At 65.8% G+C, this 57,671-nt stretch carries 52 protein-coding genes (1 of these 52 running past the window's edge); 26 read left to right on the top strand and 26 right to left on the bottom strand.

Going from position 1 to position 57,671, the window contains the following annotated elements; translation table 11 throughout:
* On the top strand, positions 1–742 hold the final stretch of the coding sequence (gene dnaG, locus AAGA11_08825; GenBank protein ID MEM9602954.1) for a DNA primase. Its footprint begins 959 nt before the window's first position; the window shows 742 of its 1,701 coding nt (coding positions 960–1,701); its start codon lies beyond the left edge, outside the window; the stop codon is at positions 740–742.
* A complete protein-coding gene (locus AAGA11_08820) occupies positions 742–1,464 on the top strand; it encodes a 16S rRNA (uracil(1498)-N(3))-methyltransferase (GenBank protein MEM9602953.1) in 723 nt (240 codons plus the stop codon). Before dnaG ends, AAGA11_08820 begins: the two co-directional genes overlap by 1 nt.
* Positions 1,465–1,473: 9 nt before the next feature.
* Here AAGA11_08820 and AAGA11_08815 read toward each other — a convergent pair whose 3' ends face one another.
* Genes AAGA11_08815 through AAGA11_08795 form a run of 5 tightly spaced genes read right to left on the bottom strand, consistent with a single transcriptional unit; the run spans position 1,474 to position 9,149 of the window.
* Positions 1,474–1,977, bottom strand: a complete 504-nt coding sequence (locus AAGA11_08815; protein MEM9602952.1) for a hypothetical protein — start codon at positions 1,975–1,977, stop codon at positions 1,474–1,476.
* 1 nt (position 1,978) lies between these two features.
* Positions 1,979–6,493, bottom strand: a complete 4,515-nt coding sequence (locus AAGA11_08810) for a response regulator (GenBank protein ID MEM9602951.1) — start codon at positions 6,491–6,493, stop codon at positions 1,979–1,981.
* Positions 6,493–8,256: a hypothetical protein gene (locus AAGA11_08805; protein MEM9602950.1), complete on the bottom strand. Its 1,764-nt coding sequence runs from the start codon at positions 8,254–8,256 to the stop codon at positions 6,493–6,495. Before AAGA11_08805 ends, AAGA11_08810 begins: the two co-directional genes overlap by 1 nt.
* Positions 8,234–8,752, bottom strand: a complete 519-nt coding sequence (locus AAGA11_08800; protein MEM9602949.1) for a chemotaxis protein CheW — start codon at positions 8,750–8,752, stop codon at positions 8,234–8,236. The genes AAGA11_08805 and AAGA11_08800 overlap by 23 nt, the downstream gene beginning before the upstream one ends.
* 22 nt (positions 8,753–8,774) lie before the next feature.
* Complete coding sequence (locus AAGA11_08795) at positions 8,775–9,149, bottom strand: response regulator (GenBank protein ID MEM9602948.1); 375 nt, start codon at positions 9,147–9,149, stop codon at positions 8,775–8,777.
* A gap of 255 nt (positions 9,150–9,404) precedes the next feature.
* On the opposite strand from AAGA11_08795, the gene gshB reads away from it, so the two are divergent.
* The 7 genes from gshB to AAGA11_08760 are packed head-to-tail and all read left to right on the top strand — an operon-like array spanning position 9,405 to position 15,048.
* Entirely contained in the window at positions 9,405–10,358 is a 954-nt protein-coding gene (gshB, locus tag AAGA11_08790; protein MEM9602947.1) for a glutathione synthase, read from the top strand.
* Positions 10,359–10,410: 52 nt separating this feature from the next.
* The gene (locus AAGA11_08785; protein MEM9602946.1) at positions 10,411–11,274 is read left to right on the top strand and encodes a TonB family protein; all 864 of its coding nucleotides are present in this window, start codon (positions 10,411–10,413) and stop codon (positions 11,272–11,274) included.
* A 39-nt stretch (positions 11,275–11,313) separates the two neighbouring features.
* On the top strand, positions 11,314–11,865 hold the full coding sequence (locus AAGA11_08780; protein ID MEM9602945.1) for a YqgE/AlgH family protein: 552 nt from the start codon (positions 11,314–11,316) through the stop codon (positions 11,863–11,865).
* Positions 11,858–12,298 carry a Holliday junction resolvase RuvX gene (gene ruvX, locus AAGA11_08775; GenBank protein MEM9602944.1) on the top strand — a complete coding sequence of 147 codons (441 nt, stop codon included), beginning with the start codon at positions 11,858–11,860 and terminating at the stop codon, positions 12,296–12,298. The genes AAGA11_08780 and ruvX overlap by 8 nt, the downstream gene beginning before the upstream one ends.
* On the top strand, positions 12,285–12,794 hold the full coding sequence (pyrR, locus tag AAGA11_08770; protein ID MEM9602943.1) for a bifunctional pyr operon transcriptional regulator/uracil phosphoribosyltransferase PyrR: 510 nt from the start codon (positions 12,285–12,287) through the stop codon (positions 12,792–12,794). Before ruvX ends, pyrR begins: the two co-directional genes overlap by 14 nt.
* Entirely contained in the window at positions 12,791–13,792 is a 1,002-nt protein-coding gene (locus AAGA11_08765; GenBank protein MEM9602942.1) for an aspartate carbamoyltransferase catalytic subunit, read from the top strand. Before pyrR ends, AAGA11_08765 begins: the two co-directional genes overlap by 4 nt.
* Entirely contained in the window at positions 13,789–15,048 is a 1,260-nt protein-coding gene (locus AAGA11_08760; protein ID MEM9602941.1) for an amidohydrolase family protein, read from the top strand. The genes AAGA11_08765 and AAGA11_08760 overlap by 4 nt, the downstream gene beginning before the upstream one ends.
* A 47-nt stretch (positions 15,049–15,095) precedes the next feature.
* On the opposite strand, the gene AAGA11_08755 is transcribed toward AAGA11_08760, so the two are convergent.
* On the bottom strand, positions 15,096–16,286 hold the full coding sequence (locus tag AAGA11_08755; protein MEM9602940.1) for a PilT/PilU family type 4a pilus ATPase: 1,191 nt from the start codon (positions 16,284–16,286) through the stop codon (positions 15,096–15,098).
* Between the two features lie 16 nt (positions 16,287–16,302).
* Entirely contained in the window at positions 16,303–17,346 is a 1,044-nt protein-coding gene (locus AAGA11_08750; GenBank protein MEM9602939.1) for a type IV pilus twitching motility protein PilT, read from the bottom strand.
* Between the two features lie 121 nt (positions 17,347–17,467).
* Between AAGA11_08750 and AAGA11_08745 the strand changes: the two genes are divergently transcribed.
* The 10 genes from AAGA11_08745 to gspF all read left to right on the top strand — a co-directional run bounded on the left by AAGA11_08745 (position 17,468) and on the right by gspF (position 28,042).
* Positions 17,468–18,175 carry a YggS family pyridoxal phosphate-dependent enzyme gene (locus AAGA11_08745; GenBank protein MEM9602938.1) on the top strand — a complete coding sequence of 236 codons (708 nt, stop codon included), beginning with the start codon at positions 17,468–17,470 and terminating at the stop codon, positions 18,173–18,175.
* 83 nt (positions 18,176–18,258) lie between these two features.
* The gene (gene tal, locus AAGA11_08740; GenBank protein MEM9602937.1) at positions 18,259–19,374 is read left to right on the top strand and encodes a transaldolase; all 1,116 of its coding nucleotides are present in this window, start codon (positions 18,259–18,261) and stop codon (positions 19,372–19,374) included.
* Entirely contained in the window at positions 19,371–20,207 is an 837-nt protein-coding gene (gene proC / locus AAGA11_08735; protein MEM9602936.1) for a pyrroline-5-carboxylate reductase, read from the top strand. The genes tal and proC overlap by 4 nt, the downstream gene beginning before the upstream one ends.
* A complete protein-coding gene (locus tag AAGA11_08730) occupies positions 20,204–20,803 on the top strand; it encodes a YggT family protein (protein MEM9602935.1) in 600 nt (199 codons plus the stop codon). The genes proC and AAGA11_08730 overlap by 4 nt, the downstream gene beginning before the upstream one ends.
* Before the next feature lie 57 nt (positions 20,804–20,860).
* Entirely contained in the window at positions 20,861–21,289 is a 429-nt protein-coding gene (locus AAGA11_08725) for a DUF4426 domain-containing protein (protein MEM9602934.1), read from the top strand.
* Positions 21,290–21,466: 177 nt separating this feature from the next.
* Positions 21,467–21,823, top strand: a complete 357-nt coding sequence (locus AAGA11_08720; protein ID MEM9602933.1) for an HU family DNA-binding protein — start codon at positions 21,467–21,469, stop codon at positions 21,821–21,823.
* A gap of 203 nt (positions 21,824–22,026) precedes the next feature.
* Positions 22,027–22,929 carry a type II secretion system protein GspC gene (gspC, locus tag AAGA11_08715; GenBank protein MEM9602932.1) on the top strand — a complete coding sequence of 301 codons (903 nt, stop codon included), beginning with the start codon at positions 22,027–22,029 and terminating at the stop codon, positions 22,927–22,929.
* A gap of 216 nt (positions 22,930–23,145) precedes the next feature.
* On the top strand, positions 23,146–25,263 hold the full coding sequence (gspD, locus tag AAGA11_08710; protein MEM9602931.1) for a type II secretion system secretin GspD: 2,118 nt from the start codon (positions 23,146–23,148) through the stop codon (positions 25,261–25,263).
* Positions 25,264–25,328: 65 nt separating this feature from the next.
* Positions 25,329–26,810, top strand: a complete 1,482-nt coding sequence (gene gspE, locus AAGA11_08705) for a type II secretion system ATPase GspE (GenBank protein ID MEM9602930.1) — start codon at positions 25,329–25,331, stop codon at positions 26,808–26,810.
* Positions 26,810–28,042, top strand: a complete 1,233-nt coding sequence (gene gspF, locus AAGA11_08700; GenBank protein MEM9602929.1) for a type II secretion system inner membrane protein GspF — start codon at positions 26,810–26,812, stop codon at positions 28,040–28,042. Before gspE ends, gspF begins: the two co-directional genes overlap by 1 nt.
* Positions 28,043–28,054: 12 nt before the next feature.
* On the opposite strand, the gene purH is transcribed toward gspF, so the two are convergent.
* From purH to accB, 7 genes are all read right to left on the bottom strand, one after another.
* Entirely contained in the window at positions 28,055–29,626 is a 1,572-nt protein-coding gene (gene purH / locus AAGA11_08695; GenBank protein ID MEM9602928.1) for a bifunctional phosphoribosylaminoimidazolecarboxamide formyltransferase/IMP cyclohydrolase, read from the bottom strand.
* A 133-nt stretch (positions 29,627–29,759) separates the two neighbouring features.
* A complete protein-coding gene (locus AAGA11_08690) occupies positions 29,760–30,023 on the bottom strand; it encodes a helix-turn-helix domain-containing protein (protein ID MEM9602927.1) in 264 nt (87 codons plus the stop codon).
* On the bottom strand, positions 30,020–31,027 hold the full coding sequence (dusB, locus tag AAGA11_08685) for a tRNA dihydrouridine synthase DusB (protein MEM9602926.1): 1,008 nt from the start codon (positions 31,025–31,027) through the stop codon (positions 30,020–30,022). The genes AAGA11_08690 and dusB overlap by 4 nt, the downstream gene beginning before the upstream one ends.
* A gap of 131 nt (positions 31,028–31,158) precedes the next feature.
* Positions 31,159–31,893 (bottom strand): zinc-ribbon and DUF3426 domain-containing protein, encoded by a 735-nt coding sequence (locus AAGA11_08680; GenBank protein MEM9602925.1) that lies wholly within the window; start codon positions 31,891–31,893, stop codon positions 31,159–31,161.
* 75 nt (positions 31,894–31,968) lie between these two features.
* Positions 31,969–32,886 (bottom strand): 50S ribosomal protein L11 methyltransferase, encoded by a 918-nt coding sequence (gene prmA / locus AAGA11_08675; GenBank protein MEM9602924.1) that lies wholly within the window; start codon positions 32,884–32,886, stop codon positions 31,969–31,971.
* Complete coding sequence (accC, locus tag AAGA11_08670) at positions 32,883–34,232, bottom strand: acetyl-CoA carboxylase biotin carboxylase subunit (protein MEM9602923.1); 1,350 nt, start codon at positions 34,230–34,232, stop codon at positions 32,883–32,885. Before accC ends, prmA begins: the two co-directional genes overlap by 4 nt.
* 12 nt (positions 34,233–34,244) lie before the next feature.
* The gene (gene accB / locus AAGA11_08665; protein MEM9602922.1) at positions 34,245–34,733 is read right to left on the bottom strand and encodes an acetyl-CoA carboxylase biotin carboxyl carrier protein; all 489 of its coding nucleotides are present in this window, start codon (positions 34,731–34,733) and stop codon (positions 34,245–34,247) included.
* Positions 34,734–34,941: 208 nt separating this feature from the next.
* On the opposite strand from accB, the gene AAGA11_08660 reads away from it, so the two are divergent.
* The 3 genes from AAGA11_08660 (at position 34,942) to fabB (ending at position 37,465) form a co-directional block, all read left to right on the top strand.
* Positions 34,942–35,565: a DUF924 family protein gene (locus tag AAGA11_08660; protein ID MEM9602921.1), complete on the top strand. Its 624-nt coding sequence runs from the start codon at positions 34,942–34,944 to the stop codon at positions 35,563–35,565.
* A gap of 114 nt (positions 35,566–35,679) precedes the next feature.
* Positions 35,680–36,201, top strand: a complete 522-nt coding sequence (gene fabA, locus AAGA11_08655; protein ID MEM9602920.1) for a 3-hydroxyacyl-[acyl-carrier-protein] dehydratase FabA — start codon at positions 35,680–35,682, stop codon at positions 36,199–36,201.
* A gap of 49 nt (positions 36,202–36,250) precedes the next feature.
* Positions 36,251–37,465: a beta-ketoacyl-ACP synthase I gene (gene fabB / locus AAGA11_08650; protein ID MEM9602919.1), complete on the top strand. Its 1,215-nt coding sequence runs from the start codon at positions 36,251–36,253 to the stop codon at positions 37,463–37,465.
* 8 nt (positions 37,466–37,473) lie between these two features.
* Here the strand turns inward: fabB and AAGA11_08645 are convergent, their stop codons facing one another.
* Positions 37,474–38,388: a pseudouridine-5'-phosphate glycosidase gene (locus tag AAGA11_08645; protein ID MEM9602918.1), complete on the bottom strand. Its 915-nt coding sequence runs from the start codon at positions 38,386–38,388 to the stop codon at positions 37,474–37,476.
* A 149-nt stretch (positions 38,389–38,537) separates the two neighbouring features.
* Here AAGA11_08645 and AAGA11_08640 point away from each other — a divergent pair, with 149 nt between their 5' ends.
* Positions 38,538–39,086: a DUF882 domain-containing protein gene (locus AAGA11_08640; GenBank protein MEM9602917.1), complete on the top strand. Its 549-nt coding sequence runs from the start codon at positions 38,538–38,540 to the stop codon at positions 39,084–39,086.
* Here the strand turns inward: AAGA11_08640 and AAGA11_08635 are convergent.
* Positions 39,083–39,649 (bottom strand): DNA-3-methyladenine glycosylase I, encoded by a 567-nt coding sequence (locus tag AAGA11_08635; GenBank protein ID MEM9602916.1) that lies wholly within the window; start codon positions 39,647–39,649, stop codon positions 39,083–39,085. The two genes, AAGA11_08640 and AAGA11_08635, sit on opposite strands and share 4 nt — an antisense overlap.
* A 44-nt stretch (positions 39,650–39,693) precedes the next feature.
* On the opposite strand from AAGA11_08635, the gene AAGA11_08630 reads away from it, so the two are divergent.
* On the top strand, positions 39,694–40,704 hold the full coding sequence (locus tag AAGA11_08630) for a tRNA-dihydrouridine synthase (GenBank protein MEM9602915.1): 1,011 nt from the start codon (positions 39,694–39,696) through the stop codon (positions 40,702–40,704).
* Here the strand turns inward: AAGA11_08630 and AAGA11_08625 are convergent.
* A complete protein-coding gene (locus tag AAGA11_08625; GenBank protein MEM9602914.1) occupies positions 40,668–41,399 on the bottom strand; it encodes an HAD family hydrolase in 732 nt (243 codons plus the stop codon). The two genes, AAGA11_08630 and AAGA11_08625, sit on opposite strands and share 37 nt — an antisense overlap.
* A gap of 168 nt (positions 41,400–41,567) precedes the next feature.
* Between AAGA11_08625 and AAGA11_08620 the strand changes: the two genes are divergently transcribed.
* The gene (locus tag AAGA11_08620; protein MEM9602913.1) at positions 41,568–42,773 is read left to right on the top strand and encodes a patatin-like phospholipase family protein; all 1,206 of its coding nucleotides are present in this window, start codon (positions 41,568–41,570) and stop codon (positions 42,771–42,773) included.
* Positions 42,774–42,782: 9 nt separating this feature from the next.
* Here the strand turns inward: AAGA11_08620 and AAGA11_08615 are convergent, their stop codons facing one another.
* Positions 42,783–44,819 carry an NADPH-dependent 2,4-dienoyl-CoA reductase gene (locus AAGA11_08615; GenBank protein ID MEM9602912.1) on the bottom strand — a complete coding sequence of 679 codons (2,037 nt, stop codon included), beginning with the start codon at positions 44,817–44,819 and terminating at the stop codon, positions 42,783–42,785.
* A 101-nt stretch (positions 44,820–44,920) separates the two neighbouring features.
* On the opposite strand from AAGA11_08615, the gene AAGA11_08610 reads away from it, so the two are divergent.
* Positions 44,921–45,769, top strand: a complete 849-nt coding sequence (locus AAGA11_08610) for an alpha/beta hydrolase (protein MEM9602911.1) — start codon at positions 44,921–44,923, stop codon at positions 45,767–45,769.
* Positions 45,770–45,849: 80 nt separating this feature from the next.
* Here the strand turns inward: AAGA11_08610 and AAGA11_08605 are convergent, their stop codons facing one another.
* From AAGA11_08605 to groEL, 8 genes are all read right to left on the bottom strand, one after another.
* Positions 45,850–48,633, bottom strand: coding sequence for a hypothetical protein (locus tag AAGA11_08605; protein MEM9602910.1), 2,784 nt, complete (start codon positions 48,631–48,633; stop codon positions 45,850–45,852).
* A 464-nt stretch (positions 48,634–49,097) separates the two neighbouring features.
* On the bottom strand, positions 49,098–49,496 hold the full coding sequence (locus tag AAGA11_08600) for a cytidine deaminase (GenBank protein MEM9602909.1): 399 nt from the start codon (positions 49,494–49,496) through the stop codon (positions 49,098–49,100).
* A 9-nt stretch (positions 49,497–49,505) separates the two neighbouring features.
* Positions 49,506–50,471: an ABC transporter permease gene (locus AAGA11_08595; GenBank protein ID MEM9602908.1), complete on the bottom strand. Its 966-nt coding sequence runs from the start codon at positions 50,469–50,471 to the stop codon at positions 49,506–49,508.
* Positions 50,471–51,604, bottom strand: coding sequence for an ABC transporter permease (locus AAGA11_08590; GenBank protein MEM9602907.1), 1,134 nt, complete (start codon positions 51,602–51,604; stop codon positions 50,471–50,473). Before AAGA11_08590 ends, AAGA11_08595 begins: the two co-directional genes overlap by 1 nt.
* Positions 51,594–53,162 (bottom strand): ABC transporter ATP-binding protein, encoded by a 1,569-nt coding sequence (locus tag AAGA11_08585; protein ID MEM9602906.1) that lies wholly within the window; start codon positions 53,160–53,162, stop codon positions 51,594–51,596. The genes AAGA11_08590 and AAGA11_08585 overlap by 11 nt, the downstream gene beginning before the upstream one ends.
* A gap of 9 nt (positions 53,163–53,171) precedes the next feature.
* Positions 53,172–54,155, bottom strand: a complete 984-nt coding sequence (locus AAGA11_08580; protein MEM9602905.1) for a BMP family ABC transporter substrate-binding protein — start codon at positions 54,153–54,155, stop codon at positions 53,172–53,174.
* Positions 54,156–54,439: 284 nt separating this feature from the next.
* Positions 54,440–56,464, bottom strand: coding sequence for an EAL domain-containing protein (locus tag AAGA11_08575; GenBank protein ID MEM9602904.1), 2,025 nt, complete (start codon positions 56,462–56,464; stop codon positions 54,440–54,442).
* A 183-nt stretch (positions 56,465–56,647) separates the two neighbouring features.
* The coding region (groEL, locus tag AAGA11_08570; GenBank protein ID MEM9602903.1) for a chaperonin GroEL at positions 56,648–57,671 on the bottom strand (1,024 nt) is incomplete at its 5' end.

Below are 57,671 nucleotides of genomic sequence, written 5' to 3'. Positions count from 1 at the left end.
GCGCGAGGCCCGCTTCCTGTTTCTGCCCGACGGCGAAGACCCAGACAGCTACGTCAACGCACATGGCCAGAGCGGGTTCGAGGCCCTGCTCGACACGGCCACGCCACTGGCCGATTTCCTGTTGCAACACCTCGGCGCCGCCGACACCCGCAGCATCGGCGAACGTGCCAGGCTTGCTGAACAGGCGACGCCACTGATCGCCAAGTTGCCACACGGCGTCTACCGCGACCTGCTCAACCAACGCATCCAGGAGGCCGTCGGCACCGGGGTGCGTGCGCCGCCAGCGACGACGCAGCCTCGGCTCGCCACCAAACCCGACGGCAAACGCCTGACGCCCATCCGCGCGGCGCTGTCGATGATCGTGCAGTTTCCCAACCTGGTAGCCGAGCTCGACCCCGAGGCCTTCGAGTGCAGTGACAGTGACCCGGCCAGCCCGGTGTTCTACAAGCTGGTGGGGATCGCCGCGTCGCTGAGCCGCCCCACCACGGCCACCCTGCTGGAGCGCTTTCGAGACGACCCACTGCACGATGCACTCGCGCAGTTGGCCACCGAGCAATTGCCCGACGGCCGGGACTACGACGCCGCCGAGGCCCGGTCGCTGCTCGAGGAGAGCCTAGACCGGTTGCGGCGCACCGCACGCGCCGACGAGGCCGCCAGTCTGTTGCAGAACCGGCACCTGGGTGAACTCTCTCAAGAAGAGCGCGACCGCTACCGCCGCCTGCTGCGCGAGAGCAAGGGCTGATGGCCCACGTGCCGCGCTTCTACACCGACGCGACCTTGGCCGTGGGAGCCAGCGTGCCACTGTCGCCCGGTGCGTCACGGCACGCGATCAGCGTGTTGCGGCTGCAGTCGGGCGCGGCGATCGAGCTCTTCAACGGCGACGGCCAGGCCTACGCTGCCGCGCTGAGCGTCTCCGGGCGAACCGCCACCGCCGCGGTCGAGCGGTGCCACGCCGGGCCGGCACGCGGCCAACCGATCACACTGGCGCTCGGCGTGTCGCGCGGCGACCGCATGGATTACGCCTTGCAGAAGTGCGTGGAGCTCGGTGTCGCGCGAATTCAGCCGTTGATGAGCGCCCGCAGCAGCGTGAGGCTCTCGGCCGAGCGACTGCCGAAGAAACAGCAGCACTGGCAGAACGTGGTGATCAGCGCCTGTGAACAAAGTGGCCGCTGCGATCTCCCTGCCCTCGACCCGCCCTGCAACGTCGAACCGTTCCTGCGCGACACCGCACCGGGGCTGGTGCTCGATCCGCGCTGCGACACGCTGATCAGCCAGGCCCCGCTGGCCAGCGCGCCTGGCCCGAGCGTCATGGTCGGACCGGAATCGGGTTTCAGCGAGGCGGAGCTGAACGCCGCTCTGGTGCACGGCTGGCAAGGCGTCTCGCTCGGCCCGTTGGTGTTGCGCACCGAAACCGCAGCGGTGGTCGCCGTCGCGCTGATGCGCGCCCGTCAGGCACTGCTGTAGGCCGCGTGCTCAGGCGTCGGCCGCCGGCGCGCCGTCCGAGAGGCCGCTGAGATGCCGACCAATCGCGTCGAGGTCCGGTATGACGCCCGCCTTGCCGTCGAGGGTGATGTGGCTCGCAACGCAGCCGACGCCCGCGTCGGTTGCGGCCGAGCGCGACACGTTCGCGCTGTCCACTTCGACCACCCAGGGGGCCGCGGCGAGCCGCACGGCAAAAAACGGCGGTGTCTCGCCGACGTCGACCCGCCGGATCAGCGCGATGTGGCCAATGTCACTCGAACCTGTTCGCAAGCTGCAAAGACGCTCAAGTGACAAGAGTGGCACCACGCCACTGCCGTCCCGTTGGACACTGCCCAACACCCAGGCAGGCGCGTGCAGCGGCGGCGCCGAGACGCGTTCGTTGTAGAGCAGCGCGTGCACCAGCGCACTCGGCAGCAGCGCAAAGCGCTCAGAGAGCGGCATGACCAGGCAACGCAGGGGTTGAAGCGGGGCGCGAACCACGTCGTCGCCGGACACCTCAGACCACCGACTCGGACTGCATGGCGCGGTCCACGGCGTCGAGCAGCAAGCGGCCCGAACACGGCTTGTCGAGGAAGTAGTCGACCCCGAACGCCGCGACCCGCGCGCGGCTGTCGGGGTCATTCTGCGAGGACACTACCACCACGGGGGCGGACGCGGTCTGCGCGTCACCACGCAAGCGCCGCAACAACTCGAAGCCGTCCATGCCGGGCATGTCGAGGTCGAGCACGAAGGCGTCCACCGGGTGGACCTCAAGCTGTTGCAGCGCGTCGAGTCCGTTGCGTGCACGTACCACCCGGTAGCCGCCCTTGCCGAGCACGTGGGCGTTGGCACGGCGCATGGTAACCGAGTCGTCGACGACCATGACGCAGCTCGCAACCGCCGTCGCCAGCACCCGCGTCTCGTCGCCGATCTCGACGAGGGCCTCGTGGCCGGCCCGTTCGAGCAGCAGTCCGGCGACGTCGAGCACCAGCACCACATCGCCGTCGGCGAGCACACTGGCGCCGCTGTAGCCGCGCAGTTTCTGCAGCTGGGTCCCGCCACCCCGGACAGGCAGTTCACGCTGGCCGACCACCCCGTCGACGTGCAACGCGACGCGTTGCTCACCAACGTCCATGAGGATCAGTTGGGCGTGCTCGTCTGCGCCTTCGGGCTGCCACTGGGCGATGCCGAGCAGCTCACCGAGGTGTTGAATCGGGAAGCTCGCGCCGCCGTAGCCGTAAGACGCAACGGCCTTGATGTAGGCATCGCGCACGGTGTCGTTCGGCACCTGTTCGACACTGACCACCTGGCTGACCGGCACGGCAAAACGCTGATCGCCGGCGCGCACGATCACCACTTTCTCGATGCTCAGGCTCTGCGGCACCCGCAGACCGAAGACCGCCCCCGCACCAGGCTGGGTCTGGATGCTCAGGTTGCCACCGGCCTCGCGCACCTGGCGGTTGACCACATCGAGGCCCACACCCCGCCCGGCGTGCGCATCGACGGCGTCCGCTGTGCTGAACCCCGGCGACAGGATGAGGTGGACCAGCGCGTCGTCGTCGCCTGGCAGGTCGAGCCCGCGAGCCGTTGCCGCGGCGCGAACACGCGCCAGGTCGATGCCACCACCGTCGTCGGCTACACGGATCTGCACACTGCCGTGCTGTTGGAAAGCCTGCAACACCACCCGGCCGCGTGCGTCCTTGTTGCGTTGCAGCCGCGTGTCAGTGGGTTCGATGCCGTGCACGACGGCGTTGCGCACCAGGTGCTCGAGCGGGCCGACGAGCCGGGCCAGCAGGCCTCTGTCGACCGTGAGATCACCGCTGGTCACACTGAGCGACACAGTCTTGCCGGCCGCCGCCGCAGTCTGTCTGACCAGACGTTGCAAGCGTGGCACAATGCTCGAAAACCGCACGAGCCGGAGCTTCAGCAGGCCGTCGTGCAAGGCCGTACCGGATTGGCGCTGCGCGTCCAGCGCCGCGCGCGACATGCGCAGCTGATCGCGGATACTCTGTTGCACGGTGTCGAAATCGCGCAGAGACTCCTGCACGCCCTGTGGCAAGTCGCCGGCGCGCTGTGCAGCGGCAACCGTTCGCGCGTGCTCCTCCACCCGTCGGATCAAGCGCGCGAGTTCGTCGAGTTGGTCCTGCGCATCGATCAGGCGATCATTGAGTGCGGCGCGGTGCAAAGCCACATCGCTCGCGAGCGCGGAGAGTGCACCCACTTCCTGGCTGCTGACACGCAAGGTGTCGTCCGACACGTCTGCGCCCGTGTCGTCGCCAAGCGGGTCGACCGGCGCAGCGCCGATCGGGGTCGGTGTGGATGCGGGTTCGGGGCTCAGCGCCGGTGCCGCAGGCGCCTCGACCTCGGGTGGGACGTCGGCGCCACTGAGTTGCTCGGCGATGCGGTCCAGGCCGAGCTGGATGCGATCGAGGTCCGAGACTGCCGCGGCACCGGGCGCCGCGACGCCGCCCGCGACCACCGTCTCGAGCGTGTGCGCGGTGTCTGCGACGGCGTCCGCACAGGCGACCCGCGCGCTGCCCTTGAGCGTGTGCAGCGCCCGCATGAGCCGCTGCGAGGCGGCCGTGTCACCGGGCGACACCTGCCAGTCGGCGAGCGCAGCCGACGCCGAGGCCAACAGTTCCTCTGCCTCGTCGTTGAACACCGCACGCAGGTCGTCGGTGACCTCTGAATCGTCCTCGTGCACCGCGAGGCCGAGCACCGCGCCGAGGCCCTGCCACTCGCGGTGGAGTTCGACCGCGGCCGGGTCGCAGGCCCGGTGCACGCTGAGGTTATCGAGGCTGCGCTCGATCGATGCGAGCGTGCGCTCGACGAGCGCCATCTCGATCGCCGGCACACTGGCGCTGCTGCGCTGGTAGTGCGCAAAGACGCGATCGAGCTGCACCAGCGGCTCCGCCACGGCACCGACTTCGGCGAGGCGTGCGCGTTGGACCAACGCGTCGATCAGGTGCCGAACCGGGTCGTCGACCAACAAGCCCCCAGCCTCGTCCAGGCGCTGCTCGAGCCGGGCCCGCAGTGCCACGAGTTGCTCGCCAGCCTCGGCGACAAAAATGGCCCGCAGGTCGGCGTCGCAGGCGTACTGCGGCGTGTCCCCCACCCCGTCGAGCGTGTGTGTGGGAAGCGGGAGGCGTTCCTCCGGGAGGCGTCCCTCCGGCAGGCGCTCCTGCGGCAACGGGTCTTCCGTGGCACGGTTCTCCCTCGCACGCGCCGCCGCCGACCCGGCCGCCCGTTCGTGTTGGGACGCTGTGGCCTCGGGCGCATCGGACACGCCCTCCGGGGGATCGATGATCTGCGAGGCGACCTGTTGCTCGATCTCGGTCAACGAGGTGAAGCACGCGCGCAGGAAACCACGGCCGTTGAGGTCGTTGTCCTCAAGCGACCGCAAATACAAGTCGAGTGCTGCCACCGTACGCACAACGGGGTGGCTGTCGTTGGCCGCCCGCAACGCGTCCGGTTCGATGTGCCCGAGCACACTGACCAGGCGCCCGAAGGCATCGTGGGCCGCGCGCAACGAGACAATCTCGAGCGCCCGGTTGGCGTCACGCAGCCCGTCGCAGGCCTCGCGCACAGCCAGCTCGGTCACCTCGGTTTGTACGGTGCGGTTGCTGGTCAGGGCTTCTTCGAAACTGTCGAGCGCCTCGCGGAGCTGGGCAATCACCGCCTGCAACAACTGCTTGCGTTCCTCGCGCGGCATGCGCGACAGGGCCGACTGTTCGACGTCCAGCTCCTGGCTGCAATCGAGGTCATCCGGCGCACTGGAAAGGCGGTCGAGCTCGCTGTCGAGCAGGCGGCTGCCTTGCAACAGCACTTCGGCGAGCGCCGCCAGAGCGCGCGCGTTCGTGTGGCGGTCGCGGATACCGCGGAACATCGGCACCGACGTCACGAGCGTGGTGCGCGCCGAACTCATGCCGAGCACCCCGAGAGTTTCGCACACGCGTTCGAGCAGCAGGCCAGCCGGTCGCAGGGTCTCGTCGGCGCTCACGTCACTGTGCGCGAAGGCCAGCACCGCGTCACGCACGCGCTCCAACTCGCCCTGCACCTGGTCGCGCGCGGCGGACAGCAAGCCCGGCGCGAGCGATTGACGGGCCCGCTCAACGGCGTCGTCGGTGTCAGGGGTCAGCGCCAGCAGGTCGTCTAGCCGGTAACGCTGACGGACCACGGTCAGCACGTCGCTGGCGTCGCCCGCCTGCGCACAGTAATAGAGCAGGTTGCGCAGCAGCTCCGGCGGCAAAGACACCACCAGGTCGCGTTCGCCGTGCTCCACGGCCAACTTGATGCACCGTTCGATCTGGCCGAGGACAGCCTTGGTGGCCGGTTTGAGTTCGAGTGCGCCGACCCGCAGGCCGTCGATGACCGCGCGCATGATCAACCACAGCATACGCACCGAGCGCCGGCGCGACGCGTCGCGCAAGGTGTTGAGGCTCCAGGCGAGGTGATCGAGCGCGCTGGCCGCGGGTTCGCCGCGAATCAACGCGAGCAAGGCACGCATGAAATGCGGGCGCACGCGCTGCGCGGTGGCCGACAGCGTGTCGGTCGACGACGAGGCGCCGAGGTCGTCCGGCGGCAGGCGGAACAGCGGCAACCGCATGACCGAGTCCGAGAGCAGCGCTGCGCCGCGCACCACACGCAGGTCGTTGAGCACCGGCATCAGCACCAGCGGCACGTCACGCCCGCCCAGCGCGAGGCGCTGCACGTAGCCCGGCAGTTTCGCCGCGGCGAACATCAGCGCGGCCGTGGCGTCAGTCGCGTGCTCGAATTCGCCCTCGATCACCCCGTCGACCACACGCACCATCTCGACCAGCAGAAGGTGCGGACCGTTGAGGCCGGTCAGCGCACACACGTCGCGTGCCTCGATCAGCCTCGGCAAGACGACCGCGAGTTCGTGCGCATCGTTGCCGGTGTCCGACACCACCGCGAGCTGCTGCTCGATGGTGAACAACGCGTACCCCAGCTCGCGCAGGACGTCGTGGATAGGGCGCGGGTAGAACCGCGGCGGGGCGCTCGGCACAGACATCAATCGCTGAGCTCCAGATCCGGCTCGCGGCGCACCGCCCGCGCACCCACCGGTCGGGCCGAGGGCGGCGCGTCGACAGTGAGCCGTGCAGGTGCCGCAGGGCGCTGGGCCTTGACGGTGCGCCGGGCGGCCCCGATATCCGCTTCGAAACGCGCCAGCAGGGCGTCGATCGCGTCGGCGTGTCGTTCTTGGGCGCGGTCGAGTGCGTCATGCCGGCCGTTGAGGTCCTGCTGGCCCCGCACGTAAGCCTTCAACTGTGAGGTCGCCTGTGTCACCGAGCGCTCGTGGGCGGTGTGTGCTTGTGCGGTGCCCTCGAGCGCGTCGAGCGTTCGCGCAGCCGCGTCGGCCTGACGACGGCGCAGCGCATCGACGTGCGCCCGCGCCTTGACCACGCTGTCGTTGAGCCGCTGAAAATCACCGGACAGCACGGCGTCGGGGTCACCGACGCGGATGCGCGCGTTGACCTGCAAGAGCGCCGCGTGCTCACCGAGCTGACGCAGCGTTTCGGCGAGCGCCGCCGTCTCGTCACACCGCTCGGCCCATTGCTGCGCGTGCTTCTGCGTGTTGGCCAGGCGGGCGCGCGTGGTCGCCATCTGGTTTGTCGCCTGCCGCTGGGTTGCCAGACGCTGGTCACCGAGTTGAGCGACCAGTGCACGCGGTTTGCCGAGCTGCGCGAGTGCACGCGCGGCCTTGCGGGCATCGGCGGCCAGAGCACGCAATTCCGACACGCGTTCGCGCCCGGCCTGGTTGAGCTGGCGCAGCGCCCCGTTGTGCCGCTTGTTGTCGGCGGTGAGCTTGCGCAGCATCTTGCTGAAGCGCGCTGTGGCCGCTGGCGTCTCCCGACCGCGCGTCGCGCGCGCCAACACCGCCGCCTTGCCGAGGCACAACAACGCGAGCACGCCCAACCCGACCGCCAGCCCGTGCAACCAGCGCAGGCGTGCCCGATCGGTCGCGCGTTCGCCGATGTCCGCCCGCACACCCCGACTCGCCGCCGAGGCGGCGGAGTCAACTGCGCCCGCGGCCGGCCGCTCGGGCGCGCGCGCCTCGAGCGCAGCGAGGCGATCTGCCGCCTGCTGGACCGCGACGGCAACGGCAGACAGCCCGGCGCGCGTCGCGTTGGTATCGAGCCGGGTCAGCACGCTGCGCACCTCATCGGACGCCGCTGACAAGGGTGCAGACAACGCCTCGACGCCGACCGCCCGCGCGCGCTCGGCGAGCGTGGCCAGGGTCACGGGCACCTGCGCCCAGGCGACCCGCAGGGCCGGCTCGGTCTCGGGCTGCGCGAGCGCGACCCGCGCCAGACTGAGTGCCACGGCAGTGGACTCGTCCAGTTGATCCGCGGTGGCGCGCGAGAGCGCCGCGTACCGGCTGCGGTGCCGGGCGTCGGCTTCGAGTGCACGCCAGCGCCGCTGCGCCGTCTGCCAGTCGGACGCGGTGGTCGAGTCGAGTGCCGCCACCAATGGATGGTCGAGCGCTGCCAGACGTTCAAAGGCCGCATCGGCCTGCTCGAGCTGCGCGGCGAAGCGGTCGATCACCGCCGCGCCGGGCTGCGCCGCGGCGAGTGACACGCCATCCGAGCGCAGTTGCTGGACACGGATGTGCACCTCAGTCGCGAGGTTGTGCCGCTGCTCGACCGCCGGCGCCCAGGCCAGCCAGGCGACGGCCGCGAGGCCGGCGGCCAGCGCCAGCGCGCAACCGCACCACAGCCAGCCGGCTGCGGCGTCGCGCGCCTCGCGCGGCTTAGATGGACTCGAGGTCGACACGCTGAAACCTCGGCTGTGTGGCGATCTCGGCCAGACTCAACACGGCGAGCGTCTGCCCCTGGTAGTCACAGGTGGCGCCGGGCGGGGCCGACACCGCGTGCAGGCCAAGCAGGTCGTCAACGACGAAACCGACCCCGTCGGTGTCGGTGCCGTGCACCAGCACGCGCCGCAGGCTGGACGCCGCGCTCGGGTGCCCGTGCAGGTACCCGCGCAGGTCGTTGAGCGGCAGCACACGCCCCCGCAGGCTGCCGAGCCCGAGGTACCAGCTGGCGGTGCCAGGCACCCGCGTGACACGCGGCATGTCGATCACTTCGGCCACCTCCGCAACCGGTACGATCGCCCGCTCGTCGCCCAATTGGCAGACCATGCCGGACCACGCTGCGTCCGCCGCCGGTGCCGTGCGCTCACCGACACGCGGCGCCCCGCCCCGCACGCTGTAGTCGTGCAGGATGGCGAGGGGAGACCGGGGGTGCGGTGCGGATTCGGTGGCGCTCATGGTTTTGTCGCCCGGTGCCGGCTCATGCGCCGGCCGGTTCCGCGTGTTTGGCGAAGTGGGTTCGAATGGCGGCGAGCAGATCGTCCCGCTGGAACGGCTTGGTCAGGTAGCTGTCGGCACCGACAAGTTTGCCGCGCGCCTTGTCGAAGATGCTGTCCTTGCTCGAGAGCACCACAACCGGAATGTGACGGTAATTGACGTTGTGCTTGATCAGCGCGCACACCTGGTAACCATCCAGGCGCGGCATCATGACGTCGACGAAGATGATGTCCGGGTTGTGCTCCGCCACCCGGGCCAGTGCCTCGAAACCGTCGCTCGCCGTCACGACTTTGGCACCGGCTTCGACCAACAGGCTCTCCGCCGTGCGTCGAATCGTCTTGCTGTCGTCGATCACCATGACTTTGATGTTGTCAGGCAGGGCGACTTCTGTGGTCACGGGCGTCTCCAAACGCAAACGGGTCGTGGCAGACTTGGCATCAGGTCGGTGCGGGCTTGCAGAGCGCGCAACCGCGCGCGCCGCGGTAAAATGGCGTCCACCGATGCCGGGTCATTCTAATCCGTTTGGCTACTTGAAACACCCTTTTGACCCCCCATCTGAATCCACTGGTCCCGGCGCTCCAGGTCGGTCACACGCGAACGGAGGACACCCGACATGACGATCCAGATTGGCGTGGTCATGGATCCCATCGAACACATCAAGCCGGTCAAGGACAGCTCGCTGGCCATGATGCTCGCCGCCCAGGCGAGGGGGTGGGCCGTGCACTACCTGCAACCCGCAGACCTCTACCTGCGCGACGGTGAAGCCTGCGCGTCGCGCCGTGCCGTGCGCGTCGCGGATGACGAAACGGACTGGTTCTCGCTCGGCAACGCAACCGACGGTCCGTTGGCCGAGCTCGATGTGATTCTGATGCGCGTCGATCCGCCGTTCGACATGGACTACATCTACGCCACCTACATCCTCGAGCGTGCCGAGCACGCGGGCGTGCTGGTGGTCAACAAACCCCAGTCGCTCCGCGACGCAAACGAAAAGTTGTTCACCGCCTGGTTCCCCGACCTCTGCCCGCCGACGCTGGTCTCGGCCTCGCAGGCGCGCTTGAAATCATTCGTCGAAGAACAACAAGACACTGTCATCAAGCCGCTCGACGGCATGGGTGGCGAGTCGATCTTCCGACTCGGTCAGGCCGACCCCAACCTCAACGTCGTGCTGGAGCACATGACGCGACGCGGCCGGCGGCAGTGCATGATCCAGAGCTACCTGCCCGCGATCCGTGAGGGCGACAAGCGTATCCTGCTGGTCGACGGCGTGCCGGCACCCTTCGCCCTTGCCCGCATCCCGAGCGCCGGCGAGACCCGCGGCAACCTCGCGGCCGGCGGCCGCGGCGTACCGGTGCCACTGTCCGACAGCGACCGCGCCATCGCCGACGCCGTTGCCCAGCCGCTGCGCGACCGCGGCCTTCTGTTTGTCGGGCTCGACGTGATCGGCGACCGCCTGACGGAGATCAACGTCACCAGCCCGACGTGCATCCGGGAACTGGACGCCGGCTGCGGTCTCGACATCGCCGGCGACCTGATGGACGCCATCGCGCGCCAGCTGGCAGCCGCCTGACGCGGTGTCAGCGCCCTATACTTGACGCTCGACCGGAGCCCGCCCGGGGACCATGCGCGAGATCGCCACACCCGAACCCATCACCTGGTCGCTGATCGCGGCGGCCGCGCTGCACGCCGCGGTGCTGGTGGCGGTGGGGTTCGTCTCGTTCACCCAGGCCGACACCCCGCCGGCCCACCTCGACGTGGTGCTGGTGCACTCGCCGGCAGACGAAGCGCCCGACGAGGCCGACTACCTGTCGACCACCGATCAGGCCGGAGGCGGCACGCGCGAGGACACCCAACGGCCGACCAGCCCGGTCAAGGGCACCGAGAAGATCGACACCGCCGGACTCGCGATGGCACCCGAGCGTGCCGCCGAGCCACAGCCGGTCGTGGCCTCGCAGGATGTGCTGCTCACGCAACTGTTCTCCGACCATCAGGTGACCGACGACACCGACGCCCGCCGCCGCCCGGTGGAGGACGCCGAGCGCCAGAGCGAGACCATCGACCGCAACCTCGAGGTGGCCCGCCTCAGCGCCGAGCTCGACGAGCTGCTCAACACCTACGCCAAGCGCCCCCGAAAGGCCTTCGTCTCCGCCCGCACGCGGGCTTCCGACGCGGCCGCCTACATGCACGACTGGGTCGAGCGTGTCGAGCAAATCGGCAACCTCAACTACCCCGCTGCCGCGCGCGCGCGCAGGCTCTCCGGGCAGCTGTTGCTGACCGTTGGCATCCAACGCAACGGCGACATCGAGAGCGTCGAGGTCCGCCGCAGCAGCGGTGTCCCGGCGCTCGACCGCGCAGCCGTGGACATCGTGCGCATGGCGGCACCGTTCGACCCGCTGTCAGCCGCCTTGCGCGAGCGCACCGACATTCTCTACATCACGCGCACCTGGGAATTCTCGAGCAACGCGACCTTGCAGAGCGACCGCTGAAACCCGGCCTGCCGCGCGCGGCGGCTGGTAGAATGCGGCATGGATTTCAGCAACCACTTCCTGATCGCGATGCCCGGGATGAACGACCCGAACTTCAGCGCGACCGTGACCTACGTCATCAACCACGGTGAAGACGGCGCGATGGGTGTGGTGATCAATCAACCCACCGACTACTCGGTCGCGGACGTGCTCGGTTCGCTCTCCCTCGCCGCGCCGGCCGAGCCCACCGCCAGTCAGCCGGTGATGCGCGGCGGCCCGGTGGAGCCGCAACGCGGCATCGTGCTGCACCGCGACGATGGCCAGTACGACTCGAGTATCGAAATCGACAACACCCTGACGGTCACCACGTCCCGCGACGTGCTCGACCAGCTCTCCGAGGGTACCGGTCCGCGCGAGTTTCTGCTTGCGCTCGGCTACGCCGGCTGGTCGAGCGGCCAGCTCGAGCACGAAATCAGCGAGAACACCTGGCTGACCTGCCCGGCCGACAGCCGCATCGTCTTCGATGTGCCGCCAGCCCAACGCCTCGACGAAGCTGCAGCCCTGCTCGGAGTCGACCTCACGCGCATCGACCCGCAGACGGGCCATGCCTGAGCACGCACGCACGGTGCTCGGTTTCGACTACGGCGAGCGCCGGATCGGTGTGGCCGTCGGCCATTGCGAGACCGGCCTGGCCAACCCCTTGACGACGGTGACAAACCCCGGTGACGAAACCGATTGGCCCGCCCTCATGCAGTTGATCCGGGACTGGCGACCCGATGCGCTTGTGGTGGGCATTCCGACCCACATGGACGGCAAGGCCACGGCCATGACCCGCCGGGCGAGCCGGTTTTGCGATGAGCTGGCGACCCGCAGCGCCCTGCCCACGCACCCCGCGGATGAGCGGGCGAGCTCGCGCGCGGCCGAGCACATCCTGAAATCCAACCGACAACAAGGCCGGCGGCGCGCCAAACGGGGCGACACCGACAAGGTTGCCGCCGCGCTGATATTGCAACAGTGGATGGAGTCGCACGATGGTGATTGCTGACAGCACCCGCATCGCACACTGGCTGGACGCCATGGCCACAGACCTCGAGGCCCTGCTGGGTGACGCGGTCGCAGACACACGTGTGGTCGGCATTCGCACCGGTGGCGTCACGATTGCCCAGCAACTGCATGCGCGCCTCGGGTGCACCGCACCGGTGGGTGAGCTCAACATCACCTTCTACCGCGACGACTTCAGCCGCACCGGCATCCACCCGCACGTCGGGCCGTCCGCCCTGCCCGCCGGGATAGACGATCAGACGGTCCTGCTGGTCGACGATGTCCTGTTCAGCGGGCGTACGATCCGCGCCGCGCTCAACGAGGTGTTCGACTTCGGCCGACCCTCGCGCGTGGTGCTCGCCGTGCTCGTCTCCCGCCCGGGGCGCGAGCTGCCGGTTCAGGCGGACGTGACCGGTCACCGCTTCGACTCCGCCGAGGCGGCACACCTCAAGCTGTCCACCGACCCACTGGCCCTGAGCCAGATGAACACGCGACCATGACGCCCACACACCCCGCCAGCCAGCCGATTGCCGCGAGACAACTCGACGACCAGGGCCGCTTGCTGCATTTTCTCAGCACCGAGGGACTGCCCGCGTCGATCCTCAACGACATCCTCGACACCGCGTCGAGCTTCATCGACGAGAACGACGCCGCGGTCAAGAAGGCGCCCCTGCTGCGCGGCAAGACCGTCGCAAACCTCTTTTTCGAGAACAGCACGCGAACGCTCACAACCTTCGAGCTGGCGGCGAAACGCCTCTCGGCGGATGTCCTGAACATCAACATCCGGACTTCTTCGACGGCCAAGGGCGAGTCGCTGCTGGACACCCTGCAGAACCTGCAAGCCATGCTCTGCGACATGTTCGTGATCCGCCACGCCGAATCGGGTGCGGTGCACTTCATCACCGAGCACGTTCAACGGGGCGTCAGCGTGATCAACGCCGGCGACGGACGGCACGCGCACCCGACACAGGCCATGCTCGACATGCTGACCATCCGGCGCAAGAAAGGCGCCTTCGAGCCCTTGTCGGTGGCCATCGTGGGGGACCTCGCGCATTCGCGGGTCGCACGCTCAGAGATTCACGCGCTGCGCACGCTCGGCGTGTCGGACTTGCGTCTGGTCGGCCCGACCACCCTGGTGCCCGACGCCTTCGCCGAACTTGGCGGGGAGGTCCACCGCAGCATGCAGAGCGGGCTCGACGGCGTCGACGTGATCATCATGCTGCGGCTGCAGCGTGAGCGCATGGCCGGCGCGCTGTTGCCGAGCAGCCGCGAATACTTCGAGCACTACGGCCTGACCGAAGCACGCCTGGCCTGCGCCAAACCCGATGCGATTGTCATGCACCCCGGGCCGATCAACCGCGGCATCGAGATCGCGTCCAGCGTGGCCGACGGCCCGCAATCGGTGATCCTGCAGCAGGTGACCTACGGCCTGGCGGTGCGCATGGCAGTGATGTCCATCGTTGTCGGCAACAGCACCACCGCAGGAGCACCGGCATGACCGCCTTCAGCCTGCTCGGTGGCCGGGTCATCGACCCGGCGCGTGGACACGACGCCGTCGGCGACCTGCACGTGGTCAACGGCGTGATCAGCACGACGCCCGCGGCCGACGCGCCCACCCACGATGTCACTGGCCATTGGGTGTTGCCCGGTCTGGTTGACCTGCACGCGCGCCTGGCCGCGTCCGGGCGCGCCGTGGCCGGGCGCGCGCACGTGCTGCACACCGCCCGGCAAAATGGCATCACCTCGCTCTGCATCGGCCCGGACATGGAGCCAACGCTCGACAGCGTTGCAGCGCTCGAGCAGCTCTCCCACTTCACGACGCAGGCCCGTGCCACGCGCGTTCACCCGATCGGGGCGCTGACTCAGGGGCTTGCGGGCGAGCAGCTCGCCGAGCTCGCCACGCTCTCGGGCGCCGGCTGTGTCGCCTTCGGTGACCTCGGGCGCACCACCGCCGACGCCCGCGTGTTGTTGCGCGCCATGCGCTACGCGGGCAATTTCGACCTGACCGTGTTCGTGCAGCCCAACGACCCCTGGCTGGCCGCCGGCGGCTGCGTCAACGACGGGCCGATCGCCCACCGGCTCGGCCTGCCGGGCGTACCCGCCAGCGCCGAGACCGTCGCGGTATCGCTCTGGCTGGAGCTGTGCCGCGAGACCGGGACACGGCTGCATTTCAACAAACTCTCGACAGCCCGCAGTGTGGCGCTGGTGCGCGCGGCGCAGGCCGACGGCTTGCCCGTCACTGCCGACACCAGCCTGAACCACACCTTCTTCGACGACAGCGCCTTGGCAGGCTTCGAAAACCGGTTCAAGGTCTGGCCGCCGCTGCGCGGTGCAAACGACCGCGCGGCCTTGCGCGCGGGCTTGCTGGACGGCACGCTGACCGCCGTCTGCTCGGACCACTGCACCCACGGCGTCGACGACATCCTCGCGCCACTGCAGTCGGCTGAGGCCGGAGGCGAGACCTTCGATGTGCTGTTGCCCGCAGTCGCGTCGCTCGGCGACACCCTCGGTGCCAGCCCTGCGGTCGCACTGCGCTGGTTGACCGCCGGTCCCGCTGCCGTGCTGCGCACGCCGGTGGGGAGCCTTGCGAACGGCGCGGCAGCCGACCTCTGTGTGTTCGACCCCACGGTCGACTGGGTGTTTGGCGACACGGCCGGCGCGGCACAGCCCCACTCGCCCTGGCGCGGCGCGCGCCTGCGGGGGCGCGTGGTCGGCACCGCGCTCGCGGGTGACTATCGACCCGTGGCCCGTTAAAAAAAACGGGGCCGATGGCCCCGTTTTGCGCTGGTTCCGCGGGCGCCTCAGCGCCGACCGCGGATCATGTGCGAGGCCTTCGGATCCTCGGTGTCGTCCACGTCTTCGAGCTCGATGCCAGCGCTCAGCGTGTCGGCGTCCCCCGAGTCCGCCAACTTCAGGCGGATGCGCAGGTCGTTCGCCGAATCCGAGTTGCGCAAGCCCTCTTCCTCGGTGATGTGGCCGGCCGAGATCAGATCGAACAACGACTGGTCGAAGGTCTGCATGCCGAGTTCGCGCGACTTCCCCATCAGCGACTTGATCGCAGCCTGGTCGCCCTTGGCGATCAGCTCGGTCATCAGCGGCGTGTTCAGCATGATCTCGACTGCGGGCACGCGGCTGTGGCCGTCCTTCTTGCGGATCAGGCGCTGTGACACGATCGCGCGGACCGTCAGCGACAGCTCGTACAGCAGGCGGTGGCGGTCTTCCTTGGGGAAGAAGCTCGCAACACGCTCGAGCGCGTGGTTGGTCGAGTTCGCGTGCAGGGTGCAGAGCGCGAGGTGGCCGGTCTCGGCGATTTCCATCGCACGCTCCATGGCTTCCCGGTCACGCACCTCACCGATGAGGATCACGTCGGGCGCCTGTCGCAGGGCGTTCTTCAGCGCAATGTGAAAGTTGTCGGTGTCCATCCCGACTTCCCGCTGACTCACGATGCTTTTCTTGTGCGAGTGAATGTACTCGACCGGGTCTTCGATGGTGATGATGTGCCCGGAACTGGTCCGGTTGCGGTGGTCAATCAGCGACGCAAGTGTCGTCGACTTGCCCTGGCCGGTGGCACCGACGAGGAACACCAGACCCCGTTTCGCCATGACCGTCTCGCGCAGGACACCCGGCATGCCGAGCTCCTCGAGCGGCGGGATGCGAGTCGCTATCTGGCGAACCACCATCGACACGCTGCCGCGTTGCACGTAGGCGTTGATACGAAAACGGGAGACGTCAGGCACGCTGACCGCGAAGTTGGCCTCGTTGGTTTCGACAAACTCGTCGCGCAGCCGCTGGTCCATCAGCGAGGTCACGATCGCCAGGGTCTGCGGCGGCATGAGCTTCTCTTCGCTCACCGGCCGCAGCTCTCCGTTGATGCGCATCATCGGCGGCGCGCCGGCGGCAATGTACAGATCCGACGCGTTGTGGTTCGCCAACAGGTGCATGAGTTCGAAGGCGTATTTGCGCGCCTTCTCGGTGGCGGATACGTCCGTCATCGTCTTGCCCTCCTGCTCAGGCAGCCGCGACGATATCGGGGTTGGTTGCCTTGCGACGTGCATCCATCTTGTCGACATCCCCCATCGCCACGAGGTTTTTCAGGTTCTGGTCAAGCGTCTGCATACCGAGCTGCTGACCGGTTTGGATCACCGAGTACATCTGCGCCACCTTGTCCTCGCGGATCAGGTTGCGGATCGCAGGTGTGCCCAACATGATTTCGTGCGCGGCAATCCGGCCGCCGCTGATGCGCTTGAGCAGGGTCTGCGAGATGACCGCACGCAGGGACTCCGAGAGCATCGCGCGCACCATGGATTTCTCGTCACCGGGGAAGACGTCGATGATCCGGTCGATGGTCTTTGCGGCGGAGCTGGTGTGCAAGGTGCCAAACACCAGGTGGCCGGTCTCGGCTGCGGTCAACGCCAGGCGAATGGTTTCCAGGTCACGCAGCTCGCCGACCAGAATCGTGTCGGGGTCTTCACGCAGCGCCGAGCGCAGCGCGTCCGAGAAACTGTGGGTGTCGCGGTGGACTTCGCGCTGGTTGATCAGGCACTTCTTGCTCTTGTGCACGAATTCGATCGGATCCTCGATGGTGAGGATGTGGCCGAGTTCGGTTTCGTTCTTGTGGTTCACCATCGCTGCCAGCGTGGTCGACTTGCCCGAACCGGTGGGGCCGGTGACCAGTACCAGCCCTCGGGGGTAGGCAGAGATCTCGCGGAAGATCGCGGGTGTCGCGAGATCCTCGAGGGTCAGGACCTCGGAGGGGATGGTCCGGAACACCGCCGCCGCGCCACGTGACTGGTTGAACGCGTTGACACGAAAACGGGCAATGTCAGGCAGTTCGAATGAGAAGTCTGTCTCCAACCGCTCCTCGTATTCCTTGCGGTTGTTGTCGTTCATGATCTCGTAGATCAGGTTGTGGACTTCCTTGTGGCCCATCTCGGGCGCGTTGATGCGCCGCATGTCACCGTCCACGCGGATCATCGGTGGCAGGCCGGCCGACAGGTGCAAATCCGACGCGTTGTTCTTGACGCAAAACGAGAGGAGCTGTGCAATGTCCATTATTCAATCCTGTACAGTTATGAGCAGTGCCGAGGTGCGCACCCCCCGACACCGAGCGTCCACGGCTGGCGACCTATCACCCGCACACCCGTCCACACTTTCAATCGGCTGACCACGCACCATGAGCCAGTCCCACGATGTCGCGCGCCATCTGAACCTAATTCGGCAGCGCATTGCAGATGCTGAAGTCCAGGCCGGTCGCGCACCCGGCAGCGTGCGCTTGCTCGCGGTCAGCAAGACCAAGCCGGTCGCTGCCCTGCAGGCGGCGATCGACGCCGGCCACACGGTTTTCGGTGAGAACTACCTCGGTGAAGCGCTTGAAAAGATTGAGCAACTCGCTGGCCAAGGCTGCGAGTGGCATTTCATCGGAGCCATCCAATCAAACAAGACCCGACCGATCGCCACGCACTTCGATTGGGTTCACTGCGTCGACCGCGCAAAGATTGCGCAACGTTTGAGTGACCAGCGACCCGAAGGGCAGCCTTATTTGAACGTGTGCATACAAGTCAACGTCGACCGAGAGGACAGCAAGGCCGGTGTTCTGCCCGAGGCAGTCACGGCGCTGGCTGCCGACGTCGCCGCCCTGCCCCGGTTGCGGTTGCGCGGGCTGATGGCCATCCCGCTGGCGACCGATGACACCGATCGCCAGCGCCAGAGTGCACGGGCGCTGCACACCCTGTTCGACACCCTCGCGGCCGACCACCCCGGGCTCGACACACTGTCGGTCGGCATGTCGGCCGACCTCGAGTCGGCGATTCTCGAGGGCTCGACGATGGTGCGGATCGGCACCGCGGTTTTCGGGGCCCGAGCACCGCGCACGACCAACTGATGCCAGGGCCTCTCAGGCCACGGCAAACTCGCTACACTGTGTGAACACAAGCCGCCGCGTCTGCCGCGGCGCCAGGAAAACCGATGACAGATTCACCGCTCAAGCAACTCCATGCGCTCGGCCAGAGCATCTGGCTCGACTACATCCACACCGACCTGATGCACAGTGGCGAGTTGGCGCGCCTGATCGAAAACGATGCGTTGCAGGGCCTGACCTCCAACCCGTCGATCTTCGAACAGGCGATCGCCAACACCGACGCCTACGACGAACGCCTGCGGGCTCTGGTCAGCGCGCAGCCCGAGCTGGACGCCAACAGCCTGTTTACCGAGCTGGCCCTGGTCGACATCGCGGCCGCCGCCGACGTGTTCGAACCGGTCTGGCGGGCGAGCCGCGGCGACGACGGCATGGTCAGCCTCGAGGTCAGCCCGACGCTCGCCCACGACGCCGACGCAACGGTCGCCGAAGCGCTGCAGCTGCACGCCCGGCTCGCGCGCCCCAACGTCATGATCAAGGTGCCCGGCACGAAGGCCGGCGTGACGGCCTTTGAAGAACTCACCGCACAGGGCGTGAGCGTGAATGTCACGCTGCTGTTTTCCGTCGAGCGCTACCGCGAAATCGCAGCCGGCCACCTGCGGGGCCTGCACCGTCGCCTCGCGGCAGGTCAGTCCGTCAGCGGGATCGCATCGGTCGCCAGCTTTTTCATCAGCCGGGTCGACACCGCCGTCGACGCTGCGCTCGACTCTCAGGGAAGTGACGACGCCAAGGCGCTGATGTCGACGATCGCAATCGCCAACGCCAAGGTGGCGTGGGGCCACTACCAGAACCTCTACGGCGGCGAGGCCTGGCAGCCCCTGGCCGACGCCGGCGCGTTGCCGCAGCGTCTGCTCTGGGCGAGCACCGGCACCAAGAACCCGGACCTGCCCAAGACCCACTACATCGACACGCTGATCGGCCCCGACACGGTCAACACCGTGCCGCCGGCCACCCTGGACGCGTACCGTGACGCTGGCCAGCCCGCGGCCACGCTCGCGGACGGGCTCGAGACCGCATCGGCAGCGCTCGCGACGCTCGCCGAGCTCGGGGTCGACCTCGACGCGATCACGGCGACCCTCGAAGACCAGGGTGTCGCGTCGTTCGACGACGCCTTCGCACGCCTGCTCGCAGCGATCGAGAGCAAACGGGCGGCGCTCGCACCGTGACCTCGGCGAGTTCGGACGCGCTGCTCGGGTTTGTCGGCGGCGGCAACATGGCGAGCAGCCTGATCGGTGGCCTGGTCAAGGGTGGGCACGCAGCCGAACGGATCGGGGTTGTCGACCCGAGCGAAGCCCAACGCGATGCGCTGGCGCGCGACTTCGGTGTGCAGGTGGCCGATTCGGCCGAGGCGGTCGCCGGCGCAGCCGCGGTGGTGATCGCGGTCAAGCCCCACATCGTCGAAGCCGCGTGCCGGGGCCTGGCGCCGACACTCACCTCCGACACGCTGGTGATCTCGGTCGCCGCGGGCACCCTGAGCGACCACATCGCCCTGTGGCTTGGCGGGCACGACCGTGTGGTGCGCTGCATGCCCAACACACCCGCACTCTACGGTGTCGGCGCCTCGGTGTTGCACGCGTCGACGCACGTGAGCGAGGCACAGCGCACGCTGGCACAGTACATCCTCGCCGCGGCCGGTGCCGTCTGGTGGGTCGACGAGGAGCCACAACTCGACGCCGTGACCGCGCTCAGTGGCAGCGGGCCGGCCTACGGATTTCTGCTGATCGAGGCCATGACCGACGCAGGCCATGGGCTCGGCCTGCCGCGCGAACTGGCCGAGCAACTGGCGGTACAAACGTTGCTCGGCTCAGCAACCATGGCGCAACAGGACGACCGCGGTCCCGCCGCCCTGCGTGAGGGCGTCACCTCCAAGGGTGGCACCACCGCCGCGGCACTGAACACATTTGAACGCGGCCAATTCCGAGCGCTCGTCGCCAGCGCGATGACCGCCGCTCGAGACCGGGCGCGCGAGCTCGCGCAGCCCACAGGAGAGACGTCATGAGTGCTGGTCCGTTGTCAGAGGCCGCGAGCCTGGTTCTCAACACCGCGTTCTACCTGTACACGCTGGTCGTCGCCGTGCGTTTCCTGATGCAGGCCACGCGAGCCGACTACTACAACCCGCTGGCGCAATCCGTGGTGTCGCTGACCAACCCGGTCCTCAAACCGCTTCGCCGCTTCGTGCCCGGTTTTGCGAGTCTCGACATCGCCGCCCTGGTGCTGTGCCTGCTGTTGATCATCCTCAAACTGGCGGTGTTTTCAGGCCTGGGGCTGCCGCGCGTCGACGTGGCGGGCTTCGGGTTCAACGCCAGCCAGCTCGGCCCGATGCACTGGCTGCTGCTCGCACCGTTCGAACTCGCCAACATGATGCTCAACATCTTCCTGGTCGGCATCATCATCCTCGCGGTGATGAGTTGGGTCGGTGGCATGGACAACCCGATCGCCAGCGTGCTCCACGACATCACCCGACCGGTCACTGACCCGGTGCGGCGCTGGGTCAAGCCGATGGGCGGGCTGGACCTGTCACCGATTGTCGCGTTGCTGCTCATCCAGTTGGTCAAGATCCTCGTGCTGCAGCCCTTGTTGCGCGCGCTGCTCTGAACTTGTCCGCCGTTGAGACGTCACACTCCGTCGAAGCCTCCACAGGACCGTGAGACCGTGCTGAATCGCCGTACCGCACTGATGCTGCCTTTTGCCGCGATCGCGCCGACTGCAGTGCAGGCCGGCAACCGTGCAGAGGACTGCGGGGGCTTCATTGCGTTGTACCGAACCATGCCGACGTCGGCGCTCAACCCGAACACCGCAACCCGCCTGGAGATCGAGCCCGGGTCCAACACCGGTCTGATAACCGTGCTGTTGCAGAACAAGGGCGACAACCGGGCACTCACAGGACGCCTGGACCTGGTGCTCAGCAATGCCGAAGGCCGTATGTCTTCCCTGCGCTTACGCGAGGTGCGGGACAGGGGTCACACGCTGTATGTAGCAATTTTCGACTACAATAGCGGTGAGGAACTCACCTTCGCATTGACCGTTGACGTCAGCGGCGAGCCCCCGCGCAGCTTCAAATTCGTCGATCGGCTCAACTGAGCTCCCGACCCCTCCTGTCCAGACTTGCATAAACCACTGGATGCTGCAAAAACAGCATATATATAGCGTTTTTCAAAAAAATCCAGTGGAACTGTGCTATCTTTCGTGCCGCTGATTCAGGCAAAGCGCCACCGTTTCGGGGCGCAGTTTCATCCACACCTCTTCAGGACACTGACAATGGCTGCAAAGAAAAAGGCCACCGCGAAAAAAGTGGCGGCCGCCAAACCGGCACCAAAAGCCCCGACCAAGTCGGAAATTCTCAACCACATCGCCGGTGAAACCGAGCTGAGCCGGAAGGAAGTCCAGGCCGTGCTCGATTCTCTGAGTGGCATGATCGCGAAGAACCTCAAACCGCGTGGCCCGGGCATCTTCTCCGTGCCGGGTCTGATGAAAATCAAAGTGGTCAAGAAGGCCGCCACGCGTGCACGCAAGGGCGTCAACCCCTTCACCGGCGAAGAGATCATGATCAAAGCCAAGCCGGCGCGCAAAGCGGTCAAGATCCTGCCGCTGAAAAACCTCAAGGACATGGTCTGACCCCAGGCCGTTGCGGGCAGCCGGCTTCACACTACCGTGACCGGCTGCTCACACCCCGCGCTCGCCTCCCGAGCGCGCCGGTTTTCGTGTCCCGACGAAACCTTCCCCATCTGTGCTATTCAAACGCGGTGCACCATACTTTAAAGTGACGGCGCGTCGCGCCCGCCCCTGTGCGGCACTCACCCGGTCAGTTGATCCCCACCATGCAAAGCACGATGCCCGTCGCCAACCGCACCAACCAGGTCGCCGCATCCGCGGCCACGGTGGTGTTGGTGGCGCTGTTGGGTTACGCGCTGGCGATGCTGGCGATCGGGTTGCTGCCGGCCAACGCCAACACCGGCTCGGTCGAACCCATCCTTGGCAAAACCAGCACCGCGGTGCGCACCGGCAACGCCGCAGACCGGGCCGCTGCGGCGAGTTTGTTCGGTGAAGCCAAGGCCGAGCCCGTGATCGCAAAGGTCGAGCCGGCGCGGGAAGCGCCGGTCACCCGACTGAACCTCCGCCTGCTTGGCGTGCTCGCCACCGACGACACCCAACCCGGCTACGCGGTGATTGCCGGCGGAGCCGGTGAACAGGTGCTGGGCGTTGGCGACGCGGTCGACAGCGCCACGTTGCGCGAGATCCACGCCTCACACGTGATCATCGAAAACCGGGGCGCACTCGAACGCCTCGAGCTGCCCAAGCTCGACCTCAGCGTCGGGGTCGCAGCGTCGGTGGCACCGACACCCCAGCCTGGCACACCGAGTGTGAGCAACGTCAACGCGGGCGGCGGCCTGGTGGACGTCTCCACCTTGCCGCAGACACCCGGTGAGCTGCGCGACTACCTGGTGCGCAACCCGGCCACCATCCAGCAGTTGGTGAGCATCGGCGCGCACCGGGAGAACGGCAAGGTCGTGGGCTACCGGCTCATGCCCAAACAGGATTCGGCCATCTTGCGCAACTACGGCATTGAGCCGGGCGACGTCGTGACCAGCCTCAATGGTGTGCGACTGGACAACCAGCGGCGCGGGCTGAAAGCGCTGCGGCAACTGGTGACGGCCAGCAACATCGACATGGTGGTCATGCGCAACGGCGCCGAGATCCCGATCAGCATCGCCTTGCAGTAGCCACCCGCGCGCCTGCCCACCGGCGCCCATCGACCCGCGCCGATATCCCCTCTCGCACCCCTGTCTGCCGCAGTGGCGGTGTCTCGACGGTGCCAAGAAACTGGCGTAGCAGATCGCTGCAAATTTGCAACTCTTTTTCGTGATCACGTTGAAATTTTTATACAATGCTCGACCGATCAGCGTCTTGCGCGATCAAATTAGAGCGGAGTCAAGGACTTGTACACGAATCAGCACAGCAGGTTTGCACGCGTACTCGCAATTTTTGCCGCGCTGTCGGTCGTGTCCCCGGCGTTTTCGGCCGACGAGAATCTGACAGAGGGCCCCGACGGCAACTTCACGCTCAACCTGCCCAACGCCGACATCAGCTCGCTGATCACCCTCGTGTCGCGCAAGACCGGCAAGAATTTCATCGTCGACCCACGGGTCAAGGCGAAAGTCACGGTGATTTCCTCGACGCCGACCAACGCCGAAGAACTCTACGAAGTCTTTCTTTCGGTGCTGCAGGTGCACGGTTTTGCGGCGGTGGAGGCGGGCGACCTGATCAAGATCCTGCCCGAAGTCACGGCCCGCACGGGGCCAGTGCCCAACCTCAATACCGACACCAACACCGACAGTGATCAATTGGTCACGCACGTGATCAAGCTCAACAACGTCTCCGCAGCCCAGCTCGTTCCGATCCTGCGCCCCCTGGTGCCGCAGCAGGGGCACCTGGCGGCAAGCCCGAACACTAACCAACTTGTCATCACTGACCGTGCGTCCAACGTCGCGCGCCTGGTGCAGATCATCCGCCGCATCGACGTGGCAGACACCGGTTCGGTCGAAGTGATCAAACTCAGCCATGCGTCCGCGTCAGAGCTGATCCGAATCGTCAACACGCTCGAGTCACAAAACCAGGTGCCCGGCGACGTCGGCAGCTCACTCAAGCTCGCCGCCGATGACCGGACCAACAGCCTGCTGATCAGCGGCGACCAGGGCGCGCGCCTGCGTGTCCGCGGGCTCGTGGCCCACCTCGACACGCCGCTGGAGACCGGTGGCGGCACCAAGGTCGTCTACCTCAAGTACGCCAAGGCCGAGGACCTGGTGAGCATCCTGACCGGCGTGTCGCAGGGCCAGTCGAAGATCGGCATCGCCGACGCAGCCGAGGGCGACGTTCAGAGCGCGGCACAGCCCGCGATCACCGACGGTCAGGTGCTGCAACAGCAACAACAACAGCAGCTGGTCGCCAACGTGACCGGCGGCGCGATACAGGTCAGCACCGAGAGCAACGTCGACATCCAGGCCGACCCGCAGACCAATGCGCTGATCATCACGGCCCCGCCCGGTGAAATGCGCAACATCCTCTCGGTGGTGCGTCAGCTCGACATCCGGCGGGCGCAGGTGCTGGTCGAGGCAATCATCGCCGAAGTCTCGGAAAACACCGTGCGGGAACTCGGCGGCAACCTCGTCATCGACGGCACACCAAAGGGCCTGCCGGCGGTCGCCACCAACCTCGGCAACTTTTCCACCGAAGCCGCGAACCTCGCGGCGATCGCAGCGGGCACCGGCACCAACCTCGGCGCCGGTTTCTCGGCGTTGTTCGGTGGCGAAGGCGACCGGGGGTCGATTGGCTACCTGCTGCGTGCGATCGCGTCGGATTCGGAAAACAACATCCTCTCGACGCCGTCGCTGGTCACGCTCGACAACGAAGAGGCGTCGATCATTGTCGGCTCCAACGTGCCGATCATCACCAGCACACAGCTTTCGAGCAGCAACAACAACCCGTTCCAGACCATCGATCGCGAAGACATCGGCGTGAAACTCACGATCAAGCCGCAGATCAACGAAGGCGACACGATCAAGCTCGACATCGAGCAGGAGGTCTCGCAGATCGAGGACGACTCCACCACGGGCGCCTCCGACATCGTGACCAGCAAGCGGACCATTGTCACAAGCGTGTTGGTCGACGACGGCCAGACGCTGGTGCTCGGCGGCCTGCTGTCGGACACGGTCAACGACAGCAAGGAGCGTGTGCCCGGGTTGAGCAGCATCCCGATCCTCGGCAACCTGTTCCGCTACAAGAGCCGCACCCAGCGCAAACGCAACCTGATGGTGTTCCTGCACCCGACCATCCTGCGCGACTCCCGCACCGCGTCCTACTATTCCAGTGAGAAATACAATTACTTGCGGACAAAGCAGTTGATTCCCGAGGACACGACCCGCGGTGGGCGCGGCATAGAGCGCGACAAACTGCCGGATTTCGACGTCTACTTCCGCGGCAAGCCGATCGGTGACATTGCCATGCGCAGTGCCGAGATTCTGCGCCAGCAAGACAAGGCCACGAGCATCACGCAGTGAGCGCACCGCGCCTGTCGGACGACGACCTGCTCGGTGAACCAACCGACGCCGACGACCCGCTCGCCCTGCCGCCTGAACCGGCGTTCAACCCGCTGCCGTACAGCTACGCCAAACGGCACCGGGTGCTGGTGCAGAGCGACGCCGAGGGCCAGATCGAGCTGGTGTTCACGCCCGAGACCAGCACCAGCGCGATCGTCGAAGCCCAGCGCAAAGCCGGCCGACCCACCCAGTTGCACGAGATGCAGCAGAGTGACTTCGACACCCAACTCGCCCGTTTCTACGAGTCGGGCCAGGCCACCAGCGACATCATCGACGACCTCGGCGACGAGTACAGCCTGAGCACACTCGCTGACGCCCTGCCCGAGCCCGAGGACCTGATGGAGTCCTCGGACGACGCGCCGGTCATCCGCCTGATCAACGCGATCCTCACCCAGGCGATCCGCGACGGTGCCTCCGATATCCACATCGAGCCCTTCGAAAAGGCGCTGCGCATCCGCTACCGGGTCGACGGGGTGATGCTTCACCTGTACGAGCCGCCGCGGGAGATCGCGCCGCTGATCATCTCCCGCATCAAGGTCATGTCCAAGCTCGACATCGCCGAGAAGCGCGTGCCCCAGGACGGACGCATCTCGGTGCGCGTCGCCGGCCGCCCGGTCGACGTGCGCGTGTCGACACTGCCGTCGGGCCACGGCGAACGGGTCGTCATGCGCCTGCTCGACAAGCAGGCCGGGCGGTTGCGCCTCGAGAAGCTCGGGATGGCCGACCACGCGCTCGACATGCTGCGCGAGATCCTCGGTCAACCTCACGGCATCCTGCTGGTGACAGGGCCGACCGGGTCGGGCAAGACCACCAGCCTCTACGCTGCGCTGACCGAGCTGAACGACGGCAAGAGCACGATCCTCACGGTCGAGGACCCGGTCGAGTACTACATCGACGGTATCGGTCAAACGCAGGTGAACCCCAAGGTCGACCTGGATTTTGCCCGGGGCCTGCGCGCCATCCTGCGCCAGGACCCGAACATCGTCATGGTCGGTGAGATTCGCGACCTCGAAACCGCGGAGATTGCCGTGCAGGCGAGCCTGACCGGTCACTTGGTGCTCTCGACCCTGCACACCAACACAGCCGTCGGCGCCGTGACGCGGCTACGCGACATGGGGGTCGAGCCCTTCCTGCTCTCGTCCTCGCTGATCGGTGTGGTAGCACAGCGCCTGGTTCGCGTCCTGTGCAACCACTGCAAGCGGCCGCACGAACCCTCGGACTCCGAGCGCGAGCTGCTGGGGATCCACGCCGACGACAGCCAGCAACTGCACACCGCCGTGGGCTGCGAACACTGCAAGGGCGAGGGCTATCAGGGGCGTTCGGGCGTGTACGAGGTCGTGGTAATCGACAATGCCCTGCGCAACATGATTCACGACGGCGCCAGTGAGCACGAGCTGGAACAGCACGCGCGCTCGCAGTCGCAGAGCATGTTCGAAGACGGCAAGCGGCGTGTGTTGGCGGGCCAGACCTCCCTCGAAGAAGTCTTGCGGGTCACCCGCGAAAGCTGATGCCGGCCTTCCAGTACGTTGCACTCACCCCCGAGGGCAAGGAGCGCAAGGGCATCATCGAGGGCGACAGCCCACGTCACATTCGAAACCAGCTGCGCGAGCAGGGACTGACACCGCTCAAGGTCGACGAGTCGGCGAGCGCGGAACGTCGTGCGTCGGCCGGCAGCGGCGGCGACCGTGTTCGCACGTTCCGAGGGCGCTTGAGCACCAACGAGTTGTCGCTGCTGGTCCGCCAGATTGCCACGCTGATCAACGCGGGCAGTCCGGTTGAGGAGGCGATCAGCGCGACCGCCACCTACTCCGAGAACACGCGGGTCAAGAGCCTGTTGCTGAACGTGCGCTCTCGCGTGCTCGAGGGACACACGCTCGCCGATTCCCTTGGGCAGTACCCGCGCGTGTTCCCCGAGATGTTCCGCGCCACCGTCGCGGCCGGCGAGCAATCCGGTCACCTCGATGGCGTGCTCGAGCGCCTCGCGGACTACACCGAAGACCGCCAGATGACCCAGGCCACGGTCAAGAAAGCGCTGGTGTACCCCGCCGTGATGATCGTTGCCAGTCTGGCCATCCTGTATGCCCTGCTGACCTTCGTGATGCCGCAGATGGTCGAGACCTTCGACAACCTCGGGCAGGACCTGCCCGACATCACCCAGATCCTGATCGGTGTGTCGGAGTTCACCCAGGCCTGGGGCAGCTACATCATCGTGGGCCTGGTGGCGCTGGCTTTCGGGTTCGAGCGCGCCATGCACATCGAAGGCTTCAAGGCCCGGGTGCACGCCCTGTGGCTGCGCATCCCACTGATTCGCTCCATGGTGCGCAGCGCAAACTCCGCGCAATTTGCCCGCACGCTCAGCATCCTCGCGGGCAGTGGGGTGCCGGTTTTGCAATCTCTGGACATTGCAGCGCAGGTCATCACCAACCGCCCAATGCGCCAGGCAGTGATCGGCGCCGCAGAGCGCGTGCGCGAAGGCGCGAGCCTGGCCAAGTCACTCGAGCGCTCCGCGCGCTTCCCGCCAATGATGGTTCACCTGATTGCCAGTGGCGAGGGCTCGGGTCGACTCGGCTTCATGCTCGACAAGGCCGCGAGTCACCTCGAGCGCGAGCAGGATTCGCTGATTTCCTCCTTCCTCGGACTGCTCCAACCGCTGATCGTCGTGGTCATGGGCGGCGCGGTCCTGGTGATCGTGCTGGGCATGCTCATGCCGATCTTCGAGCTCAACGCAATCGTGACCTGAGCCGCCGAGCGCTCAGTGGCGAAAGTGGCGCATGCCGGTGAAGACCATGGCCATGCCGTGCGCATCGGCCGCCGCGATCACCTCGTCGTCCCGCATCGACCCACCGGGCTGGATGACCGCCGTGATACCGACCTCGGCGGCGTTGTCGATGCCGTCGCGAAACGGGAAGAACGCGTCGGATGCCATCACCGACCCCGCCACAGCCAGGCCCTCGTCCTGCGCCTTGATGCCGGCGATGCGCGCCGAATACACGCGGCTCATCTGACCGGCGCCGATGCCCACCGTGGCGTGATCGCGGGCGTAGACGATGGCATTCGACTTGACGAATTTCGCGACCGACCACGCGAACTGCAGGTCACGCAGCTCCGCCGCGCTCGGTGGGCGTTGGCTGACAACCTTGAGGTCCGCCGCAGCCAGGCTGCCAAGGTCGAGATCCTGCACCAGCAGACCGCCCGTGACACTCTGCAAGCGATGCTGCGGTGCGGTGTCGCCCAGGTCGCCACACGCCAACACGCGGATGTTCGGCTTGGCCGCGGCGGCTGCACGCGCAGCGGCGTCGTAGTCCGGCGCAATCAGGACCTCGACAAACTGCTGGCCCAGGATCCGCTCCACCAGGGCAGCCTCCGGCGCAGCGTTGAAGGCAATGATGCCACCGAAGGCCGACGTCGGATCAGTGCGGTAGGCTGCGTCGTAGGCCGCTGCGAGGTCCGCAGCCGTTGCCACACCGCACGGGTTTGCGTGCTTGACGATCACACAGGCCGGCTCGTCGAACTGCCTGACACACTCGAGCGCCGCGTCGGCATCGGCAATGTTGTTGTATGAGAGGGCCTTGCCCTGCACCTGCTCGGCGCGCGCGATGGACGCCGCGCTCACGGCCGTGTCGCGGTAGAAGGCCGCGCGTTGATGCGGGTTCTCGCCGTAGCGCAGCACCTCCACCCGTTCGAACTGCGAGCTGAACACGGTTGGGTGGGTATCGACACCGTCACCCATGCGCGCACTGAGGTAGTTCGCGACGATACCGTCGTAGCGCGCCGTGTGGGCAAAGGCCTTGACCGCCAAGCGGTACCGGTATGCCAAGTCTGTACCACCGTCGGACTCGATGGAATCGATCAGTTCGACGTAGTCGGCCGGGTCAGTGACCACCGCCACATCGGCGTGGTTTTTCGCCGCTGCCCGGATCATGGCCGGCCCGCCGATGTCGATGTTCTCGATGGCCGTTTCGAGGTCGCAGCCCGGGTCCGCAGTGGCCTGCTCGAACGGGTAGAGGTTGACCACCACGAGGTCGATCGGCGGAATGTTGTGCGCTGCCATGGTGTCTTGATCGAGATCGCGGCGCCCGAGAATCCCGCCGTGAACACGGGGGTGGAGTGTTTTGACCCGACCCGCCATGATTTCCGGAAACCCGGTGTGTTGCGACACATCGATGACAGCCAGGCCCGCCTCACGCAGCAGCGTCGCGGTACCGCCCGTGGACAGGAGCTCGACACCGGCCGCACTCAGTGCCTTGGCCAGGGCCAGCAGGCCGGTCTTGTCGGACACGCTCAGGAGCGCGCGAGAGAGGCTTCGGCGGGAGGTCTGTGACATCGGTGAATTTGGCGCAACGGGTGAACACCGCAGTATACCGCCAGAGCGCAACGCGATCACGGCACACGCGTGGTACCTGATCCACAGAGAACCACAGCTGCATTATCTTGCCGGTGGGCGCTGAACGCGGCAATCAAAGGGTGATGTTCAGCTCTTTGAGCTTGCGACGCAAGGTGCCTCGGCTGATGCCGAGGATCTCGGCTGCGTGGCTCTGGTTACCGTCGACCTGGTCGACGACAAACTGGATCACGGCGCGTTCCGCCTGGACCATCACCATGCGGTGTACGCCGGTCGGTTTCTCGGAGCCGAGGGCCACAAAGTACTTCTCGAGTTCCGCCACGATGCAGTGCTCGACCGCACTGCCCTTCGCCGAGGCTTTCTTGACCGCGGAACTCATGCGACGTCTCTCTCGCCCGGCTCAGCCCAATCGGCCCACGACGGGGAGTCGTTGAAAAAGCCGGAGACCGCGTCGCACTGCGCTTCGGGTTTTTCGAGTGTATTGACGTGAGCACGAAACCTGGCAGCCCCCGGCTTGTCTTTACAGAACCACGTAATGTGCTTGCGGGCGATGCGTACACCGCGCTCTTCCCCGTACAGGCCGTACAGCTCGTTGAGATACCACATCAGGGCTTTGCCCCGTGCAGCGTCATCTGGCGCTGGGCGGATTTCGCCGGTGGCTACATAGTGGTTAATCGCGTCGAAGAGCCAGGGGTTCCCTTGTGCCGCGCGGCCGATCATGACCGCGTCGGCGCCCGTTTCATCGAGGACCTGCTTGGCGCGTTCAGGGGAATCGATGTCCCCGTTCGCGACCAGTGGCACGCTTACAGCATCGCGGATGCGTGCCACGGTTGCGAATTCTGCCGTGCCGGCAAAGCGGTCCGCACGGGTGCGGCCGTGCACGGCAAGGGAGGCGATACCGGCCCGCTCGGCTATCCGGGCAATCTCGACCCCGTTGCGCCGACTCGGATCCGTGCCCGTCCGGATCTTCAACGTTACGGGGACATCGACTGCGGCGACGACGGCGTCGAGTATGCGCGCGACCTGAGCCTCGTCTGCGAGCAGGGCGGACCCGGCTGCCTTGTTGCACACTTTCTTGGCAGGGCACCCCATGTTGATGTCGATGACTTCGGCGCCATAATCGACGTTGGCCCGCGCAGCGTCCGCCATCAGGGCCGGGTCGGCGCCGACAATCTGCGCAATTCTGGGTTGCTCCTCGCCGGAGTGGTCGAGCCGCGTGACAGACTTGCGACTACCGTACAGCGAGGTGTCTGCCGTCACCATTTCGGCCGTCACCGTGGCCGCACCGTGCCGGTGGCACAGCGCGCGAAACGGTTTGTCCGTGACACCTGCCATGGGCGCGAGCACGGCAACGCCGTCGATGCTGTAGGGGCCTATCTGCATGGGCTCGCGTGGCAAATTCAAGGCGGCCGGCAAGTCTAGTCTGTCTGGCGATCTAAGGCAAAATACGGATGCGTGCACGCGGCTGGCGAGGCAGATTCCGCCGCGTCGTTGCTGCGGCGCAACACGCCCTTTCAGTGAAATTCGAGGTCGAAGGAGACCGCGTCATCCCCGGGGTCAGCGACTTCCAGTTGCACATCGACAGCGCGTCCGGGTTGCATTAGTACGCTCGTGTCGAAGGTATCCAGGTACTCCGCCGGCGCGAATTCGCCACGCGCGACCACGTCGCCCGCCTGGTCGGTCATGCGCACACGCAACACGGGAAAGTCCTGGGCAAAGTGCGCGTCGTTGACCATCGCCAAACTGATCACCAGCGCGTCCACGCGGCTCGGGTGCGCGTAGATCTGGCGGCGCAGCAGGCGGATCGCCGAGTAGTCCTGTTGCGGTGTGACGTCGCACCCGACCCAGGCACACCACCGGCTGACAAGCGCATGCCCCGTGGGGTGGGACGCGAGCTGGTCACGCGCAAGGTGCAGCCCGCCGATACCAACCGCAGCCAGGGCCAGAACCCCACCCAAAGGGGCCCACCGCGGGCGCGGTGTCGGCGGCGCCGGGTTCGAGAGCACCGAACGCCGCTGTTGCACGGCCGGTGTCGATGCGCTTCCGCCCTCGACGTCTTCCCGTTCGAGGCTGTGCTTGCGCACACGGGGGTCGCCGGCGGGGTCCATGCCGACGGCCGAGTCCAGCTTGATGTGCTCGAGCGCGTCGAATTCGCCGAGGCACGCACCGCACCGCACCGTGGTCGCCCCCTTCAGCGCGCGGCTGTCGGTTCGCAGGTGGGATCCGCAATGTGGACATTCGACGATCATGGCATCACTGGCTCGCTCACAACGCCTCAAGGTGACGCAACGCGGCGTGGCCACGTTGCCGGTCCGCGGAGCGCCTCACCGAACCCGACCGGATAACCGGCACCAGTCGCCGTCGCCCACCACGTCGATGTCGTCCAGTACGGCTGCGTAGTGGGCCTTGAGGCCTTCGACCTGCTCGGTCAACACGCCACTCAACACCACCTTGCCGCCCGGTACGACCCGCGCCACCAGGCTGTCACGCAACGCCAGGAGCGGACCGTGCAGTATGTTGGCGAGCAGGACGTCGGCCTGCCAGTCCGGCCCCTCGTCAGGCAGCGACACATCCAGTATCTCTGCCACCGCGTTGAGGGTCGCATTCTCACGGGTGGCAATCAACGCCTGCGGGTCGATGTCAGTCGCCCACACCCGCGCGGCGCCGAGCTTCAGCGCAGCGACGGCCAACACCCCGGAGCCGCAGCCGAAGTCGATGACCGACAATCCGCGCGGCGACGCGGCCGCAAGGTGCCGCAGGCACAACGCGGTGGTCGGGTGCGTGCCGCTGCCGAACGCGAGCCCTGGATCGAGCCGGACGTTGACGGCATCGGGTTCGGGTGCGTCTGCGTGGCTGGGCACGATCCAGAGCGCACCGCCGAAGTGCATGGGCTGGAAATGCGCCATCCACGCACGTTCCCAGGCTTCGTCGGCCAGGCGCTCGAGCTGCGCACCGTCAACCGGGCGGCCGAGCGCTGCGCCGATCTCGACGGCAAGCACGTCGGCGGTCGCATCACCGGCGTAGAGCCCGACCAGCACAACGTGCTCCCAGAGGGGCGTCTCGCCGGGGGCGGGCTCGAGGATAGGTTGATCTGCGGCATCGAGCAGCGTGACCGACAGCGCGCCGGAGGCAAACAACGCCGACTCGAGGGCATCGACCTCGTCGGCCGATGCCAGCACCCGGTACTGCCACCAGCCCGATGCAGGTTCGGTCACCGCATCGGCCTCGACGGCGTCACTCACTCCTCTGCCTTGAGCAGCGTGTTCTCGAGGTAGTGGATGTCCACGCCACCGGCCTGAAAGCCCGGGTCGTCGAAGATGTCGAGCTGCAACGGGATGTTGGTCTTGATGCCATCGATGTGGATTTCACTGAGCGCGCCGCGCATCCGCGCCATTGCCCGCTCGCGGTCGTTGCCGTGCACGATCAGTTTGCCGATCATCGAATCGTAGTGCGGCGGCACACGGTACCCGTTGTAGATGTGTGTCTCCATGCGCACGCCGAGCCCACCGGGCGCGTGGTACTGCTGGATAACGCCGGGTGAGGGCATGAAGGTCCGCGGGTCCTCGGCATTGACGCGGCATTCGAAGGCGTGCCCACGAAGCTCGACATCGGATTGCCTGTAACGCAGCGCCTCGCCCGACGCGATGCTGATCTGCTGGCGGATGATGTCGATGCCCGTGACCATCTCGGTGACCGGGTGCTCGACCTGGACCCGTGTGTTCATCTCGATGAAATAGAACTCGCCGTCCTGGTAGAGGAACTCGAACGTGCCCGCGCCGCGGTACCCGAGGCGCACACAGGCGTCGACGCACAGCTGCCCGATGCGGGCGCGTTGTTCCTCGGTGATGCCGGGTGCGGGCGCCTCCTCGACCACTTTCTGGTGGCGACGCTGCATCGAGCAGTCGCGTTCGCCGAGGTGAATGGCGTTGCCGTGCGTGTCGGAGAGCACCTGAAATTCCACGTGCCGGGGTGCACCCAGGAATTTCTCCATGTACACCACGTCGTTGTTGAAGGCCGCCGCAGCCTCGGCACGCGTGAGGCTGATCGACTCGATCAGCTCGTCGGCAGACTGCACCACCCGCATGCCCCGGCCACCGCCGCCGCCCGAGGCCTTGATCAGCACCGGGTAGCCGATCTCCTCGGCGATGCGCAGGTTGGCGTCAGGGTCGTCGTCGAGCGGGCCGCCGGAGCCCGGCACACAGGGTACGCCAACCTCCTGCATCGCCTTGATCGCCGCGACCTTGTCGCCCATGGTGCGGATGAGTTGCGCGGTCGGCCCAATGAACGTGAAGCCACTCGATTCGACGCGCTCGGCAAAATCCGCGTTCTCGGACAGGAAGCCGTACCCCGGGTGAATCGCGTCGCTGTTGGTGACTTCCGCCGCGGCGATGATCGCGGGCACGTTGAGGTAGCTCTTGGCCGACGGCGGCGGGCCGATGCACACGGCCTCATCGGCGAGGCGCACGTGTTTCAGATCGCGGTCGGCTGTGGAGTACACCGCCACCGTGCTGATGTCCAGGTCGCGGCAGCAGCGCATGATGCGCAGTGCGATTTCGCCGCGGTTGGCGATCAGGACTTTCTTGATCATGGGGTGCCTCGATCAGGGTTCGATCACGAAAAGGGGCTGATCAAACTCGACCGGTTCACCGTCGTCAACGAGGACCGCCTGCACCGTGCCGCTGATCTCCGACTCGATCGGGTTCATGATCTTCATCGCCTCGATGATGCAGAGCGTGTCACCCTTGGACACGGTCTTGCCGACCTCGACAAACGCAGGGGTGCCGGGCGCGGAGGAGCGGTAGAAGGTACCGACCATGATCGACTTGACGATTTCGCCGGCGGGTGTGGCGCCGGACACGGCCGCCGGCGCAGCTGCCGCGGCGACAGGCGGCGCTGCAGCCGGTGCGGCGGCGGGGGGCGCGGCGGCGACGGGCGCCTGCAACACCGGCGCGGGCACGCTCTGGGCCACGATCGGCGCCGGGTGGCCGCAGGTGATGCGCACGGATTCCTCGCCCTCGCGAATCTCGATCTCGTGGATGTCCGATTCCTCGAGCAATTCGATGAGCTTTTTGACTTTTCTGATATCCATGGACAAACCTGTTTGGGGGTTGGCGCGGGACGGCGCTCGGCGCCTGGGACCTGCAACCCGACGGGGCCCCGCGCCCCGTTCGGTCGTGCCCCTGAGTATATCAAGTCGAGCCGCAAGATCGCGGCTCATTACCAACATTTAGGTTCAGTTCGGACCGATTTCAAGCCTGATTAACGCAGGTTCCGAACGCACTGAGGAGGTGCACAGGATGGCAACACAGACCGAGACACCGTCGCCCGATGCGGTATTGGCGTTCTGGTTCGGCGAGCTCGACGGCGAGGACGTCGCCGACGACGGCAAGCGCGACATGTGGTTCAACGGCTCGGACGCGCTCGACAACACGATCCGAGAGCGCTTTCTCGGCGCCTACGAGGCCGCGCTCGGCGGGCGTCTTGGCGGCTGGCGGGAAACCGCGCGTGGCGCCCTCGCACTGGTCGTGGTGCTCGATCAGTTCCCGCTGAACATGTTTCGACGGACAGCGCGGGCGTTCGAGTCCGAGCACGCTGCCGTCGACGCCTGCCAGGCAGCCGTGGCCGCCGGGCTCGACCGCGAGTTGGTGATGGTGGAACGCACCTTCCTGTACATGCCGCTCATGCACGCCGAAGACCTCGCGCTGCAAGACGCCTCGGTCGACCACTACGCCGCCCTCGCGGCCGACGCGCCAAGCGGCCTCCGCGAGCGCGCCGAGCGCACGCTCGACTTCGCCCGCAACCACCGCGACATCGTTGCCCGATTCGGCCGCTTTCCCCACCGAAACGCGGTGTTGAACCGTGAAAACACCGCTGCGGAATCCGAGTACCTCGCGGCGGGGCCGGCGAGCTATGGCCAATGACCCCATGCCGTATCCAGAACCCCCCTGCTCGCGCTAAACTGGGGGATTGCGTGACGAGATCGGCCCTTGGGCCCCGCGCACCGCGGCGTCCCACGAGGCCCTGACGGAACCCCCATGACGACAGTACACACCCAGTCCAGCTACACCAAAGACGAACTGGTCGCGTGCGGCCACGGCCAGCTGTTCGGTCCGGGCAATGCCCAGTTGCCGAAAGACAACATGCTGATGATCGACCGCATCACGCACATCAGCGCCGACGACGGTGCGCACGGCAAGGGCAGCATCGTAGCCGAGCTCGACATCACACCCGACCTGTGGTTTTTCGACTGCCACTTCCAGAACGACCCGGTCATGCCAGGCTGCCTGGGGCTCGACGCCATGTGGCAGCTGGTGGGCTTCTTCCTCGGGTGGAAAGGCAACCCCGGCCGGGGCCGCGCACTCGGTGCGGGCGAAGTCAAATTCACCGGTCAGGTGCTGCCTCACGTCAAACAGGTGGTGTACCGCCTGGACCTCAAGCGCGTGATCGAGCGCAAGTTGGTGATGGGTATTGCCGACGCGACGCTTGAAGCCGACGGTGAGACCATCTACACGGCGAAGGACCTGCGCGTCGGCCTGTTCAAGCCGTCGGACCTCTGAGACCAACCTCCGCGACCTGCACACCCCCTCCACGCACACGGGAGCCCCTATGAAACGCGCCGTCATCACAGGCATGGGCATTGTGTCGAGCCTCGGCACCACTGTCGACCAGGTAGCAGACGCCTTGCGCACCGGCCGGTCAGGCATCCGCGCCAAGGCGGACTACACCGAACTCGGCATGCGCTCCCAGGTGGCCGGACAACCCGACATCGACCTCAGCGAACACATCGATCGCAAGACCCTGCGTTTCATGGGCGACGCGGCGGCCTACGCGTATATCAGCATGCAACAGGCCATTGAAAGCGCAGGCCTGGATCCAGCCAAGCTGGCTGACCCGCGCATCGGTATCATTGCCGGGTCCGGCGGTGCGTCCTCGTCCAGCCAGGTCGAGGCAGCGGACATCCTGCGCGCCAAGGGCATTCGACGTGTTGGCCCCTACCGGGTCACGCAGGCGATGGGCAGCACGGTGTCGGCCTGCCTCGCCACGCCCTTCAAGATCAAGGGCGTCAACTACTCCATCTCCTCAGCCTGCTCGACCAGCGCCCACTGCATCGGCAACGCGGTCGAGCAGATTCAACTCGGCAAGCAGGACATCGTGTTTGCCGGTGGCGGCGAAGAAGAGCACTGGAGCATGAGCTGCCTGTTCGATGCGATGGGTGCCATGTCGAGCAAATACAACGATGACCCGACGCGGGCGTCGCGCGCTTACGACGTCGACCGCGACGGCTTTGTGATCGCCGGCGGCGGCGGGATGTTGGTGGTTGAGGAGCGCGAGCACGCCCTGGCTCGCGGCGCCCGCATTCTGGCCGAGGTGGTCGGCTACGGCGCGACGTCTGACGGCCACGACATGGTGGCCCCGTCCGGCGAAGGGGCCGAGCGCTGCATGCAGCAAGCGATTGCAACCGTGGACGGACAGGTCGACTACATCAACGCACACGGGACCAGCACACCCGCGGGCGACATACCGGAACTCGAAGCGGTGCGACGCGTCTTCGGCGACAGCATGCCGCACATCAGCTCGACAAAGTCCCTCAGCGGCCACTCGCTTGGCGCAACCGGGGTGCAGGAAGCCATCTACTGCCTGCTCATGCTGGCGGGCGATTTCGTCGCCGCCTCGGCAAACATCGAGAACCTCGACCCGGCAGCAGAAGGCTACCCGATCGTGCGCAAGCGAATCGACAACGTCCAGCTCAACCGCGTGATGTCCAACAGCTTCGGCTTTGGCGGCACCAACGCAAGCCTGGTGCTGCAACGACACAGCTAAACCCGCGTTTATGTCTGTAGCGACAGTGCGGCCGCGAGCGCGGCGGCCGCGCACGCGTTGTGCTTGATCAGCGCAATGTTGGCGGCAAGGCTGTCACCCCCGGTGCTCTCGGCCACATGCTTCAACAGAAACGGCGTGATGGCAGGGCCGGTGACACCCGCCGCAGAACACGCGGCGAGTGCCGCGGTCACGGCTGTCTCAACCACCGCTTCCGGCAACGACAGCGCATCGGGAATGGGGTTGCCCACCACGACACCGCTGTCGAGACCCAGCGACCATTGCACCGCCAACACGCCGGCGAGGTCCTCGACGGTATCGAACCGCTGGTCGACCGCAAACCCGCTGCGCGACGTGTAGAAGGCCGGAAAGTCATCGCAGCCAAAACCGTACACCGGCACGCCGCGCGTTTCGAGGTATTGCAAGGTCCGCCCGATATCGAGAATCGACTTGGCACCGGCACAGACCACCGCAACCGGCGTGCGCGCCAGTTCTTCGAGGTCGGCCGAGATGTCGCCGGTGTCCTGCACATCGCGGTGAACCCCGCCGAGGCCGCCGGTCGCGAACACGCGGATGCCAGCTTGGTGCGCGCACCACATGGTGGCGGCAACGGTGGTGGCGCCGTCGCGACGTGACGCGAGCACGCGCGCGATGTCGCGCCGGCTGACTTTCTGCACCGCGTCGGCACGCCCGAAACGCTCGAGTTGGTCGGCTGACATTCCGATGGCAACGGCACCGTCGACCAGTGCAACCGTGGCCGGTACAGCACCGTTGTCGCGCACACTCTGCTCGACTGCCCTTGCCGTGTCGACATTCTGCGGCCATGGCATCCCGTGCGAAATGATGGTCGACTCCAACGCCACCACCGGTTGACCGTGCCGAATCGCTTCGTCGACCTCCGGTTGTATGCGTAAATACTGAGTCATGGATTACAACTCCTGCTCCTCGGTTGTGTCACACGCTTGCCGTTGGACCCACTGCACAGGGTAACGCTCGACGCTGCCCAGGGTGCGTCGTCCACAAACACAGTAGACTCCTCCGGCGCTTCTCGCTTTCGACGACACCCGCCCTCGCCATGCACCGTGCCCCCTCCACTGCGTTTTCACTCACCCGCCGCGGCCTGCTGACCGCGGCCGCAGGCGCGGTGGTGAGCTCGCGGCTTCCGGCTGCCGACGCACCGCGCACGCTCGCGTTGTTCGGCATGCACACGCGCGAGTACCTCGACGTTGAATATTATCGCGACGGACGCTACCTGCCGGAGGCCCTGCGCCAGATTGACCATGCGCTCAGGGACCACCGGGAGAACGCCACCACCGCCATGGACGTGCAGTTGCTGGACCTGCTGTACACCCTGCGCGTGTCGTTGAACACCCGAGCGCCCTACCGGTTCATATCCGGCTACCGCACTGAAAAAACCAACGACGCGTTGCGGGCTGCGGGTCGGGGCGTGGCCAAGCACAGTTTCCACACGGTCGGCCGCGCCATCGACATCCTGCCACCCGAGGTGCCACTGGCGGACCTCGTGTTCAGCGCACAGCTGGCCGGCATTGGCGGGGTCGGACAGTACACACGGCGCGGCTTCGTGCACCTCGACACCGGGCCGGTCCGACACTGGGTGCGCTAGCCGCACGCCGCATGGCAGTCGCACCCGACGAGGTGGTCGTTGACCATGCCGACCGCCTGCATGAAGGCGTAGCAGGTCGTCGGCCCGACGAAGCGGAAGCCCCGTTTCTTCAAGGCCTTGCTCATGCGCTCGGACGCCGGTGTCACGGCCGGGACCTCGGCCATCGACGCGAAAGCATTGCGGTGCGGTACGCCGTCGACGAACCGCCAGATCCAGGTGGGGAAATCGCCTTCATCCGCCTCGAGCGCCAGGAGCGCACGGGCGTTGCCAATGATCGCCTCGACCTTGCCCCGGTGACGGATGATGCCCGCATCGGTCAGCAACCGTTCCACGTCGGTGTCACCAAAGCGCGCGACGCGTTCGGGTTCGAATCCGGCGAACACCGTGCGGTAGTGTGCCCGTTTGCGCAACACCGTGATCCACGACAGGCCTGCCTGCTGCCCCTCGAGGTTGAGGCATTCGAACAAGGCCACGCGGTCGAACAGAGGCCGCCCCCACTCGGTGTCGTGGTAGTCCACGTAGAGGGGGTCGTCTCCGCACCAGTCACACCGCATCACCGTCACCTGTGTCTCGTGAGCCTCGGCCCGAAAAGGTACCATGCGCACGCATGACGCCGCGCTCCACCCACACCGACCTGATCCTGCTCGCTCCCATGGAGGGTGTGATGGATTGGCGTATGCGCGACCTGGTCACCGGCTACGGCGGCTACGACCTCTGCGTGTCGGAGTTCATCCGCGTGGTCGACCAGCTGCTGCCGCGGCGCACCTACGAGCGGCTGTGCCCGGAACTGACCCGCGGCAGCAGGACCGGTGCAGGCACGCCGATGCGCGTGCAGTTGCTCGGGCAGTCCCCGGAGCACATGGCCGAAAACGCGGCGCGAGCCGTGGCCATGGGGTCGCCCGGTATCGACCTCAATTTCGGCTGCCCGGCCAAGACCGTCAACCGCCACAAGGGCGGCGCGGCCCTGCTTGCGACGCCGCACCTGATCCACGACATCGTCAGTGCCGTGCGCGCGCGGCTCGGCCCCGATGTGCCGGTCACGGCCAAGATGCGCCTCGGCTGTGAGGACGCCGCCCTTGCGATCGACAACGCTCAGGCCATTGAGACTGCAGGCGCCGCCTGGTTGGTGGTGCACGGGCGCACGCGGGCGCAAGGCTACCGGCCGCCCGTCGACTGGGAGGCGATCGGCCGGGTGGCCGACGCCGTGTCGCTGCGCGTGATCGCCAACGGCGACATCAACAACCCGGAGGACTACCACCGCGTGCGTGACGTCAGCGGGTGCCGCGACGTGATGGTCGGCCGCGGCGTTCTGGCCACACCGAACCTCGCCTGCGTGTTGCGCGGTGACAGCGCCCCCCTGCCCTGGTCAGACATCGTCGAGGCCCTGCTGCACTACGCCAGCTACCCACAAAGCAAGGCGGCCGACCACTACCTCACCGGTCGACTGAAGCAGTGGCTGAAGAACCTTGTGCCACACTACCCCGAGGCCGACGCCCTCTTCACGCGCATCCGCCAACAGCGGGCGGCCACACCGGTCCTGCAGTGTATTCAAGAGAGCCGCGCACGCACGGCCGACGTCGATCAAACCGTCAGCTTTTCGCGCGCCAACTTGTCGTAATAGGGCATCGCCTCATCGCACACCCGCTGCAGCGCGTCGGGCAGGCGCTCGTCGACCGGCGGCCGAGGCGCGCCGAACCCCGTGGTTTGCCAGACCGACCCGTACCAGTGTGGCGCCCAGGCGCCATCCGACGCGCGCGCCCCCGAAGGCCAACTGAGCATGCGCTCGCTGAACGCGAGGCCCCAGCGCGTGCACATCCGCTCAAGGTAGGCGCGCGGTTCGATCAGGAAGTCATCCGAATCGACCACCAGCGGCGCTGTGCCGAGGCGGTCACGCACCGCACAGAACAGCTCCCACTGTTGCACGACGCCGATGTCGGCCAGCGCGACCTGTTCCCGCTTGGCGACGTAGGACCGCAGCACGCGCGCCGGGTGCCGGAGCAGGAAACCGTGTTCAAGCGCCACCATCCAGTCGGTGCCAAAGTCGCGCAGCATGTGGTGGGTCATGTGTTTCTGGTAGCAGACGCCGCCGTCAGCAGGCGCTGAGGCACACCGGGCAGCCACCCGCCGCCAGTCGGTTTCACCCGCGGCCATGACCGCGTCCCGCATCGGGTGATCCAGACCGGTGTGCCACAGGTAGGCGGCGTAAAACGGCTCGTCCCAGACCGTGGTGTCGGGACGGTTCTCGAAGGCACGCATCATCGCCGTCGAGAGATTGCGCGGACCGGACCACATGGCAATGTTGATGGCAGCCATATTTTTCAATGTGTTATGTGAATCATGCATCCGTCCGCCACTGATCTGGGCCACGCACTTGATACGCCGCACCGCTTGGCCGATACCCCTCAGTGAAGGCACGGATCTTCGCCACAGCGAGACTGTGCCACAGTCAGTACGCAGCCGAGACAGGAAACGGGACACGCCATGCGTTTCAATCCACTGCGGTCCGCCAAGCCGCCTCCACCCGCACCGGTCAACGGCCTGCTGCTGACCGGCGGTGGTGCGCGCAACGCCTACCAGGTCGGGGTGCTTCGGGCGATCGCCGAGATGAACACGGCGCAACGTCACAGCCCGTTTCAGGTGATCAGCGGCACCTCCGCCGGCGCCATCAACGCCGGGGTGCTCGGCGCGCGGGCGAGCCACTTCGCCGCGGCCGTCGAGGAGCTGGAACGGGTCTGGAGCCGGTTGCACATTCAGCAGATCTACCGCAGTGACAACGTCGCCACCTTGCGCAGTGCCGCCAGCATGGTGTGGCAGCTGGCGCGCGCGCGGAGCGTCGACGAGCAGCCCCACGCCATCCTTGACAACAGCCCGCTGCGCGACTTGTTGAACCGCCGTATCAACGTGCAACGCATTGCCCGCAACCTCAACGCCGGCCACTTGCGGGCGCTGGCGATCAACACCACGTCATACACCACCGGTCACTCGGTCACGCATTTCATGGGTGCGCCCGATATCCCGGACTGGACCTTCTCCAAGCGCGAGGGACGCCGGGTCGAGCTGTCGGTCGAACACCTGATGGCGTCGAGTGCCATTCCGTTGGTGTTCCCCGCGGCCCGCCTCGGCAACGACTACCACGGCGACGGTGCCATGCGGCAGGGCTCGCCGCTGAGCCCGGCAATCAAGCTCGGCGCCAATCGGCTGCTGGTGATCAACGGGTCGAACCCGAAGAACGAGGTTGATCGCCCAACCGACACCCAACAGCCCTACCCGTCACTCGGCAAGATCGGCGCGTACCTGTTCGAATCCCTGTTCCTTGAGAACATCGAGGCCGACATCGCCCGACTCGAGCACTACAACGCGCTGTTGGCGCAGTTTCCCGGCCACACGCTCGAAATCGAGGACCGTACCATCCAGCCGATCGAGTGCCTGGTGATTTCACCGAGTGAAGACGTGCGCGAAATCGTCGGTCGGCACATGGGGTCCTTCCCCAAGTCGATGAACGTGGTGCTGCGCGTGCTCGGGGCACACAAGGCCGAAGGCAGGCAGATCAGCAGCTACCTGCTGTTCGAGGCGCCGTTCTGCCGCGAGCTGATCGAGCTGGGGTACGCCGACGCGATGGCAAAACGCGACGCGATCTGTGCGTTGCTGGCGCTTGGGGACGCGCCGTCAGACGCCCGATCTGCCTGACGGCACGCCTCAGCAGAGCGCTGCAGCGAGTTCCGTGCCCTGCTTGATGGCCCGCTTTGCATCGAGCTCACCGGCTTCGAGAGCGCCCCCAATGGTGTGGACGCGGTCCGACCCAAGCTCGGCCGCCAGTGCATCGGCAAGCGCCCGGTTGGGTTTCTGGCCGGCGCAGACCACCACCGTGTCCACCTCGAGCAACCGGGCCTCGTCGTTGACCGTGATATGCAAGCCGTCGTCGTCGATGCGATCGTAGTGGACCCCGGCAAACATCTTCACGCCGTGTTGCTTGAGGTTGCTGCGGTGGATCCAGCCGGTGGTCTTGCCCAACCCCTTGCCGACCGCGGTCTGTTTGCGTTGCAGCAGCGTGATGTCACGGCGCGGCGCGTGCGGTGCCGGGGCTTTCACACCGCCGCGCGAATTCAGTGTTCTGTCGATGCCCCACTGGTCGAGAAAGCCGTCGACCGACTGCGGTTCGAGCGCACCGGGACCCGCCCCGAGCAGGAACTCGGCCGTGTCGAAGCCGATGCCGCCAGCGCCGATGATCGCGACGCGGTCGCCCACGGGTTTGTGGTCGCGCAACACATCGAGGTATCCCAGCACGCTGGCGTGATCGATGCCCGGGATCGGCGGTGAACGCGGCACGATGCCAGTGGCCACCACGACGTGATCGAAGCCGTCGGCGAGCTCGGACACCGACACGGCCGCCCCCAGGCGGACGGTGACACCGGTGTCCACGAGGCGGGTCTCGAAATAGCGCAAGGTCTCCTGGAACTCTTCTTTCCCCGGAATCTGCTTGGCGATGTTGAACTGACCGCCCACGGCAGCGTGGGCGTCGAACAACGTGACAGCGTGGCCACGCTCGGCGGCAACCGTCGCCGCGGCCAGACCCGCCGGACCGGCGCCAACAACCGCAACCCGCCGCGGCGTCGCGGCAGGTGTCCAGTTCAGCTCGGTCTCGTGGCAGGCGCGCGGGTTCACCAGGCAACTCGCGCGTTGCCGACTGAAGATGTGGTCCAGACACGCCTGGTTGCACGCGATGCAGGTGTTGATCCGGTCCGGACGGCCCATCGCCGCCTTGTTGACGAACGCGGGGTCGGCCAGGAAGGGGCGCGCCATCGACACCATGTCGGCCTCGCCATTAGCAATCAACGCGTTCGCGACCTCAGGTGTGTTGATCCGGTTCGTCGCGATCAACGGCAACGACACCTCGGCTTTCAGCTTGGCGGTGGCAAAGCTGAAGGCCGCGCGGGGCACCCGTGTGGCAATGGTCGGAATCCGCGCTTCGTGCCAGCCGATGCCGCTGTTCAACAGAGACACACCGGCCGTCTCGAGCGCCTTGGCGAGCATGACCACCTCGGCCCAATCGCTGCCGGACTCGATGAGGTCGAGCACACTCAGGCGGAAGATGAGGATGAAATCCGGCCCGACCGCCTGACGCACTCGCCGCACCACTTCGACCGCGAAGCGCGACCGGCGCGTGAAGTCGCCGCCCCAGGCATCGTCTCGCCGATTGACGTGCTCGACCAGGAACTGGTTGATCAAGTAGCCCTCGGAGCCCATGATCTCGACGCCGTCGTAGCCGGCCTCGCGCGCCAGCCGGGCGCAGCGGGCAAAGGCATCGATCTGGCGCTCGATGCCGCGGGCCGATAACGCACGCGGCTTGAAGGGCGTGATCGGCGATTTGACTGCACTGGGCGCGACACTCAACGGGTGGTAACTGTAGCGGCCCGCGTGCAGGATCTGCAGGCAGATCTTGCCGTCGGCCTCGTGAACCGCCTCGGTGACGAGACGGTGGCGCGCCAGCTCGCGCTTGCCCGTCAACTTGCCCGAGAAGGGCGCCAACCACCCGGCGATGTTCGGCGCAATGCCACCTGTCACGATCAGGCCGACGCCGCCGCGTGCGCGTTCAGCGAAGTAGGCGGCGAGTTTGGGGTAGTCCGCTTTTCGGTCTTCGAGCCCCGTGTGCATCGACCCCATGAGGACGCGGTTTTTCAGCGTTGTGTGGCCGAGATCGAGCGGCGCGAGCAGGTCGGGGAAAGGCGTGTCCACACAGACTCCTGGTCCGGAATTCCGCACGTCAGTGTACCGTGTACTCGCTGGCCACAACGGCTATAGTCGACGCACGCCCACCACCCCGACACACCACAGACGTGCAAGCGATCACTCTTCGGGCATTCAGCCTCACGCTGGGTGCACTGCGCCACGGCGACTCGAGCGGGGAGCCGGTGCTGGCCCTGCACGGCTGGATGGATAACGCCGAGAGTTTCACCCCGCTGGCCGCGCACCTCGCGGAATTCGATACCGTGGCGCTCGACCTGCCGGGCCACGGCCACTCGAGCCACTTGCCAGACGGGTGCCACTACCACCTGCTCGACAACGTCGCCTACGTCCTCGCCGCCGCCGATGCACTCGGGTGGCCACGGTTCAACCTGGTAGCGCACTCGCTCGGCGCGTGTATCGCGCCCTTTGTCGCCGCGGTTGCACCGGAGCGCGTCACGCGGTTGATCATGCTCGACGGCATCGGCCCGCCGACCGAAGCGGCCGACGCCCTGCCTGCGCGCCTTCAGCGCAGTGTTGAGCACACGATCGAGAGCCGCCAGCGTTTGACGCGGATCTACGCGCGGGTCGAAGACGCGGTCAGCGCCCGCCTCACGGCCACGAAGATGGCGCGATCGAGTGCCGAGTTGATTGTACGCCGCTCACTCAAGGAGACCGAGGGTGGCTTCACCTGGCGTTTCGATCCCAAGATCCGCCTGCCGTCTCCGAGTTACCTGAGCGAGCCACAGGTGCAAGCGTGTTTCGAGGCCGTGCGCTGCCCCGCCCTGTTGATGCTGGCCGAGGCCGGCGTGCCACATGTGCGCGCTCACGCTGAGGCCCGACTGGGCTGGCTGCAGCGCGGGGTGATGCACCGGCTCGACGGCGATCACCACGTGCACATGGACGACCCCGAGCCGGTCGCCGCTGCGCTGCGCAAGTTCATCTTGCACAGCGCAGCCTGATTCACCGATTTCCCGACCTCAACCGCACTAAGCCAGGCGGTCGAGCAGCGCTCGGTGGCAGACCCACTCGGGCACCGGGCCTACCAGCGGTCGCTGTGCCAGTAGTAGTCCGCGCCGCCGTTGCTCGGCAGCGGGCTCGCACCGGTGCGCAACACGTCGTTCAGGCACACGCGTTGTCCACCGTCGATGCTCGCGGTGCGAACCGTGGTGCACAACTCGGCGAAGCGGGCTGCCGAGCGCGAGAGACCCATTGCGTTGCCGCTGCCTACCCAAGCCGCACCTGAAGCAGCCGGTGCCTCTACGGAGACGTTGTAGAACGCAGTTGACGCTTGCACGTTTCGGAAGGAACCCCAGCGACCAGCGTGTCCAGCAAGCGACGTTGGCACATCAACGATGTGGTTCCGAATCATGTTGACACCGCGAATAGCACCGAAGCGCGACAATTCACCGTCGCCAACGTACAGAACGATGCCTATACCGCTATGGCTGACGCCATAGCCATGTTGTTGGGCCATGTCCGAGATGATGTTGTCACGGATGTCGATGTTACTGACTCCACGCGCTACGCTGATGCCCTGGGTGGAATCCCAGATCATATTGCGCGCGATCTCGACGTGCTTGACCGCACCAAAGTGCACCACGATAGCGGAGCCCGGGTCATTTGAACCTGTCGTCAACGCATCTCTCCCCGAATTCGTCCGGAAGCCCCAAAACCGATTATCAACAACACGGACCGGGTTTGTGGCACTGGTCGACGCTGTTTTGATGTCGATCGCATTCTCCGTCATCCCGCACGGGCCGCTCTGTGTCAGACGCCCAGAGCAGTTGGTGTAGAAATCAGGCGTGGTGTAGATGTCGTTTCCAGCGATCAACGTGCCACTGAAGTCGCCAGGTAAGGGCGCCGCGCTGTCGCGCGAGCCGTCTGTCCGTATCGGTTGTCCTTGGGCGTTGCTCATCGGCGCAACCAATTGAATGCCGTCGACGCAGTTGCGGATTTCGTTGTTCACGATCCGATTATTGACGGCTTTGGCACGAACCCCGTTGGGCGTATCAGCACTGTGCAAGCCGACACAAACAGCCGAGTCATCGACTTGTAGATCGGCAAAAAAGGAATTCTGAACGGTGTTGTTGTCGCTGCCGTGCTTGAATTCAATGCCCTTGTCGGTTTCGCGCACCACAGAGCGGTTCACCACAACACCATCCGAATTCCAGAGTCTGATTGCGTGGGTTTGCAGCCCCGTAAACGTCATGCGGTCGACCAGCCAGTGGTTGGCGTCAGTGAACACCAGAGAGGGCAGAAGCGCTTGGTTGCGCGCGGGCCACTCACGGTAAATGTCGCCGTGCTCACCAAACGCATCACTGTCCAACCGAATCACCCGCGGCTCCGACGCTGTGCCAGACACCCCACGTAAGTTGATCGTGCCTGCCGATCGGTAGTCGCCTGAGGCCAGGCAAAATACTCGGTAGTTGGGATTTCCGAGCAGATGAATGTTGCCCAGCGCCGGGCTGATTCGCACGGCCCCGGCCGAGTTACAGGAGGGCACTACAACAGTCGTGGTGTGATCGACAAACCCGAGACGAGTGCCAGACTGCCCTGAATCGGCTTCGTTTGGATCCGATGGTGCGTCGTTGGACGGTGGCTCGACTGGGACCGTTGATGCGGTTGGAACCGGCGTAAGAACAGGCGGAGGAGGATCACCAGGATCACTTTCGCCTGGGCCAAGGCTCGACCCAGCCAATCGGGTGGTCGATGACATCACCACGAGCTTGTCCAACTCCAGTCCCGACTCGCGCGACACCAAAGTGATGGTGTTTTCTCCGGATTCTAAGAACGCGCGCAGGGCGTCGGGGAGATTACCGTGGTCCCACTCCCAGTCCCCGTTGTAGAAGTACCGACCCCCTCCAGCAGACGGCATTGGGCGTCCGTTAACGTACACCCAAACTGACTTCTCACCGCCATTGCCGGTGCGACCGCGTAGCAAGACACTGTAGCGACCGGGGGTCGTAACGTTGAATTGGAACGATAAAGACGATCCACTTGCACCGCCCCAATATGTCTCGGAGGGCACCATGACAATGCCGCCTGACGCTGTCGCGCTGCTTGCCTGACGCCAAACTGCTCCGGTCACCGTCGCGTGCTCGGCTTCGACCACAAGTAATGCGTCACCATCGACTGGATCGGCCAGAGGCAACTCCGGCACAGGAACGTCAACTACCGGAGGCTCATCCGAAGGGGGATCGACCGCAGGGGGATCAACAGACGGAGGCTCGACGGTGACCAGGCCTGTGCTGCTGCTTTCAGCAGGTCCGAACGTGCTCGCAGCGTACACATCGCGCTCAGGTGCAACGACTACCTTGTCAAATACAAACTGCGCATTGCGCGACACAACACGCAAAGTGTGAACACCAGCCGCAAGGAACACGCGCATACCGTTGGTCAAGTTGCCATGGTCCCATTCCCAGTTCTCCCGAAAGAAGTATCGCCCACCGCCCGCCGAGGGTAGTGGACGGTCGCCCAGGTTAAGCCAGGCAGAAACCTCGCCCGTCACATCAGAACGTCCCCTGAGGTTGACGTGATAACGCCCCGGTTGCGTGATCTGAAAGCGGAAGCTCAACACCGAACCTAGCTCCGGATCCCACTGCGTTTCAGAAACCTGCATGACCATGCCACCAGAGGCGTCTTCACGCGCCATTTGTTGCCAGAGGTCCCCCGTACGCTCGCCGGATTCGGCTTCGATCGAGACAACGCCGTCACTGCTTTGGCTAAACACTGTCTCAGCGACAGCGCCTCCGGATACGCTCAGCAATGGAGCCAGTAACACCAGCAACGCATATCGGCCCCGCGACTCTACCGAATCGGTCATTCTCTTCTCGTCATGTCGTGCCAGGGGAATCGATTTGTTACCGGCTGTTTCAGCGCAATATCCAGATCAACTGGGGCGGAATCGCAGCGAGCCTACGTGGCAAATCGCACGGTAACTGTTACAGCACACTTCCCTGGTGAGAGCGGTACTGCAAGCCGCACAACCGCACCCGTGGAGACGGCGACGGGGCGACGTATCACGAGTCGGCAGGTTGTTCGGGTTGCGGAGTGTACCGAGAGAAGTGTGAAGGAAATCTCATTTCCAACAGGTGTGCTGAGTCACCTCGCTAACAACCGTGGCGATTGTCACCTTTTCGTTACATCAGCACGGCTACGAATGTGACAAGCTGTACACACGAGTCACCGCGAGACGCCGAACACGTATACACGGCTGAGTCAATGGCTGACGCCGGGTGGTCTGCGCATGATGAGGGCAGCGCCTGGAATCGACGCGAGGTTTCAGTGTCAGCGATCGAGGTTGTCAGGGCCGAACGAGTCCGGCAACACAGCGTCCAGCGTGAACACCGCTCGCACGTGCTCCGGGTCGGCGATGGCAATCGGCGTGTCGGGCGAGGCAAACTCGCGGATCTTCTGTCGACAACCGCCGCAGGGTGTCACCAACGCACGACCGCGCCCGACAACCAGCACCGCACGAATCCGGCGGGCGCCGGCGCACACCATGGCAGCGATCGCTCCGGCTTCTGCACAGGTGCCTTCAGGGTAGGCAGCATTCTCGACGTTACAACCCCGGTGAATTTGCCCATGCTCGTCGAGCACGGCCGCGCCCACGTCAAACCGCGAGTACGGGGTGTGGGCATTCGCCATGGCGTCGTTGGCGGCCACGTGCAACGGCGCCCAGTCCACATCACACACTCAACGGTCCTTTGAATAGGGTTGGCCGATCGCCTTGGGCGCGATCGAGCGCCCGAAGAACCCCGCGAGCAGCACCACAGTGAGAACATACGGCAGCGACTGAATCAACTGGACCGGCACTTCACCGACAACCGGCAACGGCACGCCTTGAAGACGGATGGCGACCGCGTCCAGCAACCCGAACAGCAAGCATGCCCCCAGAGCCCTACCCGGACGCCAATTGCCGAACACCATCGCAGCAAGCGCAATGTAACCCTGTCCGGCGCTCATCTCCCGGGTGAAGCCGGCATTCTGTGCGATGGCCAGGTATGTGCCGCCGATGCCGCAGAGCACACCGGCGATGATCACAGCGCGGTAGCGCAACCACGTCACCGAGATGCCGGCGGTGTCGACTGCCTGCGGGTTCTCACCGACAGCACGCAGCCGCAAACCAAAACGCGTGCGGTAAAGCACCCAGGCGGTACCGGCAACCACCGCAAATGACAGGTAGACCAGCACATTGTGGCCGCTGATCACATGCTGATAGACCGGGCCGGCCGCCGGCAGTCCGCCGATCGCGTCAGCGCCCGGCAACGTCACAGGCATGAACCGTTCGTCACTGGCCAGGTTGGGCGTCTGGCCACCCCGGCGAAACCACGCGTGGCCGAGCACAACGGTCAGACCGGACACCAGGATGTTGATTGCCAGACCGCTGACGACCTGATTGCCGCGGTGGGTGATGCACGCAAAACCGTGCAACAGGGACAGGCTGGCCGACACGCATACGGCCGCCAGCAAAGCGACGATGGGCGAGCCGCTGACATGGGCCATGCAGGCCGCAGCAAAGGCCGAGGCCAGCAGCTTGCCCTCCAGGCTGATATCGATGATTCCCGCGCGCTCGGAAAATATGCCAGCCATGGCACAAAATATCAACGGTGTCGAGACCCGGAGCGCGGCATCCAGCGTGTGCAACAGGATGTCGAACATCAGCTGCCCTCCGCGATGATGCGCTTGCCAACCAGTGCGCCGTAGGCACGCGCAACCCAGGGCTCGCTCATGTAGGCGAGCGCGCCGGAGAAGAGGATCACGAGCCCCTGAATGGCGACCACCATCTCGCGCGTGATAGTCGGCATGTCAAAGGCGAGCTCGGCACCGCCCTGGTACAAGGCGCCGAACAACAGGCTCGCCACCACAATCCCGAAGGGGTGGTTGCGCCCCATCAACGCGACGGCAATGCCGGTGAAGCCGTAGCCCGCCGTGAAGTTGAGCAGCAGGCGGTGCTGGGTGCCGAGGATTTCGTTCAGGCCCATGAGACCGGCGAGTGCGCCTGAGAGGCACATGGTCAGGACAACGACCCGTTTGGGGTCGATGCCAGCGTACACCGCGGCCGACTCACCTTGACCCACGCAGCGCAGCGCGTAGCCCCAGCGCGTGTGCCAGATGTACACCCACACACCGACTGCGCACACAAGCGAAATCAACAGGGAGAAATTGACCGGTGAACGGTCCCAGGAGAGTCCGAACCAGGCGGCCATCTCGTGCAGGTAGGGCAAGTGTGTGCTCTCGGCGAACGCCCGCGTCTCAGGCGCCATCTGCCCCTCGCCGATGATGACGCTGACCAGCATGTACCCCAGCAACGCGGCTGCAATGAAATTGAACATGATCGTCGTGATCACGATGTGGCTGCCGCGGTGGGCTTGCAGCCAGCCCGGCACGAACCCCCAAAACGCGCCGAATGCCGCTCCCGCCAACAGGCAAAGTGGGATCAGCACCCACCCGGGCAAACTCGCATCGAGCGAGAGCGCGATCAGTGCCATGCCGAGCCCCCCCACGTAGGCCTGGCCCTCACCGCCGATGTTGAACAGCCCGGCGTGAAACGCGACGGCGACTGCGAGCCCCGTGAAGATGAAATTCGTGGCGTAGAAGAGCGTGTAGCCGATGGCCTCGCCGTAGCCGAACGCGCCGAACACCATCAAGCGGACGGCTTCGACCGGGCTTTCGCCAACCACCCAGATGACCAGGCCGGACACCAACAAGGCAAGGCCCACGTTGACGAGCGGGACCACTCCGACACTCACCCAGCGCGGCAAGGGCACCGCCGGCCGCAGATCACTGGACACGCGCCGGCTCCGGTTCTGCATTGGCCATCATCAACCCCAGGGTTGCCTTGTCCGCTCGCGCGCGATCGGTTTCACCGACAATGCGGCCATCGCACATCACGATGATGCGATCCGCGAGCGCGAGAATTTCATCGAGTTCGACGGAGACCAACAGAATGGCCAGTCCAGCGTCACGCAGCGCCATGAGACGACGGTGGATCAGCGCGATGGCGCCGATGTCGACACCGCGCGTGGGTTGACCCACGAGCAGCAACCTCGGGTCGCTGTCGATCTCGCGCGCCAGCACCAGTTTCTGCTGGTTGCCGCCGGAGAACAGGGAAGCGCGCAGTCCGGGATCGGGTGGCCGCACATCAAAGGCCGACATCAGCCGCGCGCAGTGGTCGGCCGCGCGCCCGCCGTCGAGCAACGCGCCGCGTGCCCAACGCGCGTCGTCGTGGTAGCCCAGGATGCTGTTCTCGGACGCACTGAAGGACTTCACCAAGCCCCGGCGCAGGCGGTCTTCCGGTACGTGGTTGACCCGCACATCGCGAAGCGACTTCGGGTCGATCGGGTGCGTCGCGCTGACGTCGGTCCCGAGGACCGTGAAGCTGCCCGACGCCACGGGTTGGATGCCGGCGAGCACTTCAAGCAGTTCGGACTGTCCGTTGCCGGAGACGCCAGCCACACCCAGGATTTCGCCCGCGCGCAAATCGAAGGACACCGCGTCACACGCCACCACGCCCTGGGCATTGCGGGCAGACAGCTCGCGCACGGCGAGCACCGTGTCTCCGGGCTTCGCCGGTGTGGCGTCAATGTCGAGATCCACCTGCTCGCCGACCATCAACGCGGCGAGCTCACGCTCAGTGGTGTCACGGGTCGGTCGGTGGGCCACCATCTCACCGCCCCGCATCACAGACACCGCGTCTGTGACGTCCATGATTTCGCGCAGCTTGTGGGTGATCAGGATCACGGTCACGCCCTGATCACGCAAGGCGCGCAGAATCGCAAAGAGTTGATCTGCCTCCTGCGGAGTCAACACCCCTGTCGGCTCATCGAGCACCAGAATGCGCGCACCGCGAAACAGCGCCTTGAGGATTTCGGTGCGTTGCTGCTCGCCGACCGGCAACTCACCGACCAGTGCGGTGGGTTTCACGGTCAGGTCGTACTCACGCGAGAGACGTTCTAGCTCGGCGTCGGCCGCCTCGACACTGCTGGCCAACATCGCGCCCTGCTCAGCGCCGAGCATGACGTTTTCCAGCACCGTAAAGGTGTCGACCAACATGAAGTGCTGGTGGACCATCCCGATACCCGCCGAGATGGCGTCGCGCGAGGAGCGGATGGTCGCTACCTCGCCGTCAATGATCACCTCTCCGGCGTCGGCCTGGTAGAAGCCGTAGAGGATGCTCATGAGCGTGGACTTGCCCGCGCCATTCTCGCCGACGATGCCGTGAATGGTGCCCGGCGCTACGCTCAAGTTGACATTGCGGTTGGCGTGCACGGCACCGAACCGCTTTTCAATCCCTCGAAGCTCAATCGCCGGCGGCGCCGTCGAGGGCGCCGCCGCTGCGGTGACTGTCACAATGTGTGATCAGTAGGTGCAGGTGTTGTCCGACATGTAGTCGTGCACGGTGATGTTGCCCGCGATGATCTCGGCCTTGGCCGCTTCAACCGCAGACTTCATCTCGTCGCTGATCAGCGCCGCGTTGTGCTCGTCCAACGCCCAATCGACACCGCCCTCGGCGAGACCCAGCACGTTGAAACCCGGCTTCCAGTCGCCGCTCGCACCGGTTTTCATGGCTTCGTACACGGCCACGTCCACGCGCTTGAGCATGGAGGTCAGCATCACGCCCGGGTGCAGGTAATTCTGGTTCGAATCGACACCGATGGCGTACTTGCCGCCGTCTGCCGCAGCCTGGTAGACGCCGACACCGGTGCCACCGGCCGCTGCGAACACGACGTCCACACCGCGATCGAACTGGCCGCGCGCGAGCTCGGCGCCACGGCTCGGGTTGTTCCACGCGCTCGGATCCGTGCCGGTCATGTTCTGCAGAACGTCAGCATCGCCGTTGACGTGCTTGGCACCCTGCTCGTAGCCGCAGGCAAACCGGCGGATCAGCGGGATGTCCATGCCACCAACGAAGCCAACCTTGCCGCTCTCACTCGCCATGGCAGCGAGCATGCCGACGAGGAACGATCCCTCGTGCTCCTTGAACACGACGGACTGGACGTTCGGCTTGTCAACCACCATGTCGACGATGGTGAACCGGGTGTCAGGAAACTCTTCTGCCACGACTTCCATGGCCGGCGCCTGGGCAAAGCCGATGCCGACGACCGGGTCCGAACCGCGTTGCGCCATGCGGCGCAGGGCCTGCTCGCGCTGTGCCGGGTTGGTCACTTCGAATTCGCGGTAGCTGTCACCGGACTCGGCCTTGTACTTCTCGGCGCCTTCGTAGGCGGCCTGGTTGAACGACTTGTCGAACTTGCCGCCCATGTCGAACACCACCGCCGGGGACGCGTGTGCGACGCCGGCTGCAAGTGCGCTCACCGCAGCAAAAGCAATCAGTTTTTTCATGGATTCCACTCTCTAGATGTCAAAGGGGTCTGAACCCGTGGTCCGCACCACGAGGGCTGCGTCGACGTTTCGGGAACAGTGTATCGCGGGTTCGCGCCCGCCTGCCAGCGCCGATGAGCGCGCCAGAGCCCGGCGCAGAGCGGCACCGACCCCGGTGCTTGTGCACCGGGCACCGCCGTGACCGGCCGGGCTCACGGACCATGCTGCAGCGCAACAGGTACCACCGCCCGAACACGAAAAAGCCCGCACAAGGCGGGCTTCTGATCGGGTGACGCCGCGCAGCGTCAGCCGTTGGCAACCCGACGGGTGTCGCCGCCACCGTTCAATTGATCGAGTGCCCAGCGCCCGAAGTCCACGGCGGGCAGCGGCTTGGCGAACAGATACCCCTGACCGACCTGAGCACCGGTTTGCAGGAGGAACTGATACTGCGGCTCGGTTTCAATGCCCTCGGCCACGACCTTCATGCCAAAGTGGCGCCCGAGGCCAATGATCGCATTGACAATTGCCGCATCGGCGGACTCGGTCTCGAGGTCACGTACGAAAGACTGGTCGATCTTCAGTGTGTGGACCGGGAAGTTCTTCAGGTAGCTGAGTGACGAATAGCCGGTGCCGAAATCATCTATTGCAAGCGTGACGCCCAACCCCTTGAGCTCATCGAGCAGCTTGTTGGCCTCGACCGGGTCGTTCATGATCGCGCTCTCCGTGATCTCCAGCTCGATCGAGGACGGCTCGATGCCGTGCCGCTCGATGGCGCCGGAAATCTTTGCAACCAGGTCGGGGTCCTGAAACTGCAGGGCCGACAGGTTTACCGCGATCTGCAGGCCCGTCAGGCCGACGCGATTCCACTCGGCCACCTGACGGCAGGCCTCGTCCACGATCCAGTCGGACAGCGGAATGATCAGGCCGGTTTCCTCGGCAACCTCGATGAAGCCACCCGGACCAACCAGACCTCGCTCGGGGTGGTTCCAGCGAACCAGCGCTTCGGCGCCCATCGGCTGGCGTGTCTCGAGCGACAGTTTGGGCTGGTAGAACAGCACGAACTCGCGGTTGCTCACGCCGTTCTTGATTTCGTCTTCCAGCTTGATGCGGTTGAGCACCTTGTCGCGAATCTCGTCGGTGAACAGCTGCGTCTGGGCGCGTCCGTTGACCTTGGCCTCGGCCAGGGCGTAGGTAGCGTTGTTCAACAGTTCTTCGGCGTTCTCGGCGTCGCCCGGCAAGGTGGCGACACCCACGGAGGCATTAACGGCAAAACGCACCGCACGGTGCGAGATGGGTTCGGAGATCACCTGGCGTAGTTTGTCGGCCAGTGGCACCACCTCGGCCTGGCGTCTGATTTCACTGACGACAAGGAACTCGTCGCCATCGAGTCGCCCGATGGTGACGTCTTCGTCCAATGCACATTCGAGCCGTTTGGCCACCTCGGCGACCACGAGGTCGCCGGTGTGCTGGTCGAACTGATCATTGAACAGCTTGAAGTTGTCGAGATCGATCAGCATGGCCGCGAGCCGGATGTTCTTCTTTTGGGCCGCGGCGACCAGCTGCTTGAGCTTGCGCTTGCAGTGGACCCGGTTTGGCAGGCCGGTGAGCTGATCGTGGTGGGCGAGATGCTCGAGCGACATCTGTTTCTTTTCCACCTGGGCCTCGACCGCTTCGAGGCTCTGGATCATGTTGTTGTATTCCTGGATCAGCGTGCCGAACTCGTCTCGACCCTCCAGCACGATCAGGTGTTTGTCGCCGTTGATCCGCGCGTTGCGAAGCGACCGGATCACCTCGCGGACCGGTTTGACGACGTAGCGCGTGCTCATCAGCCGAGTCAGGAAAAACCCCAGCAACGCCGCGACGGTCACCACCATGGCCATGCGCTGGATGAAGGTCATGCGTGCGGCAGCGATGCCCTCGCCGTCGATCGACACCGCGATCTGGTAACCGCGGTTGAAGAAGTTGATGCTCCACACCGCCTCGACGTAGTCGCCGTTGAGCACCGGCTCGGGGGTGTTCTCGAGGCTCGCCTGCATGTCCGGCAGCACGCCGAAGCCGTAGATCGAACGGCCGTTGCTGTCGTGGACGTTGGCGCCGACCACGGACGGCACACGCTCCATGATGTCGGGGAACTCGAGTTCATCGGCGGTCTGCAGCATGACCAACAAGGTATCGCGGTAGGCCTTGGCGCGATCGGCCACCTGAGTTTGCTGGTACAACGCCGCCGCTGGCGGCAACAGGGCTCCGCCGAGGCACAATATGAATACGCAACAGGTCAGCGCCAAACGCAGACCCAGGCCGAGCCCGGCCTTGTCCGCTTTGAGCTTCACAGTTTTCGCAAACTTTCCCATATTCGCCTGGGGCCCTGATTGGGTTCATCGATCCATCGGCTGCAGCCATTTCTGCTAGCGGCAGCGGGTCACAATCCCTGATTTCTGGGCTTCTGTAATGCAAAAACCCCCCCAGGCCGAGGCCCGAGGGGGTTTTCTGTTTGGACAGATTGACGGCAGGGCTTACATCATGCCGCCCATGCCACCCATACCGCCCATGCCGTCCATGCCAGGCGCACCGCCCATGGCCGGCTCCTCAGCCTTGGGCGCCTCGGCGACCATGGCCTCGGTGGTGATCATGAGACCACCCACGGAAACGGCGTTCTGCAGTGCCGAACGGGTGACTTTGGTGGGATCGAGGATACCCATTTCCACCAGGTCGCCGTACTCTTCGGTTGCCGCGTTGTAGCCGGTGTTGCCGTCGCTCTCTGCCACTTTGGCGCAGACGACAGAGGGCTCTCCACCGGCATTTGCGACGATCTGGCGGAGCGGCTCTTCCATGGCGCGCAGCGCGATCTGGACACCGACGTTCTGGTCTTCGTTGGCACCCGAGAGGCCAGCGACGGCCGTGCGTGCACGAATAAGCGCGGTGCCGCCGCCAGCGACGATGCCCTCTTCAACCGCAGCGCGGGTCGCGTGCAGCGCGTCGTCGACGCGGTCTTTCTTCTCTTTCATCTCGACTTCGGTCGCAGCACCGACCTTGATCACGGCAACACCACCGGCGAGCTTCGCCACGCGCTCCTGCAGCTTCTCGCGGTCGTAGTCAGACGTCGCCTGATCGATCTGGGCACGGATCTGCTCGACGCGGGCGTCGATCTCGTCCTTTGCACCGGCGCCATCGACGACTGTGGTGTTTTCCTTGTCGACGGTGATGCGCTTGGCCTGGCCGAGGTCTTCGAGGGTGACCTTCTCGAGGGACAGACCGACTTCCTCGGAAATCACCTGGCCGCCGGTCAGGATCGCGATGTCCTGCAGCATGGCTTTGCGGCGGTCACCGAAGCCCGGCGCCTTCACAGCACAGACCTTGACGATACCGCGGATGCTGTTGACCACGAGTGTGGCCAGGGCCTCACCTTCGATGTCCTCGGCGATGATCAGCAGCGGCTTGCCCGCCTTGGAGACCGCTTCGAGGACCGGCACCAGGAGCTTGGCGCTAGAAATCTTCTCTTCGTAGACAAGCACCAAGCAGTTTTCGAGCTCAGCTTCC

It is taken from the genome of Pseudomonadota bacterium (assembly GCA_039196715.1).
In the GTDB taxonomy this organism is placed as follows: domain Bacteria; phylum Pseudomonadota; class Gammaproteobacteria; order CALCKW01; family CALCKW01; genus CALCKW01.
The sequence above is the reverse complement of the archived record's forward strand: the minus strand, read 5'-3'. Positions and strand labels throughout refer to the sequence as shown.

Bases quoted from the DNA above. Each gene is read 5' to 3' on its own strand.
- gshB (MEM9602947.1), top strand. From the start codon at position 9,405: ATGACGATCCAGATTGGCGTGGTCATGGATCCCATCGAACACATCAAG.
- AAGA11_08595 (MEM9602908.1), bottom strand. From the start codon at position 50,471: ATGTTCGACATCCTGTTGCACACGCTGGATGCCGCGCTCCGGGTCTCG.
- AAGA11_08620 (MEM9602913.1), top strand. From the start codon at position 41,568: ATGCGTTTCAATCCACTGCGGTCCGCCAAGCCGCCTCCACCCGCACCG.
- AAGA11_08660 (MEM9602921.1), top strand. From the start codon at position 34,942: ATGGCAACACAGACCGAGACACCGTCGCCCGATGCGGTATTGGCGTTC.
- pyrR (MEM9602943.1), top strand. From the start codon at position 12,285: ATGGTGATTGCTGACAGCACCCGCATCGCACACTGGCTGGACGCCATG.
- AAGA11_08630 (MEM9602915.1), top strand. From the start codon at position 39,694: ATGACGCCGCGCTCCACCCACACCGACCTGATCCTGCTCGCTCCCATG.
- AAGA11_08645 (MEM9602918.1), bottom strand. From the start codon at position 38,388: ATGACTCAGTATTTACGCATACAACCGGAGGTCGACGAAGCGATTCGG.
- ruvX (MEM9602944.1), top strand. From the start codon at position 11,858: ATGCCTGAGCACGCACGCACGGTGCTCGGTTTCGACTACGGCGAGCGC.
- AAGA11_08780 (MEM9602945.1), top strand. From the start codon at position 11,314: ATGGATTTCAGCAACCACTTCCTGATCGCGATGCCCGGGATGAACGAC.
- AAGA11_08745 (MEM9602938.1), top strand. From the start codon at position 17,468: ATGAGCCAGTCCCACGATGTCGCGCGCCATCTGAACCTAATTCGGCAG.
- purH (MEM9602928.1), bottom strand. From the start codon at position 29,626: ATGTCACAGACCTCCCGCCGAAGCCTCTCTCGCGCGCTCCTGAGCGTG.
- AAGA11_08785 (MEM9602946.1), top strand. From the start codon at position 10,411: ATGCGCGAGATCGCCACACCCGAACCCATCACCTGGTCGCTGATCGCG.
- AAGA11_08795 (MEM9602948.1), bottom strand. From the start codon at position 9,149: ATGGTGATCGACGACAGCAAGACGATTCGACGCACGGCGGAGAGCCTG.
- AAGA11_08760 (MEM9602941.1), top strand. From the start codon at position 13,789: ATGACCGCCTTCAGCCTGCTCGGTGGCCGGGTCATCGACCCGGCGCGT.
- AAGA11_08800 (MEM9602949.1), bottom strand. From the start codon at position 8,752: ATGAGCGCCACCGAATCCGCACCGCACCCCCGGTCTCCCCTCGCCATC.
- AAGA11_08730 (MEM9602935.1), top strand. From the start codon at position 20,204: ATGAGTGCTGGTCCGTTGTCAGAGGCCGCGAGCCTGGTTCTCAACACC.
- AAGA11_08765 (MEM9602942.1), top strand. From the start codon at position 12,791: ATGACGCCCACACACCCCGCCAGCCAGCCGATTGCCGCGAGACAACTC.
- AAGA11_08820 (MEM9602953.1), top strand. From the start codon at position 742: ATGGCCCACGTGCCGCGCTTCTACACCGACGCGACCTTGGCCGTGGGA.
- fabA (MEM9602920.1), top strand. From the start codon at position 35,680: ATGACGACAGTACACACCCAGTCCAGCTACACCAAAGACGAACTGGTC.
- gspF (MEM9602929.1), top strand. From the start codon at position 26,810: ATGCCGGCCTTCCAGTACGTTGCACTCACCCCCGAGGGCAAGGAGCGC.
- AAGA11_08810 (MEM9602951.1), bottom strand. From the start codon at position 6,493: ATGTCTGTGCCGAGCGCCCCGCCGCGGTTCTACCCGCGCCCTATCCAC.
- fabB (MEM9602919.1), top strand. From the start codon at position 36,251: ATGAAACGCGCCGTCATCACAGGCATGGGCATTGTGTCGAGCCTCGGC.
- gspC (MEM9602932.1), top strand. From the start codon at position 22,027: ATGCAAAGCACGATGCCCGTCGCCAACCGCACCAACCAGGTCGCCGCA.
- dusB (MEM9602926.1), bottom strand. From the start codon at position 31,027: ATGCAGATAGGCCCCTACAGCATCGACGGCGTTGCCGTGCTCGCGCCC.
- AAGA11_08625 (MEM9602914.1), bottom strand. From the start codon at position 41,399: ATGGCTGCCATCAACATTGCCATGTGGTCCGGTCCGCGCAATCTCTCG.
- accC (MEM9602923.1), bottom strand. From the start codon at position 34,232: ATGATCAAGAAAGTCCTGATCGCCAACCGCGGCGAAATCGCACTGCGC.
- AAGA11_08605 (MEM9602910.1), bottom strand. From the start codon at position 48,633: ATGACCGATTCGGTAGAGTCGCGGGGCCGATATGCGTTGCTGGTGTTA.
- AAGA11_08580 (MEM9602905.1), bottom strand. From the start codon at position 54,155: ATGAAAAAACTGATTGCTTTTGCTGCGGTGAGCGCACTTGCAGCCGGC.
- AAGA11_08720 (MEM9602933.1), top strand. From the start codon at position 21,467: ATGGCTGCAAAGAAAAAGGCCACCGCGAAAAAAGTGGCGGCCGCCAAA.
- AAGA11_08750 (MEM9602939.1), bottom strand. From the start codon at position 17,346: ATGGACATTGCACAGCTCCTCTCGTTTTGCGTCAAGAACAACGCGTCG.
- AAGA11_08680 (MEM9602925.1), bottom strand. From the start codon at position 31,893: ATGATCGTCGAATGTCCACATTGCGGATCCCACCTGCGAACCGACAGC.
- AAGA11_08755 (MEM9602940.1), bottom strand. From the start codon at position 16,286: ATGACGGACGTATCCGCCACCGAGAAGGCGCGCAAATACGCCTTCGAA.
- AAGA11_08690 (MEM9602927.1), bottom strand. From the start codon at position 30,023: ATGAGTTCCGCGGTCAAGAAAGCCTCGGCGAAGGGCAGTGCGGTCGAG.
- accB (MEM9602922.1), bottom strand. From the start codon at position 34,733: ATGGATATCAGAAAAGTCAAAAAGCTCATCGAATTGCTCGAGGAATCG.
- AAGA11_08640 (MEM9602917.1), top strand. From the start codon at position 38,538: ATGCACCGTGCCCCCTCCACTGCGTTTTCACTCACCCGCCGCGGCCTG.
- tal (MEM9602937.1), top strand. From the start codon at position 18,259: ATGACAGATTCACCGCTCAAGCAACTCCATGCGCTCGGCCAGAGCATC.